The organism is Pseudomonas sp. REST10 (assembly GCF_029542605.1).
Lineage (GTDB): Bacteria > Pseudomonadota > Gammaproteobacteria > Pseudomonadales > Pseudomonadaceae > Aquipseudomonas > Aquipseudomonas khazarica.
This window is the reverse complement of the sequence record NZ_CP035677.1, coordinates 1,188,544-1,244,590: the sequence shown is the minus strand read 5'-3', so window position 1 is coordinate 1,244,590 and position 56,047 is coordinate 1,188,544. Positions and strand designations below refer to the sequence as shown.

Sequence of the window (56,047 nt, the reverse complement as noted above, 5' to 3'; positions counted from 1 at the left end):
GCTCGCGAGCCTGCAAGCAGGCGCTCGGCCGGGCAAGTAAAAACGGGGGCGTCACTTTAGCGACGCCCCCGTGGATTGGCAATCCGTGCACGTCGGACGGATGCGTGACGCCCCCGCGTTCACGGGAGCGCGAGCCCCGATCAGTCCTGCGGCGCCAGCGCCTCGCGCAAACGCTGGATGGCGGCCTCCAGGGCCTGCGCATCGGCGAACTCGGGGCTGCTCGCCACGCTCTCGTCATCGATCCAGACCGAGAAGAACAGGCCGTCTGCGCGCACATCCAGCGCTTCGCCAGCCTGCAGGCGCTTGCCGACCATGCCGGACGACTTGCCATCGGCAAACGACTTCGACAGCAACAGCTGCTCGCCATCGGCGTCCAGCAGGCGGAAACGGAAACTGCCATCATCATCGCGGAAGCTGACGAAACGCGCGCTTTTGGCCGCTTTCTTCTTCTCGCTGCCGGCCGCCTGCACCTGCTCGCGGAACGAACGCAGGCCAACCGCTTCGCGCAGTTCGCCGAGGAACGGCGTGGCGATGCGGCGCGCCTTGGCGGCGCCGGCGAGGAGAATGTCCTCAAGGTCGGCGGGCCTGGCGATCAGCGCGTTGTAGCGCTCGCGGGCCTCGCCCAGCTCGCCTTCCAGCAGCTGGTACAGACGGTTCTTCGCCTCGCCCCAGGCCAGCCCGGCCTCCAACTCGGCGCGGAACTCGGCCTGCTGGGTGGAGGATGCAAAGGCCTGGTACAGGGTGAACAGGTGCGAGCCGTCGACATCCTTGGGCTCGCCCGGCAGCCTGGAGTCGGTGACGATGCGTGCGATCGCCTCCTTGAGCTGCTTGCTGGTACCGAACAACGGGATGGTGTTGTCGTAGCTCTTGCTCATCTTGCGGCCATCGAGGCCAGGCAAGGTGGCGACTTCTTCCTCGATCACCGCCTCCGGCAGGACGAACAGGTCCTTGCCCTTGCCGAACAGGTGGTTGAAGCGCTGACCGATGTCACGCGCCATCTCCACGTGCTGGATCTGATCGCGACCGACCGGCACCTTTTGCGCGTTGAACATGAGGATGTCCGCCGCCATCAGCACCGGGTAGCTGAACAGGCCCATGGTCACGCCGGCGTCCGGGTCTTCGCCGGCCTCGACGTTCTTGTCCACCGATGCCTTGTAGGCATGGGCGCGGTTGAGCAGGCCCTTGCCGGCGACGCAGGTGAGCAGCCAGCACAGCTCGGGGATCTCGGGGATGTCCGACTGGCGATAGAAGGTCGCCTTGTCCACATCCAGGCCCAGTGCCAGCCAGGTGGCCGCGATTTCCAGGCGCGAACGCTGGATGCGCGCGGGATCGTCACACTTGATCAGCGCGTGATAGTCGGCGAGGAAGTAGAACGAGTCGGCATCCGCGGCGCGGCTGGCGACGATGGCCGGGCGAATGGCGCCGGCGTAGTTGCCCAGGTGCGGCGTGCCGGTGGTGGTGATACCGGTGAGGATACGGGTGGTCATAGTGATTCGCTTGTCTTGCTGCAATGACTAGGCGGGGCTCAGAGACGAGGCAGAAGGAGGTCCTTCAGATCGGTCAGCTTGCCATGGAAGAAGTGGCCGCATTCTGCCACTTTCAGCAGTTCATGGGCACGCCCGAGATTGGCCGACCAGTCGTAGACCACCTGTGGTTCCACCACTTCATCCGCCTCCGGCTGGATCACCACCAGCGGGCACTGGCTCGCCGGGGGCGTATCGCCGCCGAGGCGATGCACAGCGGGCGCCACCATGAACAGCTTGCTGGGTGTCCGATCCTGAGCCTCAAGCCGCGCGCCCAGGGCCGCCGCGACGAAACCGCCGAAGGAAAACCCCAGCAGGGCGATGGGCAGGTCCGGGTAGCGTTCCTGCAGCCAGGCAGCGACCGCCTCGGCATCGTCCACCTCGCCGGCGCCCATGTCATGGCTACCTGCGCTGGCACCGACGCCACGGTAGTTGAAACGCAGGGTGTGATAACCACAATCGCGCGCCGTGCGCTGCAGGGTAGACACCACCTTGTTGAGCATGGTCCCGCCCTGCACCGGATTGGGGTGGCAAACCAGGGCAATGCCACGGGCGTCAGGCACTTCCAGCAGAAGGGCTTCTAGCTGGCCCACCGGGCCGGGAATGAAAATGGGGGTTTCGCGACTGAGCAACACTGAACTCCGTGACCCCGCAACGGGTCGACTCGTCTAGCAAACTGCCTGTGCGGCAAATGAACCTGTTCAGCGTCTCGCGAGCCGGAGCAATGCAAGGCCAAAACAGGGGAGGAAGCGCAGTGTACTGATGTACATGAGCATTCCGAACCGGTTTTTACCGCAGCAGTGCCGACGCGCAGTAGACTCCGAGCAGGTTCTGGTCGTATACAGCACAGGCTCAAGCCGCTAACGTAAAGCAAAGCCGTTTTGAGAGGAAGGACTCGTGGAACAGACACTTGCAGCCTGGTTGGTACCCGCCCTGACCCTGGTGGTCGGCATCGCCGTGGGCTTTCTGCTCGCCCGCCTGGCGCCCAACGCCGCACCTGGCCGCACACAGCGGCAGATGGATGAGATGCAGGCACGCTTCGAGGCCTACCAGAACGAAGTGGTGACCCACTTCAACACCACTGCCAGCCTGGTGAAGAAACTCACCCAGAGCTACCAGGACGTGCAGGAACACCTGTCCGACGGTGCCAACCGCCTGGCCCTGGACGAGCTGACCCGTCAGCGTCTGCTGGCCACGCTGAACAGCGCGGAAAACGCCGAGAAGCGCGAGCGCCTGACGCCGCCGAAGAACTACGAAATGCCCAAGGACTACGCGCCGAAGAACGACGGCCCGGGCATGCTGGACGAGAGCTACGGCTTGAAGAAATAACCCGCCAGCCAATAAAAAAGCCCCGCATCGCGGGGCTTTTTTATTGGCTGCGATGACACGACCAAAACAGCTGGCGGTCGGCGTGCCCACCCGCTCTCGCAGCGCCTGCCGCGTTACGGCCCATCGCAGCGCCCTGCTCCCTGACGAAAAAGGCCCCGCACATCTGGCGGGGCCTTTTCGTTCAGCAGAGGACGATCAGATCGCGCCGCGACTGCGCAGCAGCTCCAGCACCGCCTTGACACCCTGCTCGATCGACTGCGACTGGGTGTCGATCACCAGGTCGGCATCCAGCGGTACGTCGTAGGGGAAGCCCTCGCCGGGGATGTTGTCGCCACCGGCCGCGTACAGCCCCTGCGGGTCACGCTCGGCGCAGATCTGCGGCGAAGCCTGCACGTAGACGGTCAGCGCACGCTCGCGGCCGATCAGCGCCTTGGCCTGCTCACGCCCTTCGGCATCCGGAGCGACGAAGGCGGCCAGCGCGATCATCCCGGCCTCGTTGAACTGACGCGCCACATGCGCGGCACGACGCCAGTTCTCGGCTCGTCCGGCACGATCCTGCGGCAGGCCCTTGTTCAGGTCATGGCGCAGGTTCTGCCCGTCGAGGACGAACACACCACGGCCCATGTCGAACAGCTTGCGCTCCACCGCGTACGCCAGGGTGCTCTTGCCAGCACCGGAGAGACCGGTGAACAGCACGGTAGCCGGCTGCTGACCGAAGCGCGAGGCGCGCTCCTCGGTCGACACGTGCGCCAGGCGACCGTGCTGACCGCCGCCATGAGCGACCGGTTCGGCGATGATCATGCCGGCGCCAACGGTGCCATTGGTCAGTCGATCGATGACGATGAACGCACCAGTGGTGCGGTTGTGCTCGTAGCCATCGAGGGCGATCGGGGCATCCAGCGCCACCTTGACCCGGCCGATCTCGTTGAGCTTCAGCTCGCTGGCCACGCCCTGGTCCAGGGTGTTCACGTCGACACGGTGCACGATGCTCGGGATCGAGCCTGGCACGTAGCTGGTGGCGCGCTTGATGTCGTACTTCTTGCCCGGCAGCATCGGCTCTTCGCCCATCCATACCAGCATGGCTTCGAAGCCGTCGGTGACCTGCGGACGATTGTCGGCGTGCACCAGCATGTCGCCGCGCGACACGTCGATCTCGTCTTCCAGGGTCAGGGTGATGGCCTGGCCCGGACCGGCCTGCTCCAGCTCACCTTCATAGGTGACGATGGACTTGACCCGGCTGGTCTTGCCCGACGGCAGTGCCAGGACTTCATCGCCCTTGCGCACGATGCCGCTGGCCAGGGTGCCGGCGAAGCCACGGAAGTTCAGGTTGGGGCGGTTGACGTACTGCACCGGGAAGCGCAGGTCGTCGAAATTGCGGTCGCCGGAGACTTCCACGGTCTCGAGGATCTCCATCAGCGACTGGCCGGTGTACCACGGCGAGCACTCGGACTTGTTGACCACGTTGTCGCCCTTGAGCGCCGACATCGGCACGAACTCGAGGGTGGTCGGGCGCAGGTTGATCTTCTCGGCGAACGACAGGTAGTCGGCCTTGATCTGCTCGAACACGCCCTGATCGAAGTCCTTCAGGTCCATCTTGTTGACGGCGACCACGATGTGCTTGATACCCAGCAAGGAGGCGATGAAGCTGTGGCGCTTGGTCTGGGTCTGCACGCCGTAGCGGGCGTCGATGAGGATGATCGCCAGGTCGCAGGTCGAGGCACCGGTGGCCATGTTGCGCGTGTACTGCTCGTGGCCGGGGGTGTCGGCGATGATGAACTTGCGCTTGGCGGTGCTGAAGTAGCGGTAGGCCACATCGATGGTGATGCCCTGCTCGCGCTCGGCCTGCAGGCCATCGACCAGCAGCGCCAGGTCGATATCGTCGCCGGTGGTGCCGACCTTCTTCGAATCCTTGGTGATGGCTTCCAGATGGTCTTCGTAGATCATCTTGGAATCGTGCAGCAAGCGACCGATCAGCGTGCTCTTGCCGTCGTCGACGTTACCGCAGGTGAGAAAACGCAGCAGTTCCTTGCGTTCGTGCTGAGCCAGGTACGCGAGGATGTCCTGGCTGATCAAATCGGATTGGTGACTCATGGTGCGCGATCCTCAGAAATAGCCCTGACGTTTCTTCTCTTCCATCGAACCGGCCTGGTCGTGGTCGATGACCCGGCCCTGGCGTTCGCTGGTCTTGGTCAGGAGCATCTCCTGGATGATGTCCGGCAGGGTCGCCGCCGTGGACTCCACCGCGCCGGTCAGCGGGTAGCAGCCGAGGGTACGGAAACGCACCATCTTCTTGGTGATGCGCGCCTTCTCCTCGTCGGAGAGGTGCTCGAGGATGCGTTCGTCATCGATCATGATCAGCGTGCCGTTGCGCTCGATCACTTCACGCTCGGCGGCGAAGTACAGCGGCACGATCGGGATCTGCTCCAGATAGATGTATTGCCAGATGTCCAGCTCGGTCCAGTTCGACAGCGGGAAGACACGGATCGACTCGCCCTTCTTCACCTTGCCGTTGTACACGTTCCACAGCTCGGGGCGCTGGTTCTTCGGGTCCCAGCGATGCTTGCTGTCACGGAAGGAGTAGACACGCTCCTTGGCACGCGACTTCTCTTCGTCGCGGCGGGCACCGCCGAAGGCGGCGTCGAAACCGTACTTGTCCAGCGCCTGCTTGAGGCCCTCGGTCTTCATCACGTCGGTGTGCTTGGCACTGCCGTAGGTGAAGGGGTTCATGTCCTGCGCCACACCGTCAGGGTTGATGTGGGTGATCAGATCCAGGCCCATTTCGCTGACCATCTTGTCGCGGAAACGGTACATTTCCTGGAACTTCCACCGCGTATCGACGTGCATCACCGGAAATGGCAGCTTGCCGGGGAAGAACGCCTTGCGGGCCAGGTGCAGCATCACGGCGGAATCCTTGCCGATGGAATAGAGCATCACCGGGTTGTCGAATTCGGCGGCCACTTCACGAATGATGTGGATGCTTTCCGCCTCCAGCTGCTTGAGATGGGTCAGTTTGTCGAGCATGGCTACTCACGGTTTGCTGTTATGGGGCCGGCGGGCCGTGGACGAGCGCGCACTCTATCACAGCATCTGCTTATACTCAGGGCACTGGTTAGACCGAAAAGATCTGGTGTTATACCTGCCCGTAAGCGCCATTCAGATGGGATTGGGGCAGTCGATGAACAGGTGTTCGAGGGCGAAACGCCGCGCCAGATAGTCGCCCAGGGCCTGCACGCCATAACGCTCGGTCGCGTGATGGCCGGCCGCGATGAAGCTCACGCCGTTCTCGCGGGCACTGTGGAAGGTCTGCTCGGAGGCCTCGCCGGTCAGGTACAGGTCGACCCCTGCAGTGATGGCCTGGTCGATGTAGCCCTGGCCACCGCCGGTGCACCAGCCGACCCGACGAATCAGCCCCTGCCCTTCGACCAGCAGCGGTTCGCGACCGAGGGCCTGCTGCACGTGACGGGCGAAATCGACGGCACTCATCGCCTCCGCCAGCGAGCCGACCAGACCGACGGTACGCGGGTTGTCCGGCTCCAGCGGCCCTTCGACGACGATGCCCAGCTGCCGAGCGAGCTGCACGTTGTTGCCGACCTCGGGATGGACATCCAGCGGCAGGTGGTAGGCCAGCAGGCTGATGTCATGCGCCAGCAGGGCCTTCAGGCGGCGCTGCTTCATGCCGGTGACACAGGGGTTCTCGCCTTTCCAGAAATAGCCGTGATGCACCAGCAGCACATCGGCCTCGGCTTCGATGGCCGCCTCTATCAGTGCCTGACTGGCGGTAACGCCGCTGACGATACGGCGCACTTGCGGACGCCCCTCGACCTGCAGACCATTGGGGCAGTAATCGCTGATGCGCGACGCGTTGAGAAAAGCGTCAGCTTCCTCGACCAGGGTGGACAGGGCAATGGCCATGAAGATTCCTCTCAAGCTGTTGCGGGCCGCTGCCTAATTGGCGAGCACCTCACTATAATGCGCCACCTTAAGGGCGACCTTTTGCCCTCGCAACCCTCAGGATTGTCTCGATGCCCCAGGCACTGCGTTTTCTCGGTTGGCCCCTGCTGGTCGGTGTGCTGCTCGCACTGCTGCTGATTCAGCAGTACCCGGAGTGGGTCGGCTTGCCGCGCAAGGAAGTGCAGCTGGTCCAGGCACCGACCTACAGCCGCCTGCAGGAAGGGCCCGTGTCCTATGCCGAAGCCGTGGACACGGCGTCGCCGGCGGTTGCCAACCTCTATACCACCAAGCTGGTGAGCAAGCCGGCCCATCCGCTGTTCGAAGACCCGACCTTCCGCCGCTTCTTCGGTGACAACCTGCCCCGCCAGCAGCGCATGGAGTCGAGCCTGGGCTCGGCCGTGCTGATGAGCCGCGAAGGCTACCTGCTGACCAACAACCACGTCGTCAGCGGCGCCGACCAGATCGTCGTGGCGCTCAAGGACGGCCGCGAAACCCTCGCACGGCTGATCGGCAGCGACCCGGAAACCGACCTGGCGGTGCTGAAGATCGATCTGCCCAACCTGCCGGCGATCACCCTGGGCCGCTCCGACGCCATCCGCATCGGCGACGTGACCCTGGCCATCGGCAACCCGTTCGGCGTTGGCCAGACCGTGACCATGGGCATCATCAGCGCCACCGGGCGCAACCAGCTGGGACTGAACACCTACGAGGACTTCATTCAGACCGATGCGGCGATCAACCCGGGCAACTCGGGCGGCGCGCTGGTCGACGCACATGGCAACCTGGTGGGCATCAACACCGCGATCTTCTCCAAGTCCGGTGGCTCGCAGGGCATCGGCTTCGCCATCCCGGTCAAACTGGCAATGGAGGTGATGCAGGCGATCATCGAACATGGCCAGGTGATCCGTGGTTACCTGGGCGTCGAAGTGCAACCGCTGACTCCTGAACTGGCCGAGTCCTTCGGCCTGGAAGGCCGCCCCGGCATCGTCGTCGCTGGCGTCTACCGCGACGGCCCGGCGCAACGCGCCGGCTTGCAGCCAGGCGACCTGATCCTCAGCATCGATGGCGAAGCGGCCAGCGACGGGCGTCGCTCGATGAATCAGGTGGCACGCACCAAGCCTGGCGACAAGATCCGCATCGAAGTCCTGCGCAACGGCAAGCAGTTGGATCTGACCGCGGAAATCGGCATTCGCCCACCGGCCAACGGTAACTGAAGACATGAAAAAGCCGGCAGCAGCCGGCTTTTTCATGTCTACCCCGCAAGCGTCTTACAGCCCCTGCAAGGCCTCCAGCAACGCCTGGTTCTGCTCCGGCGCACCGATGGTGACGCGCAGGAACTGAGCGATGCGCGGCTGCTTGAAGTGCCGCACGATCACGCCCTGCTCGCGCAGGCCGGCCGCCAGGGTCGCAGCATCCTTGCCGGGATGGCGGGCAAAGACGAAGTTGGCCGCCGACGGCAGCACCTCGAATCCCAGCCCCTGCAGGCCCGCCACCACCGCCTCGCGGCTGGTGATGACCTGCTGGCGGGTCTGCTCGAAGTAGGCACGGTCCGCGAAGGCCGCCGCCGCACCGGCGATCGCCATGCGATCGAGCGGGTAGGAATTGAAGCTGTTCTTGATTCGCTCCAGGGCCTCGATCAGGTCGGGATGGCCCACGGCGATACCGACGCGCAGACCGGCCAGCGAGCGCGACTTGGACAAGGTCTGGGTGACCAGCAGATTGGGGTACTTGTCCACCAGGCTGATCGCCGTCTCGCCACCGAAGTCGATGTAGGCCTCGTCCACCAGCACCACCGAATCAGGGCTGCCCTGCAGCAGGCGCTCGATGGCGTCGAGCGGCAGCAGGCAGCCGGTCGGCGCATTGGGGTTGGGGAAGATGATGCCGCCATTGGGCCTGGCGTAGTCCTCGACACGGATCTGGAACTGTTCGTCCAGCGCCACCTGCTCATGGTCGATGCCGTACAGGCCGCAGTACACCGGATAGAAGCTGTAGCTGATGTCCGGGAACAGCAGCGGCGCGTCATGCTGGAACAGGCCGTGGAAAGCGTGTGCCAGCACCTCGTCGGAACCGTTGCCGACGAACACCTGGGCCGGCTGCACGCCGTAGTATTCGGCCACCGCCTGCTTCAGGCGATCGCCGTTGGGGTCCGGGTACAGGCGCAGGTCATCGTTCAGCTCCGCCTGCATGGCCGCGATGGCCCTGGGCGAAGGACCGTAGGGGTTTTCGTTGGTGTTGAGCTTGACCAGCTTGCTCAGCTTCGGCTGCTCACCCGGCACGTAGGGCACCAGGTCCTTGACGAAGGGGCTCCAGAATTTGCTCATCTGCCCTTCTCTCCTCGAATACTTGAGTTGTCTTATGCAAAGCGGTGGACAAGCGAAGCGTTGTCCACCCTGCGCGGCCGTTAAGGCTTGATGCGGTACTCGGCGCTGCGCGCATGCGCGGTCAACGACTCGCCGCGGGCCAGCACCGAAGCGCTCTTGCCCAGTTCGGACGCCCCGTCCGGCGAGCAGAAGATGATCGACGAACGCTTCTGGAAGTCATACACCCCCAGCGGCGAAGAAAAGCGCGCAGTACCGGAGGTCGGCAGCACGTGGTTGGGGCCGGCGACATAGTCGCCCAGCGCCTCGGCGGTATAACGCCCCATGAAGATCGCACCAGCGTGGCGAATCTGCGGCAGCCAGGCTTCCGGGTCGGCCACCGACAACTCGAGGTGCTCCGGGGCGATGCGGTTGGCCACCTCGATGGCCTCGGCCATGTCCGCTACCTGCACCAGTGCGCCACGGCCCTCCAGCGAAGTGCGGATGATCTCGGCACGCTCCATGGTCGGCAGCAGCCTGGCGATGCTCTCGGCCACGCGGTCGAGGAAGGCGGCATCGGGGCTGACCAGGATCGACTGGGCATCTTCGTCGTGCTCGGCCTGGGAGAACAGGTCCATGGCGATCCAGTCCGGATCGGTCGCACCGTCGCAGACCACGAGAATCTCGGACGGCCCGGCGATCATGTCGATACCGACCTTGCCGAACACATGGCGCTTGGCGGTGGCCACGTAGATGTTGCCGGGGCCGACGATCTTGTCCACCGGCGGCACGCTCTCGGTGCCATAGGCCAGGGCAGCGACGGCCTGCGCGCCACCGATGGTGAACACGCGGTCGACACCGGCCAGGGCGGCGGCGGCCAGCACCAGCTCGTTGATCTCGCCACGCGGAGTCGGCACCACCATGACCACTTCCGGCACGCCGGCGACCTTGGCCGGAATGGCGTTCATCAGCACCGACGACGGATAGGAGGCCTTGCCGCCCGGCACGTACAGGCCGGCGCGGTCCAGCGGAGTGACCTTCTGCCCGAGCACGGTGCCGTCGGCCTCGCTGTAACGCCAGGAGTCCTGCTTCTGCTTCTCGTGGTAGCTGCGCACGCGCTCGGCGGCGACTTCCAGGGCCGCACGCTGCTCGGCGGTGATGCGTTCCAGCGCCTGCTCCAGACGCGCGCGCGGCAGGATCAGATCGGCCATCGAGGCCACTTCCAGGGCATCGAAACGCTGGGTGTACTCGACCAGGGCGGCGTCGCCGCGCTCGCGCACGGCCTTGATGATTTCCAGCACGCGCTGATTGACGCCATCGTCGGAGACGCTTTCCCAGGCGAGCAGATGGTCCAGATGAGCCGCGAAGTCCGGATCGGCAGCATTGAGTCGGCGGATGGCAACGGGAGCGGTCATAGCGAAAGCCTCATCTGATTGGCGTTTTCTCGGGCGCCCGTAATGTAGCAAGCCCACCGTGCGGGCACCCGAGAAAAATGGCTATGACACGGATAGGCTGGTAAAGCACCCTGCCGCGACGGCAGGCGTGCCATTGATCAGCCTTGGTGTCGTGCTTCGACGGCACCACGCAGGGTTTCGATCAGCGCCTGGATGCGGGCGTGCTGCATCTTCATCGACGCCTTGTTGACGATCAGTCGCGAACTGATCGTCGCGATCAGCTCCTGCGGTTCGAGGCCGTTGGCACGCAGGGTGTTGCCGGTATCGACCACGTCGATGATCTTGTCCGCCAACCCCACCAGCGGCGCCAGCTCCATCGAGCCGTACAGCTTGATGATGTCGACCTGGCGACCCTGCTCGGCATAGTAGCGCTTGGCGACGTTGACGAACTTGGTGGCGACGCGCAGGCGCCCCTTGGGCTCCGGCGCACCGACCTTGCCGGCGGTCATCAGCTTGCACTTGGCGATCTGCAGGTCCAGCGGCTCGTAGATGCCCTGGCCACCGTACTCCATCAGCACGTCCTTGCCGGCCACGCCGAGATCGGCGGCGCCGTGCTCGACATAGGTTGGCACGTCGGTGGCGCGCACGATCAGCAGACGCACGTCATCCTGAGTGGTGGGGATGATCAGCTTGCGACTCTTGTCCGGATTCTCGGTCGGCTCGATGCCCGCTGCCGCCAGCAGTGGCAGGGTGTCATCGAGAATGCGGCCTTTGGACAGGGCGATGGTCAGCATGAAACGGTTTCCTTGATCGGAAGCGGCCGCTCCGACGGGAAGCGGCCCTACGACAATGGCGGCAGGCGGAGGCACCTGCTCACAACGCCGCTGGCTGCAGGCCCTTCACAACGCAGCAGGGCCAGCGCACAGCGAGTTGCAAGCGGCGTCTCAGCCCGGCACGCGGCGAATCTTGGCACCCAGCAGTTGCAGCTTCTCTTCGATGCACTCGTAGCCACGGTCGATGTGGTAGATGCGGTCGATCAGCGTATCGCCATCGGCCACCAGCGCAGCCAGCACCAGACTGGCGGAAGCACGCAGGTCGGTCGCCATGACCGGGGCACCCTTGAGCTTGTCGACACCCGTGACGATGGCGGTGTTGCCCTCGACCAGGATGTTGGCGCCCATGCGCAGCATCTCGTAGACGTGCATGAAGCGGTTTTCGAACACGGTCTCGACGATGGTGCCGGTGCCTTCGGCCACCGCGTTGAGGGCGATGAACTGCGCCTGCATGTCGGTGGGGAACGCCGGGTAAGGCGCGGTACGCAGGTTCACGGCCTTGGGACGCTTGCCCTTCATGTCCAGCTCGATCCAGTCCGGACCGGTGGTGATCTCGGCACCTGCTTCCTGCAGCTTGGCCAGCACGGCTTCCAGGGTCGACGGATCGGCATCCTTGACCTTGACGCGACCACCGGTAACGGCTGCAGCGACCAGGTAGGTACCGGTTTCGATACGGTCGGGCATGACATTGAAACGCGCGCCGTTGAGACGCTCGACACCGTCGATGACGATGGTATCGGTACCCGCACCCTGAATCTTCGCACCCATGGCGATCAGGCAGTTGGCCAGGTCGACCACTTCCGGCTCGCGGGCGGCGTTTTCCAGCACGCTGCGGCCCTTGGCCAGGGTCGCCGCCATCATGATGTTCTCGGTGCCGGTCACGCTGACCACATCGAAGAAGAAGTGCGCGCCACGCAGACCGCCTTCCGGCGCCTTGGCCTTGATGTAGCCGCCTTCCACGTCGATCTTCGCGCCCATGGCCTCAAGGCCACGGATGTGCAGGTCGACCGGACGCGAGCCGATGGCGCAACCGCCAGGCAGGGCAACTTCGGCTTCACCGAAACGGGCGACCATCGGACCGAGCACGAGGATCGAGGCACGCATGGTCTTGACCAGCTCGTAGGGGGCGACCAGCGTCTTGATGCTGCGCGCGTCGACTTCGACGGAGAGTTTCTCGTCGATCACCGGCTCGATACCCATGCGACCGAACAGTTCGATCATGGTGGTGATGTCGTGCAGGTGCGGCAGGTTGCAGATGGTGACCGGCGCATCGCCCAGCAGGGTCGCGGCCAGAATCGGCAGCGCAGAGTTCTTCGCACCGGAAATACGGATTTCGCCATCGAGGCGAGCGCCGCCGGTAATGATCAGTTTGTCCATAGGAATCTCGTCGCCCGCAGGCTCAGGAACGCGCGGCCCAATCGGCCTGGCTGAAAAATTTCATGGTCACGGCGTGGATGCTGCCATCGGCGATCCAGGCGTTGAGGTGGGCATAGATCTGCTGCTGACGCTTGACCGGGCTGAGAGCGGCCAGATCGTCGCTGATCAGGTTCAGCTGGAAGTTGCAGCCTTCGCCTTCGACTTCCACCTGGGTATTCGGGAGTTTTTCCTCTAGGAGGCTTTTTACTTCTGCAGCCTGCATGCTCGACCTCGACTGACGCATTCGGGCACCTGAGCCCGCGGGTCGGCCATCATACAAAAAAGCCTCCCGCCTGCGAACCCCGCCCGCCGTACCGCTGACGGAACGCCGAGAGGCGGTTCTCGGTTACGCCAGTGGCAGCAACTCCAGCAACCCGCTGACCTGGGCAATCTGCCGCATGTCCTCGGGCAGGCCGCTGATCGACAGCTCATGCCCGGACTCGCGCGCATCGCGGGTGAACGCCAGCAGCAGCGACAGGCCGACGCTGCTGGACTTCTCCACCGCCGCACAGTCCAGCGACAGGCGCTTGACGCTGCAGCCGGTGATCAGGCGCGCACCTTGCTCGCGCAAGCCGGGGCCGGTGCGATAGTCGAGCACGCCAGCCAGCTGCAGCTGGCCGGGCGCCCGCTCGATGATGGTCGCCTGGCTCACGAGTTGCCTCGCGCCTCACGCGCCTTGGCCACGGTATCGGCCCAGGTGTCGATGACCTTGTCCAGGTCGTTGCGATTGTTCTGCATCGACTGGGCGAACTGGTCGCGGAACAGCTTGCCAACGTTGATGCCGTTGATCACGACATTGCGCAGCTTCCACACACCATCCATGGACACCATGGTGTAGGACAGCGGATAGACCACGCCCTTGCCGTCACGAATTTCCATGCCGATCGAGGTGCGCTCGGCGTCCTGCTTGCCGGTGGCCGGCAGCACACGGATGTCCTGATTGTCGTACTCGAGCAGGGCGTTGCCGTAGAACTGCATCAGGCTGCGCTTGAAGTTCTCCTGGAAGCGGCTCATCTGCTCGGGCGAGGCCTGACGCGAATAGCGCACGGTCATCACGCCACGCGAGATGCCGTCGACATCCACCACAGGGCCGAGAATGTCGTTGAGCGACTGATAGAAAGCCGCCGGATCACGACGGTACTCGTCCTTGTTGGCCTTGAGGTCCGCCAGCAGCGTATCGGTGGTCTGCTGCACCACCTCGTGAGCGCTCGGCGCCGCCAGTGCCAGCAGAGGCATGGCCGCCAGCAGGGTCAGCAACAGGTTACGTGCGGTCTTGAACATCTTGGGAGCCCTCATCAATTGGCTTCGTCTTTATTGACCGAATTGAGCAGGAATTTGCCAATCAGGTCTTCCAGCACCAGCGACGACTGGGTGTCGTGGATGGTGCTGCCGTCTTTGAGCACCGCCTCCTCACCACCCACGCTGATGCCGATGTATTTCTCGCCGAGCAGCCCTGCGGTCAGAATCGACGCCGTGGAGTCCTCGGGTAGATTGTCGACGTTACCGTCGAGTTCCAGGGTCACCCGCCCCATGTAGCTGTCACGATCCAGGTCGATGGCCGTCACCTTGCCGATACTGACACCGGCCATGGTCACCTTGGCGCGCACGGTCAGGCCGGCGATGTTGTCGAAATAGGCATAGACCTTGTAGGTGTCACCCGCCGATCCGACGCTCAGGCCGCTGACGCGCAGGGCCAGCAGCAGCAGGGCCAGCACACCTGCCATCAGGAACAGACCGACACCAATCTCCAGCGTGCGGTTTTGCATCAGAAGTCTCCAAACATCAAAGCGGTCAGAATGAAATCCAGCCCCAGCACGGCCAGCGAGGCGTAGACAACGGTACGGGTAGTGGCGCGACTGATCCCCTCGGACGTGGGCTCGCAGTCATATCCCTGGAACACGGCGATCCAGGTCACCACGAAGGCGAAGACGATGCTCTTGATCACGCCGTTGAGCACATCGTCATAGAAGGAAACGCTGTTCTGCATGTTGGACCAGAACGAGCCCTCGTAGACTCCCAGCCAGTCGACGGCGACCATGGCCCCGCCCCAGATGCCGACGACACTGAAGATCATCGCCAGCAGCGGCATGGAGATGAAACCGGCCCAGAGGCGCGGGGCGACGATGTACTTGAGCGGATCGACACCGATCATTTCCAGGCTGGACAGCTGCTCGGTGGATTTCATGTTGCCGATCTCGGCGGTCAGCGCCGAGCCGGCACGTCCGGCGAACAGCAGCGCAGTCACCACCGGGCCAAGCTCACGCAACAGGGTCAGGGCGACCATCTGCCCCACGGCCTGCTCGGAGCCATAGCTGACCAGGATGTTGTAGCCCTGCAGGGCCAGCACCATGCCGATGAAGACGCCGGAGACGACGATGATCGCCAGCGACATCACGCCGACGGCGAACAGCTGCTTGATCAGCAGCTGCATCGGCTTGCCGGCGCGGTTGCGGCCGAACAACGCGCCCACCAGGAACAGCATCGAGCGTCCCAGCGTCGCCACCACATCGATACCCGCACGACCGAACAGACGCAGCCGTTCGAGCGGTGAAATTCTGCGCATCAACCTCTCCCCAACAGATCTTCGCGGTAATCCGGCGCCGGATAATGAAAGGGCACCGGACCATCCGGCGTGCCTTTCATGAACTGCCGGATACGCGGGTTATCCGACTCCATCAGCTCGGCCGGGGTGCCGTGTCCCAGCACCTGCGCATCACCGACGACATAGAGGTAGTCGGCAATGCTGGCGGTTTCCGCCAGGTCGTGAGAGACCACCACGCTGGTGATTCCCAGCGCGTCATTGAGCAGGCGGATCAGGCGCACCAGCACGCCCATGGCGATGGGGTCCTGGCCGACGAAGGGCTCGTCGTACAGCAGTATCTGCGGGTCCAGCGCAATGGCACGCGCCAGGGCCACACGACGCTTCATGCCGCCGGACAGCTCGTCCGGCATCAGCTCCAGCGCGCCACGCAGACCGACGGCCTGCAGCTTCATCAGCACGATGTCGCGGATCATCTCTTCGGGCAGCTTGGTGTGCACGCGCAACGGAAAGGCGACGTTCTCGAAGACATCGAGGTCGGTGAACAGCGCACCGCTCTGGAACAGCACGCCCATCTGCTTGCGCATGTCGAACAGCTCATCGCGCGACAGCTTCGGCAGACTGACACCCGCGACGCGGACGTCACCGGCGGACGGACGCAACTCGGCGGCGATCAGCCGCAGCAGCGTGGTCTTGCCGCAACCGGACGGCCCCATGATGCCGGTGACCTTGCCGCGCGGTATGCGGATATCGACCGTGTCGAAGATCGACCGCGCGCCACGCTTGAAGCTGACGCCCTGCAGCTCGATCGCATACTCGTGCTCGGCGCTCATCTGAACTCCTTGAAAAACTGGCCTTCCTGGCAGACGCCATCTCCCACCTAATGGGACACACCTGCAAGATGGCCGAAATGGCCGCGGACTATAGCATTTGCTGGAGTTGCCGCCCAATAGCGGCGCGCGCCAGCGTTCAGACTTGCGACAGCTTCGATACTAAGCACACTCAGCAAAGGTGAGCGCTGCAAGCTTTTCCGTTTATAATCCCCGTCTTTTTCGCCCGAAGCTTCGTTCAGCATGAACCAGACCCGCGACCTGATTGACTCCGCGCAGCGCACCATTCGCCTCGAGATCGAAGCAGTACAGGAACTTTTGCCTCGTATCGACGCAGATTTCGTCAAGGCCTGCGAGCTGATCCTGGACTGCAAGGGCCGCGTGGTCGTGGTCGGCATGGGCAAGTCCGGGCATATCGGCAACAAGATCGCCGCCACCCTGGCCAGCACCGGCACCACCGCGTTCTTCGTTCATCCGGCCGAAGCCAGCCACGGCGACATGGGCATGATCACCCGCGACGACATCGTCCTGGCCCTGTCCAACTCCGGTTCCACGGCGGAGATCGTCACGCTGCTGCCGCTGATCAAGCGTCTCGGCATTCGCCTGATCAGCATGACCGGCAACCCGAACTCGCCGCTGGCCCAGGCCGCCGAGGTCAATCTCGATGCCAGCGTCTCGCAGGAAGCCTGCCCGCTGAACCTGGCACCGACCTCCTCGACCACCGCCAGCCTGGTACTGGGCGACGCACTGGCCATCGCCCTGCTGGAAGCTCGCGGCTTCACCGCCGAAGACTTCGCCTTCTCCCACCCGGGCGGCGCACTTGGCCGCCGCCTGCTGCTGAAAGTGGAGAACGTCATGCACAAGGGCGACGCACTGCCCTGCGTGCACCGCGGCACCAGCCTGCGTGACGCACTGCTGGAAATGACCCAGAAAGGCCTGGGCATGACCGTGGTACTGGAGAACGACGGCCGCCTGGCCGGCATCTTCACCGATGGCGACCTGCGTCGCACGCTGGACAAGGGCATCGACGTGCGCCAGGCGCTGATCGATGACGTGATGACCCCGCATGGAAAGACCGCCCGCGCAGAGATGCTGGCGGCAGAGGCCCTGAAGATCATGGAAGACCACAAGATCAATGCTCTGGTCGTCGTCGACGACCAGGACAACCCGGTCGGCGCATTGAACATGCACGACCTGCTGCGCGCGGGGGTGATGTGATGAACGACCTGCTGCAGCGAGCACGCGCCGTCAAGCTGGCGATCTTCGACGTCGATGGCGTACTCACCGACGGCCGCCTGTACTTCCTCGAAGACGGCAGCGAGTTCAAGACCTTCAACACCCTCGACGGCCACGGCATCAAGATGCTCATCGGCTCGGGCGTGCGCACCGCGATCATCAGCGGGCGCAAGACCCCGGTAGTCGAGCGCCGCGCCAACAACCTCGGCATCCAGCACCTGTTCCAGGGCCGTGAAGACAAGCTCGTCGTTCTCGACGGCCTGCTCGCCGAACTCGGCCTAGACTATGAGCAGGTCGCCTATCTGGGCGATGACCTGCCGGACCTGCCGGTCATCCGTCGCGTCGGTCTGGGCATGGCCGTGGCCAGCGCAGACGGCTTCGTGCGCCAGCACGCCCATGGCGTGACCCAGGCGCGCGGCGGGGAAGGCGCCGCCCGGGAATTCTGCGAACTGATCATGCGTGCCCAGGGCACGCTGGATGCGGCTCAAGCCGCCTACCTGTGAGCCAAGCATGCTGCGCAAAGCCATCAACACCCTGATTTTCGCCCTGATCGCAGCCGTCGTGGCCGCCCTCGGGTACTGGAACATCGCCCCGGAAAACGCCCACAAGCCGCAACAGGCCAGCAACGACGACGCCATCGACTTCTACGTGCTGGGTGCGCGCACCGTGCAATACCAGGATGACGGCAAGCTGCACTACCGCATGACCGCGGAGAAGCTCGAGCACGTCAAGAGCACCGACATCACCCTGGTCGACACCCCCAAGCTGGACCTCTACCGCGGCACCGAACTGCCCTGGAAGGTCACCAGCCAGCGCGCCGAGGTCTCCCCCGGCGGCACCGAGGTGGAGCTGATCGACGATGTGCGCATCGCGCGCACCGATGCCAAGAACCGCCCGACCATCATCACCAGCAGCCGCATGACCGTAATTCCCGACAAGGAATATGCGCAGACCAAGCAAGCCGTTAGAATCGTCGCGGCCAATGGGGTGACCACGGCACAAGGAATGAAAGCGTACTTGAATGACGGCAGGATGATCCTGCAGTCCAACGTAAGAGGCCAGCATGAGGTTCGTTAACACCCTCCCCCTGATTCTCAGCCTCGGCGCCGCATTGGGAAGCGCGGCCGCCTGGGCACTGCCATCGGATCGCGACCAGCCGATCCGCATCCAGGCCGACACGGCCGAGCTGGATGACAAGCAGGGCGTCGCAGTCTATCGCGGCGATGTGATCATCACTCAGGGCACCCTGAAGATCACCGGCGACACCGTCACCATCACCCAGACCGCCAGCGGCGACATCGACGTGTTCACCTCGGTGGGCAACCTCGCCTACTACGAGCAGAAGCCGGACGTGGACAAGGACATCGTCAAGGCCTACGGCAAGACGATCCAGTACTTCGCCAGCAACGAACGCATCGTACTGATCGATCAGGCCAAGGTGATCCAGGAAGGCAATACCTTCGAGGGCGAGAAGATCGTCTACGACACCCGCCGCCAGATCGTCAACGCAGGCCGCGCCACTGGCAGCAATGTCAGCACGCCGCGCCCGCGCATCGACATGGTCATCCAACCGAAGAACAAACCCGCGGATCAGGCACAGCAGTAATGGCCATTCTCAAAGCCCAACATCTGGCGAAAAGCTACAAGAGCCGCCAGGTCGTGCGCGACGTCAGCGTGAGCATCGAAAGCGGGCAGATCGTCGGCCTGCTGGGCCCCAACGGCGCCGGCAAGACCACCTGCTTCTACATGATCGTCGGCTTGGTACGCGCCGATCAGGGCCGCGTACTGATCGACGACATCGACGTCAGCCATCAGCCCATGCATGGCCGCGCTCGCGCCGGCATCGGCTACCTGCCGCAGGAAGCCTCGATCTTCCGCAAGCTGTCGGTAGCCGACAACATCATGGCCATCCTCGAGACCCGCAAGGATCTCGACCGCGCCGGACGTCAGGCCGAACTGGAAAGCCTGCTGCAGGAGTTCCACATCCATCACATCGCCGACAGCCTGGGCATGAGCCTGTCCGGTGGTGAACGGCGTCGCGTGGAGATCGCTCGCGCCCTGGCCACCAACCCGAAGTTCATCCTGCTCGACGAACCCTTCGCCGGCGTCGACCCGATCTCGGTGGGTGACATCAAGCAGATCATCCATCACCTCAAGGCCAAGGGCATCGGCATCCTGATCACCGATCACAACGTGCGCGAGACCCTGGACATCTGCGAGACCGCCTACATCGTCAACGACGGCCAGCTGATCGCCGAAGGCAACGCCGAGACCATCCTCGCCAACCAGACGGTGAAAGAGGTGTATCTGGGCCACGAGTTCCGCCTGTAGGGCGCAGGCTATTTCGCTACAGAAATATTGCACCCCCTAGGCAAGAACGAGAAATTCAGGCATATAATTTGCTTCCTGGCGGCGCTTCGGCGCCCTGATGTGGAAGGCGTAACTCGCCAGTAAATTAAGGTCTGCAATGAAACCATCGCTAGTCCTCAAGATGGGCCAGCAGCTGACGATGACACCGCAGCTGCAACAGGCTATCCGCCTCCTCCAACTGTCGACCCTGGACCTGCAACAGGAAATCCAGGAGGCACTGGAATCCAACCCCATGCTCGAGCGCCAGGAAGACGGCGACGACTTCGACAACAGCGACCCCATGGCCGACGGCGCGGAAAGCGCCGCCCCCACCCCCAGCAAGGAAGACAGCTACCAGGAATCCACCCCGACAGTGGACAGCCTGGAAGAAGGCGAGTGGGCAGAGCGCATTCCCAATGAACTGCCGGTCGACACGGCGTGGGAAGACGTCTACCAGACCAGCGCCAGCAGCCTGCCGAGCAACGACGATGACGAGTGGGACTTCACCACCCGTACCTCCAGCGGCGAGAGCCTGCAGAGCCACCTGCTCTGGCAGCTGAACCTGGCGCCCATGTCCGACAAGGACCGCCTGATCGCCGCCACCCTGATCGACTGCATCAACAACGACGGCTACCTCGAAGAAACCCTCGAGGAAGTCACCGAGTCCTTCGACCCTGAACTCGACATCGAGCAGGACGAAGTCGAGGTCGTCCTGCATCGCATCCAGCAGTTCGAGCCGGCCGGCATCGGCGCGCGCGACCTGCGCGAGTGCCTGCTGCTGCAACTGCGCCAGCTGCCTGCCGGCACACCATGGCTGAGCGAAACGCAGCGCGTGGTCAGTGACTTCCTCGAAGTACTCGGCAGCCGCGACTACGCCCAGCTGATGCGGCGTACCAAGCTCAAGGAAGACGAACTGCGCCAGGTCATCGAACTGATCCAGCGCCTCAACCCGCGCCCGGGCTCGCAGATCGAATCCAGCGAGCCGGAATACGTGGTCCCGGACGTGATCGTGCGCAAGCACAACGATCGCTGGCTGGTGGAGCTCAACCAGGAAGCCATGCCACGCCTGCGCGTCAACGCGCAGTACGCGGGCTTCGTCAAGCGAGCCGACTCCAGCGCCGACAACACCTTCATGCGCAACCAGTTGCAGGAAGCGCGCTGGTTCATCAAGAGCCTGCAAAGCCGCAACGAAACGCTGATGAAGGTGGCCACGCAGATCGTCGAGCACCAGCGCGGTTTCCTCGACTACGGCGACGAGGCAATGAAACCGCTGGTCCTGCACGACATCGCCGAAGCGGTCGGCATGCACGAGTCGACCATCTCGCGCGTGACCACGCAAAAGTTCATGCACACCCCGCGCGGCATTTACGAGCTGAAATACTTCTTCTCCAGCCACGTCAGCACCTCCGAAGGGGGCGAATGCTCGTCCACCGCGATCCGCGCAATCATCAAGAAACTGGTCGCTGCAGAAAACGCGAAAAAGCCGTTGAGTGACAGCAAGATCGCTGGTTTACTGGAGGCACAAGGCATCCAAGTCGCCCGTCGGACGGTCGCCAAGTATCGCGAGTCCCTCGGCATAGCGCCCTCCAGTGAGCGCAAACGACTGATGTAGGCCAGATCGATTGGAGGCCTGGGCCTCCAAGCCAACGTGTTCCGGTGGCGGGTCGCAAGAGACCCGTCTCTTACACAAGGCAACAAGGAGAAAGCGGTATGCAAGTCAACATCAGTGGACATCAGCTGGATGTGACCGACGCCCTGCGTGACTATATCGGCGAGAAACTGGGCCGACTGGAACGCCACTTCGACAAGATCACCAACGTTCAGGTGACCATGGAGGTCGAGAAACTCAAGCAGAAGATCGAGGCGACTCTGCACGTTGCAGGCGGCGAAGTCGTCGCCAACGCCGAACATCAGGACATGTACGCAGCCATCGACCTGTTGGCCGACAAACTTGACCGTCAACTTATCAAGCACAAGGAAAAGCAGCTCGACCGCCTGCAAGGCGCCACGGCCCGCTGACATTCCCCATCCATGATCCGACTTGAAAACATCCTGACCCCCGGCCGTTCCCTGGTGAACGTGCCGGGCGGCAGCAAGAAACGCGTGCTCGAACAGATCGCCAACCTGGTCGCCCGCGATCTTCCCGACCTGGATGCCCAGGACATTTTCGAAAGCCTGATTGCCCGCGAGAAACTCGGCTCGACCGGTTTCGGCAACGGCATCGCCATTCCTCACTGCCGCCTGGCTGGCTGCAGTGATCCGATCAGCGCCGTGCTGCATCTGGACACCGCAGTGGACTTCGACGCCATCGACGGCGCCCCGGTCGACCTGCTGTTCGTACTGCTGGTGCCGGAAGCCGCAACCGACGCTCACCTCGAGCTGCTACGCCAGATCGCCAGCATGCTCGACCGCGGCGACGTACGTGAACGTCTGCGCCATGCCTCAAGCGGCGAAGACCTTTACCAAGTGGTCGTGGACACTCAGAACGGTCAATAAGCATGCGCCTGATCATCGTCAGCGGTCGCTCGGGCTCGGGCAAGAGCACCGCCCTCGATGTCCTTGAGGACAACGGCTTCTATTGCATCGACAACCTGCCAGCCGGCCTCCTGCCTGATCTCGCCGAACGCTTTCTGCCGCACAGCGACATGCTCCTGCCACAGGTTGCGGTATCCATCGATGCACGTAACCTGCTGAGCCAGCTCAAGCGTTTTCCCGAGCTGCTCGACGAAGTGCGCCAGCGCAACATTCGCTGCGACGTGCTCTATCTCGATGCCGAAGACGACACCCTGCTCAAGCGCTTCTCGGAAACCCGCCGGCGCCACCCGCTGACCAATGACAACCGCTCGCTGGCCGAGGCGATCGCCTACGAAAGCCAGTTGCTGGCACCGATCACCGATCGCGCCGACCTGAGGATCGACACCACACGCCTGAATCTGTACCAGTTGCGCGACGCCCTCAAGCTCCGCCTGCTGGGCCAGGAGCAGACTGGCACGGCATTTCTGGTCGAGTCCTTCGGCTTCAAGCGCGGCATGCCGGTGGACGCCGACCTGGTGTTCGATGCCCGCTGCCTGCCCAATCCATACTGGAAACCCGAATTACGCGACTACTCCGGCCTCGACCAGCCCGTGATCGACTACCTGGCGGCGCAACCGGAAGTGGAAGAAATGTATCAGGACATTCTCGTCTATCTGGACAAGTGGCTGCCCCGCTTCGCCGCCAGCAACCGGGCCTACGTGACCGTCGCCATCGGCTGCACCGGCGGTCACCACCGTTCGGTCTACCTGGCCAGTCGCCTGAGCCAGGCACTGAAAGAGAAACTGAAGAACGTCCAGGTGCGTCACCGCGACCTCAGCTAAGGAGCCCCGCCGCGATGCCAGCACGCGATATCACCATCATCAACAAGCTCGGCCTGCACGCACGTGCTGCGGCCAAGTTCGTTGGCGTGGCCACGACCTACCCCTGCCAGGTACGCATTGGCAGAAGCCCCGAGAGCCTGGTCGATGGCAAGAGCATCATGGCTGTGATGATGCTCGCGGCCGGCAAGGGCACCGATGTGCACCTGTCGACCGAAGGCGAACAGGAGCTGCAAGCGATGGAAGCCCTAGTCGGCCTGATCGAGAACTACTTCGAGGAAGGCGAATAAGTCCGCGACCAGTTGCACCCGGCTCTTCAGTTCTAGGCCAGGGCCGTATCCAGCACCATCATCAGGCAGAAGCCCATCGCCAGTGCCAGACTGGCATCGCCGCGATAACCGTTGCCGTGCGACTCGGGAATGACTTCGTGAGTCACGGCGACCAGCATGGCCCCCGCAGCCAGCGCCAACCCCCAAGGCAACAGTAACTGCGACAGGCTCACCACCCAGGCGCAGAGCACCGCGAACAGCGGCTCGACCAGCCCGGACGCCGCGCCGATCAGCACCGCCCTACCCCGCCCCATACCGGCACTGGCCAGCACCAGGGCGACGATCAGTCCCTCCGGCACGTCCTGCAGGGCGATACCGATCACCAGGCCCTCGGCGCCGCTCAGTCCGGCCCCGACAGCCACACCGACAGCCATGCCTTCCGGCACGTTGTGCAGCATGATGGCGATGACGAACAACAGCACGCCCGGCGTCAGACCGGCCTGCGTATCCGGCAGGCACTGCCGCGCGTCCAGCAAACGCGCCAAACCGAGCAACCCAGCCGCGCCCAGCAGCAGGCCAGCACTGCCCAGCGCGCCAGCCGACCAGGGGCCGAACCCTTGCGTGCGCGCCACGTCCAGCGCCGGTATCAACAGAGAGAACACTGCCGCCGCAAGCATGACCCCGGCACCGAAGCCGAGCAGACGGTCACGCCAGCGCTGGGACAACTCGCGCATGAACAATACCGGCAGCGCGCCTGACGCGGTGCCGAGCGCGCACAACAGCCCGCCCTGCAAGGCATCCATCAAGCGTGGCTGCGCGTGCGGATCGAGCAGCGCGGTCGACTGGATGAACAGCAGCAACGCACCGCTGAACAGGATGGCCCCACCCAGCAGATAACGCAGTACTCGTCCGTTGGCCGCTGCCGAGGGGCTCAGCAAGGTTCGCCGCAGCATCACCAGGCGCATCCTCAGCTCGACGCCCGTCGGAATCGACTCGCCACTTCCGCCCAGTCGATGACGTTGTAGAAGGCACCAATGTATTCCGGCCGGCGGTTCTGGTAACGCAGGTAGTAGGCGTGCTCCCAGACGTCCAGCCCGAGAATCGGCGTGTTGCCGTGCATCAGCGGACTGTCCTGATTGGCGCTGCTCTCGACCAGTAACCTGCGCTGCGGCGTCACGCTGAGCCAGGCCCAGCCACTGCCGAAACGACTCAGCGCCGCCTGCGTGAAGGCCTCCTTGAATGCCGCGAAACCACCCAGTTCGGTATCGATCGCCAACGCCAGTTCCCCCTCGGGCACGCCGCCTCCGCTGGGCGACATCACCTGCCAGAACAGGCTGTGATTGGCGTGGCCACCCCCCTGGTTGATCACCGCGCCCTGCAGGCTCTGCGGCAGCTCGCTGACTTGACGCAGCAACTGCTCGACGTCCTGCTCGGCATACGCCGTACCTTGCAGCGCCGCGTTGAGGTTGTTGATATAGGTCTGATGATGCTTAGTGTGGTGAATCTCCATGGTCTGCGCATCGATATGCGGTTCCAGGGCATCGTAGGCGTAGGCGAGCGGCGGAAGCTGATAAGGCATTGACGTCATCCTTCAGTGACAGTGACGGCCATTGCAGGCCAGGTGCTGCTGGCGCCTGCTCGGCGCCCCCAGCAGGCGGTCGGTACGCGGGAATGCGCCGTGCTCGGCGATGAACTGCAGCAGTTCGATGTAGGTACGCCGGCTGTGATGCATGGCGATATCCCGCAGTGCCTGAGGCTGCTGCGCGTCGCCCAGGGTCTGCAACAGGCGTTCATGGCTGGCGCAGAGGTTCTCCGCCGCCTCCTCCGGCTGGCCCAGCGTCAGATGCAGATCGGCCAGGTTGTGGTGCGAGATCACGAACGCGGCCACTGCCATGTTGTGCTCGTGCCAGCGCCCGAACAGCACCTGAGCCTCGGCCAGGGCTTGCAGATAGAGTTCACGGGCCTGCACCCAGTCGCCGTCCCGAAAGCAGCGGTTGCCCGCTTCGATGATATGTTTCCAGTGCTCCATGGTTACCTCCCGGCTGCTCGCCAGTGGATTTACAGACCGCCTGCGGTGAGTTTCTCCGGGTCGAGCAGATGCTCGAGTTGCTGACGGCTCAGCTCGGTGTGCTCCAGCGCCACATCGATGATCGGTCGCTGTTCGCGGTAGGCCTGCTTGGCGATCTCCGCGGCCTTGAGGTAGCCGATCAGCGGGTTGAGCACGGTAACCAGTATCGGGTTGCGCTCCAGCGCCTCCCTGAGCTTCGGCTGGTTGACCTTGAAGCTGCTGATCGCCCGGTCGGCCAGCAGGCGGCTGGCATTGCTCAGCAACTGCATGCTCGACAGCAGGTTGTCGGCCACCAGCGGTAGCATCACGTTGAGCTCGAAGTTGCCGGACTGGCCGGCGATGGCGATGGCCGCGTCATTGCCGATCACCTGCGCCGCCACCATCGCGGTCGCTTCCGGGATCACCGGATTGACCTTGCCCGGCATGATCGATGAGCCAGGCTGCAGGGCCTCCAGCTCGATCTCGGCCAGGCCGGCCAGAGGCCCCGAATTCATCCAGCGCAGGTCGTTGGCGATCTTCATCAGCGACACCGCTACCGTCTTCAGCTGACCGGAGACGGCAACGGCGGTGTCCTGCGAACCGATCAGGGCGAAGAAGTTGGTGCCGGTGGTGAAAGGCAGACCACTCAGGGTGCTCAGCTCCTGGCAGAACTGCTCGGCAAAACGCGGGTGCGCGTTGACCCCGGTGCCCACTGCCGTACCGCCCTGGGCCAGTGCCTGCAGGGAGGGTTGCAGATGACGCAGGTGCTCGATATTGGCCTGGATCTGCTGCGCCCAGCCGTCGAGCACCTGGCTCATGCGCACCGGCATGGCGTCCATCAGATGGGTACGCCCTGTCTTCACGTAAGGGCGCACTTCCAGCGACTTCTCGCACAGCGCCTGCAGCAGGTGGCCAAGCGCCGGCAGCAGGCGCTCATGCAGCTCGATGGCAGCGCTGACGTGAATGGTCGTGGGAATGATGTCATTGCTGCTCTGCCCGCAATTGACGTGATCGTTGGCACTGACCGCATCGCCCAGCAGGTCGCTGGCCAGGGTGGCGATCACCTCGTTGGCGTTCATGTTGGAGCTGGTGCCAGAGCCGGTCTGGAACACGTCCACCGGGAAATGCGCCATGAAATCGCCGTCGAGCAGTTGCTGGCAGGCGCTGACAATGGCATCGCCCATCGGCGCATCGAGCTGCTGCAACTCGACGTTGGCCCGCGCCGCAGCCGCCTTGGCCAGGATCAGTGCACGCACGAAAGCGACCGGCATACGCTGCCCGGAGATCGGGAAGTTGTTCACCGCGCGCTGCGTCTGTGCGCCATAGAGCGCGCCACCGGGTACGGCCAACTCCCCCATGCTGTCGCGTTCGATTCGGGTGCTAGCAGTCATTTCAAGCATGGGATGGTCCCTCAGCTGATTCGTCGTAGGAAAGCGATGGCGCCAGGCGCAGGTGAGCCAGGCGGCTGCGCAATGCATCCAGGCGCAGCAGGCGGCGGCGATCACTGGCGAGCATCTGCAGGGCGTAGAGGGGGCGCCAGGCACGGTCCAGGCACTGGCTGCGCCAATGCCAGGGCAATGCCGGATCGGCAGCGCTGTCGAGCAGCAACTGCGCCAGGTGCCACCACATCCGCCAGGCGTCCAGGCGCCCCTGCGCGACCAGCTGACGCCCCTGCGCCTCGTGGAAATCGAACAGGCGCGGGTCGTCCGGCAGCAGCGCGCAGCGAATGCGCAGACCTTGCCAGTGCCAGCAGTCGAGACAGAGCGAGGAGTAGGGATTGTGCATAGAGGCCCACCAGATTGCGTAATGATATTTATTCCCATTATCATGAGATAATCAACACGCAATCCGTGTGGGCTTAGCAGCGCGCCGTGCAGCGGGCGCGCAAGGAGAGAGGCCGACGCGGCGGTCGGCCTGGGGATCAGCTGCCGGCGACCGTCATCCGCTCGATCAGTACCGAGCCGGTGCAGATGTTGCCACGGCGCTCCAGATCGCTGCCGACCGCGACGATCTGGGCGAACATGTCGCGCAGATTGCCGGCGATGGTGACTTCCTGCACCGGAAACTGGATCTCGCCGTTCTCGATCCAGAAACCGGCGGCGCCACGCGAATAATCGCCAGTCACCAGGTTGAGCCCCTGCCCCATCAGCTCGGTCACGAGCAGCCCGCGTCCCATGCGCCGGGTCAACGCCTGCTGGTCCTCGTCGCCATGAGTGACGAACAGGTTGTGCACGCCCCCCGAGTTGGCCGTGCTGGGCAGGCCCAGCTTGCGGCCGGAGTAGGTGCCGAGCACGTAGGACACCAGCTCGCCCTTGTCCACGAACGGCTTGGCATAGGTGGCCAGGCCATCGCCATCGAACGCGGCGCTGCCCAGCGCTCGCGGCAGGTGCGGACGTTCGTCGAGGCTCAGCCACTCAGGGAACAGGCGCTGACCGAGCGCCCCTTCCAGGAAGGACGAGTGACGGTAGAGGTTGCCACCGGAGATCGCTGCCAGCAGGTGACTGAACAGCCCCCCGGCGAGCTCCGCTGCGAACAGCACCGGCACTTCGCATGTCGGCACGGGGCGTGCGCCCAGGCGGCTGACGGCACGTTGCGCCGCGCGCTGGCCGATACCGGCGGCGTCGGCCAGCAACTCGCCCTGGCGGTTGACGTCGTACCAGTAGTCACGCTGCATCTGCCCTTCGCCCTCGGCGATCATCACGCAGCTCAGGCTGTGCCGGGTGCTGGCGTAACCGCCGATGAAGCCATGGCTGTTGCCGTACACGCGGCAGCCCTGATGGGTGTTGAGGCTGGTGCCATCGGCGTTGCGGATGCGCGGGTCAGCAGCGAAGGCCGCCGCTTCGCACGCCAGCGCCTGCTCCACCGCCTGCTCCGGGCTGATCGCCCAGGGGTGATAGAGGTCCAGTTCCGGCAACTCGCGCGCCATCAGCGCCGCGTCGGCCAGGCCGGCGCATTCGTCTTCGGACGCGTGCCTGGCGATCGCCAGCGCCGCCGCCACCGTCTCGCGAACGGCGTCGAGGCCGGTCGCCGAGGTACTGGCCGAGCCCTTGCGCTGGCCGACGTACAGGGTGATGCCGAAGCCCTGGTCGCGGTTGAACTCCACGGTTTCCACTTCGCGCTGACGCACCGTGGTCGACAGTCCCTGGCCGATCGAGACCGCCACTTCGCACGCACTGGCACCCTGGCGCGCCGCCTCGGCAAGAATGCTCTCGACCTGCTGCTGCAGCTCTGGCAAGGCCTGCGGCCCGATCTGTTCTAACTCACTCATAACGACTCCTAAAAAGCAGCTTCAAGCTACAAGCTCCCCGCTACAAGAAAAACGCCGAACCCGTTTTTCGCTTGAAGCTTGAAGCTCGCAGCTGCTGTTATCATGGCGGCGTTTCCATCTGGACCCGCCCCATGTCTGATTCTTTCGACGACTTCTCCCTGGAGAAGAGCAAATCCCAGGTCAAGCGCGAACTGCATGCCCTGCAGGAACTCGGCGAGCGACTGACCACGCTCAAACCCGACCTGCTGGCCAAGATGCCGCTGACCGACGCCCTGCGCCGGGCACTGGCCGAAGCGCCGAAGCATACGGCCAACGCGGCGCGCAAACGCCACATCCAGTTCATCGGCAAGCTGATGCGTGAACAGGATGTCGAGGCGATCCTCGCCATGATCGACCAGGTGGACACCTCCACCCGTGAATACAACGAGCGCTTTCACGCCCTCGAGCGCTGGCGCGACCGCCTGATCGGCGAAGGCGACAGCGCCCTGGAAAGCTTTTTCGAGCACTACCCCGACGCGGACCGCCAGCACCTGCGCGGCCTGATACGTCATGCCCAGCACGAGGCCGCGCGCAACAAGCCGCCGGCGGCCGCACGCAAGGTGTTCAAGTACATCCGTGAACTCGACGAGATCCAGCGCGGCCTGCGCTGACCTCGCACCCTCTAGGCACCGGTACCGCCGACCGTGATCGCATCGATCTTCAGCGTCGGCTGACCAACGCCTACCGGCACCGACTGGCCGTCCTTGCCACAGGTGCCGACACCGCTGTCCAGGGCCAGGTCGTTGCCGACCATGGACACGCGGCTCATGGCTTCCGGCCCATTGCCGATCAAGGTGGCGCCCTTGACCGGCGCAGTGATCTTGCCGTCCTCGATCAGGTAGGCCTCGCTGGTGGAGAACACGAACTTGCCACTGGTGATGTCCACCTGGCCACCGCCCAGGTTGGCGCAATAGATGCCCTTCTTCACCGAACGGATGATTTCTTCCGGATCGCTCTCGCCGGCCAGCATGTAGGTGTTGGTCATGCGCGGCATCGGCAGATGCGCGTAGGACTCACGCCGGCCGTTACCGGTGGCGGCGACGCCCATCAGGCGGGCGTTGAGCTTGTCCTGCATGTAGCCCTTGAGCACGCCGTTCTCGATCAGCGTGGTGCACTGCGTCGGCGTGCCTTCGTCATCGACGCTGAGCGAGCCGCGACGTTCGGCCAGGGTGCCGTCGTCGACGATGGTGCACAGGCTGGACGCGACCTTCTCGCCCACCTTGCCGCTGTACGCCGAGCTGCCCTTGCGGTTGAAGTCGCCTTCCAGGCCATGGCCTACCGCTTCGTGCAGCAGCACGCCCGACCAGCCCGCGCCCATCACCACCGGCAGGGTCCCGGCAGGCGCGGCAACGGCTTCCAGGTTGACCAGCGCCTGGCGCAGCGCCTCACGGGCATAGCCCATGGCGCGATCCTCGCTGAGGAAATAGCGGTAGTCGGTGCGTCCGCCACCACCATGCCCGCCACGCTCACGGCGGCCGTTCTGCTCGACGATGACACTGACGTTGAAACGCACCAGCGGGCGGATGTCGGCGCTCAGGCTGCCATCATGGGCCGCCACCAGGATGCGGTCCCAGACCCCGGCCAGGCTCACGGTCACCTGCTTGATGCGCGGGTCCAGCGCACGCGTGGCGCGGTCGATGCGTTGCAGCAACTCGACCTTCTCGGCCCGGCCGATGACATCCAGCGGATTGTCCTGGGCATACAGCTGGGTCACCTGCGGGCTGACGAAGGCCTGCACGCGCCCCTGCTGACCGGCGCGCGAGATCGAGCGCGCCGCACGTGCCGCCTGCTGCAGCGCATCGAGGCTGATCGCGTTGCTGTAGGCGAAGCCGGTCTTCTCGCCCGACTGCGCACGCACGCCGACGCCCTGATCGAGATTGAAGCTGCCCTCCTTGACGATCCCGTCCTCCAGCACCCAGGACTCGGATACCTGGCTCTGGAAATACAGATCAGCCGCGTCGATGCCCGGCCCGGCGACCTCACCCAGCACCGAGCCGAGGCTATCCAGAGTCAGGTCACCTGGGGCGAGCAGGTGCTCGCTGACGGATTGCAACATCGTATTCATGGTCACTCCACAACGATCGGGCGTGCGACGCCCGATGAAAAAAGACGGCGGTGCTGCTGCACCGGCATGCGTTGGCGAATGGCCGCCTGCTCGGCGCCATCGCGTGAAGCCAGCAAGGCGGCTTCGCCCTGATCCTGCTCGACCAGCACGCCCCCCCAGGGGTCGATGATGGCCGAATGACCGAACGTCCAGCGTGGCCCGGGGTGTTCCCCGCCCTGGCCAGCCGCCAGCAGGTAGCACTGGGTCTCGATGGCGCGGGCACGGGTCAGCACCTGCCAGTGGGCCGCGCCGGTCACCGCGGTGAATGCCGCCGGCACGCTGATCAGCTCGGCTCCGGCTTCACGCAGTGCGCCATACAGCTCGGGGAAACGCAGGTCATAGCATACCGTCAGCCCGAGCCGACCGACCGGCGTGTCGACCACCACCACCTGCTCGCCATGGGCGAAATCGTCCGATTCGCGATAGCGACCACGATTGTCCGCCACGTCGACATCGAACAGGTGCAGCTTGTCATAGCGTGCGGCGCGCTCACCCTGTTCATCGACCAGCAACGAACAGGCCCGTGGCTTGCCGTCGCGGTCGTCATCCGGTGGCAACGGCAGCGTACCGGCCACTATCCATAAGCTGAGGTCACGGGCGGTCTGTTTCAACCAGGGCAGAATCGGTCCCTCGCCCATGGCCTCGGCACGCCCGATGGCGGCCAGGTCGCGCCGGCCCATGGCCGCGAAGTTTTCCGGCAGCACGGCAAGGCGCGCACCACCTTGTGCGGCACGCTCCAGCAAACGCCTAGCCTGCGCGAGGTTGGCCCGCACTTCTGCCTGGCTGACCATCTGTATCACGGCAAGATTCATGGCTGCGCTCATTGCCTCCGGTGCTGACAGCGTACGCCAAGGCGGCGCTTCATTGCGGTTTTTCGAAGGGTTTGTCGAAGCTGATCTTGGGATCCTGCAGCGGGCCGTCGACGTCGTACTGCACGCTGGCGAAACGCGCCACCTTGTCGCCCAGCAGCTTGTCCACCACGAACAGTGCACCGCCGATGGCCGGCGCACCGACGATCAACGCCGCCAGCGGCAGGTTGTTGGTCACCGGCAGGGTCACCAGCAATTTGGCGTCGATGCGCTCGTTGCGCATGTCCAGGTTGCCATTGAGTTCCAGGTTGCTCGAGGGCCCTGTCAGGGTGATGGGCTCCTGCGTGACGAACAGGCCATTGGTCGCCTGCAGGTTGCCCTTGACCCGGTCGTAGCTGAGGCCCTTGCCCAGCAGGTCGGAGAAATCCAGACGCAGGCGGCGGCCGATCGAATTGAAGTTGAGCAAGCCGAACACCCGCAAGGCCTGCGCCGAACCCTGCACCTCGACGAACTGGCCGCTGCGCAGCGACGGGTCGAGGTTGCCGGAGAAGCGCTTGAGGGAGAACCACGCCGGCGAGCCCGGCCAGTTGCCATCGGCATCCACCCGGAAACTCTCGCTGGTGACGCTCGGCGCGAAATCCCAGGCCTTGAGCACCTTGCCAAGGTCATCGCCGTGCAGGCGCCCCTTGTACCAGCTCTGGAGGTTGCCTGGCGTGCCACGCCAGCCGGCGCTGCCACCGATCTTCAGCCCGCGCAGGTCGAGGTCGAGATCGTCGAAGCGAACCCCCTGCGCCTCAGGCCGCACCTTCAGCGACCAGGCCCCCAGCACCTTGTCCCCCCGCTGTACGCGGTCGATCCTGATATCCAGCGCCGGAATCTGCCGGGGGTCGACGCCCGCCAGAGGGTCCGGGGCGTCGTCGGTTGTCAGCGTATCGACGGCTGGGGCTGGCAGGCTCACATGCTGCAAGTCGACCTGGATGGGTACGCCCTCGGCGTCCGCCAGCACCACCCGTCCGCTCGCCAATGCGCTGTCGAGCTGCAGCGCCCAGCCCTGAGATTCTCGCTCGAGACCGACGGCGAGCTGCTCGACTTCCTGGCCGAAGCCCTTGAAACGGCCGATATCCAGCTGGGCGCTGCGGAACAGGCGCTGGCTGTCAGCGTCCACCTTCAGCGGGTGATCCGCGATGAACTGTTTCCAGGCATCCAGGTCCAGCTCGGCCAGGCGACCACGCACACGCAGGCCCTGGCTGGTGGGCAGCCGGGCGGGCTCCCCGCCCAGCATCAGCTCGCCACGTCCCTCGGCCAGTGCCGTCGGCGGCGCTGCCAGGTTCAGGCTGGCCAGCCCACGATAGTCGGCCCAGTAGCGGCGCTCCTTGCCGGACAGCGTCATGCGCCAGTCGGCATAGGCCTCTTGCTCGGCGCCCTTGCCGAAGGGCGCGGGCAGCGCCACATTCACCCCGAGCAGGTTGGAATCGACGCGCAGCTGGCTGTCGTCGCCATCCAGCGTCAGGCGCAGGCGATAGGGCAGCAGGCCGCTGACAGGCAGTGCCTGCGGACCATTCAACCATTTGTTGAGGGTGTCGACCTGCACCTGCCCGCGCAGATCGAACAGGGTTCTGGCCTGACCGCGCGTGCCCTCGGCGCTGATCTTGCCGCGCACCTGGCGCCCGAACACCTCGCCACGCACGTCGGGCGAGCTGAGGCCCGCCGCACTGTCGAAACGAAACGCGCCCTTCACCTTGCTCAGCTGCAGGTCCGGGTTGGGCAGCTTGAGACGCGCGCCTTCGGTGGCGAAGTCCACCACCACGACCGGGGCATCCCCCTTGTGCAACGGGATATCCAGCTTCAGGCGTCCGGCCAGCGGCCCCTCGCCCTGCCAGCCGGCGAAGATCTGCGAGGTGCCCAGAGGCGCTTCCTGCAGCAGCTTGATGGCATCGCTCAGGCTGCTCTGCACGTCGCCTTCGAGGTACAGGTGCGGCGCCTTGCCGTCATGCCGCAGCGGGATATTGGCGGCCACGTCCGCGACCTGACTGTCGAGCAGGCGCCCCTGCTGCAGGCGCACCCGCACGGCATCGTCCTCGATCAGCACTTCGCCTGCGCCGTCACGCAGCGATGGCCAGCCAGGCTGGAAAGCCAGCTCGGCATCCCTGACCTTGAAGAACAGGCTGAGGCTGCGCGCCGCCAGCGGTGCACCCTTGTGCAGCGAGCCCTGATACTGGAAGTAGCCCTCCTCGACGTGGCCGGCACGGATCGCCGTCTTCAGCCAATGATCGAGTTCCGGGCTCATGCCCGGCGAGAGACTCGGCAGGTACTTCTCGGTGAAGGCCGCATCGCCGTCGCGCAAACCGACACGCAGGTCCATGTAGTCCTCGGCCTCGGGATCGCTCAGCAGGCGGATCAGCATGTCACCCGCAACCTGCCCTTCCTCGCCGTCGACACGCATGTAGGGGCTGTACAGGGTCAGGCCGGCTTCGCTCCAGTCCCAGCTCAGGCGGGCCTGGGCATGGCGATAGCGCCAGGGTTTGGGAAACAGTTCATTCAGGTGCAGGGCAAAGTTCTCGCTGTTCAGGCGCAACTCGCCTTTGAACAGGTTGCCAGAGACGCTGCCGCTGACATTTTCGGCAGCCGGCGCGCCGTGGTAGGCCTGGACGCCCACCTGCTGCAGATTGGCAGCGAAGCGCAGGCGCTCCGCACCTTGGTGCTGCGGGTAGTAGTCGAGCAACAGGTTGTTGACCACGCCGACGGGCGCCAGCGCGACCAGGGCGTCGTGGGCCGCGTCGGGCATGGGCGCCAGCGCCTGCACCAGCGGCGCCCAGGCCGCCAGGTCGAGACGGTCAGCCGTCAGCGCCCAGCGCTCGTCGGTCTCGCCGCCATCGAGTTGTTTCAGGTTCAGGTGCAACTCGCCGATGCGCTGCTCGCCATGGGTCATGGCCAGGGAGTCGATCTGCCCGCGCATGCCCTGCTCGTCGTGTTCGAAGAAGGCGTTGAAGGCCAGGTCCTTGAGGGTCACGGCTTCACGCTTGACCCGACCGCCCAGCAGCTCGGGCGCATGCAGGCGCAGCGCAGCTTTATCAAGGGCCAGGCCGCGCCCTTGCAGCCAGAGCTCGCCACCGGCCTGCAGACGCTGCACCTGCCAGTCGCCCAGCAGCGACTTGGGCAACCACGTTGCCCAGTCGCTCTGCGGCAGGCTCAGGTAGAGCTCGGACTCCGTCTCGCGCCAGGTCTCGGGCTGCATGCGCGTGCGCAGCCGCAGGGCAACCGGCTGGCCGTCGGGGAGCAGCAGGCGCCCGTCGAGGCGCTGCCGGCTGCTGCCGTAGCTCAGGCTCAGATTGACGTAGCTGAGCAGCAACGGTTCCTGATCGAGCGGCTGCAGCACCACGCGACTGTCGAACAGGCTGACCCGCCGCACCGCCTGCAACTGTCGCAACAGCTGCTCGACATCCATCTGCCGCTCGCCGCGCTGTGGCCAACCCTGCAGATGCCAGCGCCCCTCGCCGTCCTGCTGCAGGTTCAGCTGCAAACCGTCGAATTGCAGGTGGGCGATGCGGGGCTGGCGTGCCAGCAGGCTGGCCAGCACATCGGGCACCAGTTGTACGCGCTCCAGGCTCAGCCCGTCGTCCTCTGCGCCCAGGCGCACGTCGTGCGCCAGCAGCACCGGGGAGAACCCCTGCCAGCGCCCTTCGAGCCGGCCGATACGCACGGGCACGCCCAGCTGCGCGCTGGCCTTGTCCTCCAGTTCGAGGCGGTACTCGGCCACCAGCGGCACCAGCTCGCGCCCCAGGCTGACGTACAGCGCCGCCAGCACCAGCAGCGCGGCAAGGACACCCAGCCCCCAGCGCAGCAAGGTGGTGAACAGGCGCACCAGGCCGTTCACCTCAGCGCTCGCGGCGCTCAGAGCAGCACCACATCGTACTGTTCCTGGGAATACATGGTTTCCACCTGGAACTTGATGGTGCGGCCGATGAAGGCTTCGAGATCGGCGACGTTGCCCGACTCTTCATCGAGCAGGCGGTCGACGACCTTCTGGTTCGCCAGCACCCGGTAGCTTTCCGCCTGGTAGGCCCGCGCCTCGCGCAGGATCTCGCGGAAGATCTCGTAGCAGATGGTCTCGGGAGTCTTCAACTTGCCGCGCCCCTGGCAGGCGCTGCACGGCTCGCAGAGAATCTGCTCGAGGCTCTCGCGGGTACGCTTGCGGGTCATCTGCACCAGGCCCAGCTCGGTGATGCCGATGATGTTGGTCTTGGCGTGATCGCGCTCCAGCTGCTTCTCCAGGGTGCGCAGCACCTGGCGCTGGTGCTCCTCGTCCTCCATGTCGATGAAGTCGATGATGATGATCCCGCCCAGGTTGCGCAGGCGCAGCTGGCGGGCGATGGCCGTGGCCGCTTCCAGGTTGGTCTTGAAGATGGTCTCTTCGAGGGTGCGATGGCCGACGAAGGCGCCGGTATTGACGTCGATGGTGCTCATCGCCTCGGCGGGGTCGACCACCAGATAGCCGCCGGACTTCAGCGGCACCTTGCGCTCGAGCGCCCGCTGGATCTCGTCTTCGACGCCATACAGGTCGAAGATCGGCCGCTCGCCGGGGTAATGCTCCAGGCGGTCGGCGATCTCCGGCATCAGCTCGGCGACGAACTGAGTGATCTTCTGGAAGGTCTCGCGCGAGTCCACGCGAATCTTCTCGGTACGCGGGCTGACCAGGTCGCGCAGCGTGCGCAGTGCCAGCGACAGGTCCTCGTAGATCACCGAAGGCGCCTTGGCGGTCTGCACCTGCGCGGAAATCTGATCCCACAGGCGCCGCAGGTAGCGGATGTCGATGAGAATCTCGTCGGCACCGGCCCCCTCGGCAGCCGTGCGCAGAATGAAGCCACCGGCCTCCTCGATTCCCTCGGCGGCCACGCAGTCGGCCACCACCTGCTTGAGACGGTCGCGCTCGGCTTCGTCCTCGATCTTCAGGGAAATGCCGACGTGGCTGGTGCGCGGCATGTACACCAGGTAGCGCGACGGAATCGACAGCTGGGTGGTCAGGCGCGCGCCCTTGCTGCCGATCGGGTCCTTGGTCACCTGCACCACCAGGCTCTGGCCTTCGTGCACCAGCGCGCTGATCGGCTCGATCGCGGCGCCCTCGCGGGTGGAGATCTCCGAGGCATGGATGAACGCGGCACGTTCCAGGCCGATGTCGACGAAGGCCGCCTGCATGCCGGGCAGCACGCGCACCACCTTGCCCTTGTAGATGTTGCCGACGATGCCACGCTTCTGCGTACGCTCGACGTGCACTTCCTGCAGCACACCGTTTTCCACTACGGCCACACGCGATTCCATCGGCGTGATGTTGATCAGAATCTCTTCGCTCATGCATCCATCCTGGTGATCATGCCGGCCGGACCATAACGCCGCCCCGCGGACTCAAGCTTTCGGGAATCGCTGGAAACGCCCCGCGTTTCTAGACGCCCCCTTGCGCCGGCAACTGCCAGCAGGCAATACCGAACTGGCCAAGCATCTCGGCAGTTTCGCACAGCGGCAGCCCCACCACCGCCGAATAACTGCCCTGCATATGGTTGACGAACACCGCCGCCAGCCCCTGGATACCATAACTGCCGGCCTTGTCGCAGGGCTCGCCACTGGCCCAGTAGGCCTCGATCTCCGCCTCACCGAGGGTGCGGAAACTCACCTCGCTGGTCACCACCCGGGACGACTCCCGCCCGGCGCCCACCAGGGCGACTGCGGTCATGACCTGATGGCTGCGACCGGACAAACTCAAGAGCATCTCGCGGGACTCGACGAAGTCGGCCGGCTTGCCGAGAATGCGCCCATCCAGCACCACCGCCGTATCGGCCCCCAGGACCACGGCATCGGCCCGCTCGCCCAGGGCACGCAGCCCCGCACGCGCCTTTTCCAGCGCCAGGCGCTCTACATAGACTGCAGCAGGCTCGGCTGGCAACGGGGTTTCATCTATCGAGGCGATTTGCGTGACACATGGCACAGCGATCTGGGCCAGCAGTTCACGCCGACGGGGCGAAGCGGAGGCCAGGAACAGCTCGGCCATGCGGGTATCTCCGTTGGCGAACCGCGACCAGCCGTGCGGCGGGCCGCGCTCAGTTGACGTTGAGGCGCAGGTGCAGACCACGCAGGATGGCGCAGATCCACGGCCAGAGCAGGGCACTGACCAGCGCCGGCAGGATGAAGGCCAGGGTCGGCGGCCGACTGCCGGTCAGCGCATTGAGCCACAGCTGAACCAGCTGGGCCAGACCGAACACCACCATCAGCACCATGCTCTGCTGCCACATGGGGAACATGCGCAGACGCTGGTGCAGGCTCAGCACCAGGAAGGTGATCAACGTCAGGATCAGCGCGTTCTGCCCCAGCAACGTGCCGAACAGCACGTCCTGCGCCAGGCCCAGAACCCAGGCGGTGGTCATGCCGACACGGTGCGGCAGGGCCAGCACCCAGTAGGTCAGCACCAGCGCGACCCACAGCGGGCGGCCGATCTGCATGAACTCGGGCAACGGCGAAACACTGAGTAACAAACCCAGCGCGAGGCTGAGCCAGATCACCCAGCCATTGCGAGGCTGCACGCCAACCATCAGTTCGTCTCCTCTGCACCAGCGTCCGCAGCCGGCGCCTGCCCGTCCGCGGGTGCCTGCTCGCCCTGTCGCGCCTGCTCGGCCTCACGGTCGGCGGCTTCCTGCGCCACGGCAGAGTCGTTGGCGCGCTGTTCGGGGGTACGCCGGTCGGAAAACACCAGCAGCAGATAGCGGCTGCGATTGAGCGCCGCAGTGGGCACCGCGCGAACGATAGCGAACGGCTGGCCGGAGTCATGGATCACTTCCTTGACCGTGGCCACCGGATAGCCCGCCGGGAAGCGCTGGCCCATGCCGGAGCTGACCAGCAGATCGCCTTCCTTGATGTCCGCGGTATCCGCCACGTGGCGCAGCTCCAGGCGTTCGGGGTTGCCGGTGCCTACGGCAATGGCGCGCAGGCCGTTGCGATTGACCTGCACCGGGATGCTGTGGGTGTTGTCGGTGAGCAGCAGCACCCGCGAGGTGTAGGGCATGATCTCGACCACCTGGCCCATCAGGCCACGGGCATCGAGCACCGGCTGGCCGAGAAACACGCCGTCCTTCTCGCCCTTGTCGATGAGAATGCGGTGGGTATAGGGGTTGGGATCGACGCCGATCAGCTCGCTGACCAGTACTTCGTCATCCACCAGTGCAGCGGAGTTGAGCAATTCGCGCAGGCGCACGTTCTGCTCGGTGAGGGCCGCCAGCTTCTGCAGGCGGCGCTGCAGCAGCAGGGCCTCGGCCTTGAGCTTCTCGTTCTCGGCCATCAACTCGCTGCGCGAGGAAATCTGCTGGGTCGCGCCATCCCAGGCCCGCACCGGCAGATCCGCCAGCCAGTAGAACGGCGTGAGCACCAGGCCCATCTGACTGCGCACCGGCTTGAGCGCCTCGAAGCGGGCATCCACCACCATCAGCGCAGCCGACAGCACCGCCAGCACCAGCAGGCGGATGCCCAGCGAAGGACCTTTGGCGAAGAGCGGCTTAATGACCTGCTCCTTGTGCGCCACGAGGGCGGAAAGCGCGCGAATTCATGCGAAGGGCAAACCGATCTGGCGAAGGTTGAGGCGAGTGTACTGCAATGCTCGAATATGCGCGTGCCGCCCGGAGGCGGCACGACAGTGAGCCCCACGGCAAGCGCTTACTCGGTGGAGAGCAGGTCCATGGCGTGGCGATCCATCATTTCCAGCGCCTTGCCGCCGCCACGGGCGACGCAGGTCAGCGGGTCTTCGGCCACGATCACCGGCAGGCCGGTTTCCTGGCTCAGCAGCTTGTCCAGGTCGCGCAGCAGTGCGCCACCACCGGTCAGCACCAGGCCGCGCTCGGCGATGTCCGAGGCCAGCTCGGGCGGCGATTGCTCCAGCGCGCTCTTCACCGCCTGGACGATGGTCGCCAGGGATTCCTGCAGCGCCTCGAGCACTTCGTTGGAGTTCAGGGTGAAGCTGCGCGGTACACCCTCGGCCAGGTTACGACCGCGAACGTCGACTTCGCGAATCTCGCCGCCCGGGTAGGCGGTACCGATTTCCTGCTTGATGCGCTCGGCGGTGCCCTCACCGATCAGCGAGCCGTAGTTGCGGCGCACGTAGGTGATGATGGCTTCGTCGAAGCGGTCGCCGCCGACGCGGACGGACTCGGCGTAGACCACTCCGTTGAGGGAGATCAGGGCGATCTCGGTGGTGCCGCCGCCGATATCTACGACCATCGAGCCACGGGCTTCCTCTACCGGCAGGCCGGCACCGATGGCGGCGGCCATCGGCTCTTCGATCAGGAACACTTCACGGGCACCGGCGCCCAGGGCCGATTCACGGATGGCACGGCGCTCGACCTGGGTCGACTTGCACGGCACGCAGATCAGCACGCGCGGCGACGGCTGCAGGAAGCTGTTCTCGTGCACCTTGTTGATGAAGTACTGCAGCATCTTCTCGCAGACGCTGAAGTCGGCAATCACGCCATCCTTCATCGGCCGGATGGCGGAGATGTTGCCAGGCGTACGGCCGAGCATGCGCTTGGCCTCGGTGCCGACGGCCACGACACTCTTCTGGTTGCCGTGGGTGCGGATGGCGACCACGGACGGTTCATTCAGGACAATACCGCGCTCGCGCACATAAATAAGGGTATTGGCAGTTCCCAGGTCGATAGACAGATCACTGGAAAACATGCCACGCAGTTTCTTGAACATTAGGAAGGGACCCTAGGCAACGCGTGGGTAAAAAAGTGCGGCAAACTCTAACAACGGCAGGGATTTTGAGCAAGGCGGCAATATGGTAGATTGCCTGTTTTTCCGGGCCTTGTAGCTGCACATCGCGGCCTTTGACCGCCGGCTCGCGACATCCGTTCCCTACAGGCGATGCGGGATGCCCGAGCGCAGCAATTGGCAGACACCCGCCCCGTCACACTTCCACTGGAGACCCCCCAATGGCGCTTGAACGCTCCGAGGTGGAAAAAATCGCCCACCTGGCCCGCCTGGGCCTGAATGACGGCGATATTCCGCAAACCACCGAGACCCTGAACAACATCCTCGGCCTGATCGACCAGATGCAGGCCGTCGACACCCAGGGCATCGAACCCCTGGCCCACCCGCTGGAAGCCACCCAGCGCCTGCGCGCCGACGTGGCCACCGAGGGCAACCAGCGCGACGCCTACCAGGCCATCGCCCCGGCCGTGGAAAGCGGCCTGTACCTCGTGCCGAAAGTCATCGAATAAGGAAAGGGCTGACATGCATCAACTGACCCTGGCCGAGATCGCCAAGGGCCTCGAGGCCAAGCAATTCTCCGCCGAAGAACTGACCCGCAGCCTGCTGGCGCGCATCGAGCAGCTCGATCCGCAGCTCAACAGCTTCATCACCGTCACGCCCGAACAGGCGGTCGCCCAGGCCCAGGCCGCCGACGCCCGCCGTGCCGCTGGCGAGAACGGCGCCCTGCTCGGTGCGCCGATCGCGCACAAGGACCTGTTCTGCACCGAAGGCGTGCTGACCACCTGTGCCTCGAAGATCCTCACCGGCTTCAAGGCGCCGTACAACGCCACCGTGGTCGAGAAACTGGCCGCCGCCGGCACTGTGACCCTCGGCAAGCTGAACATGGACGAATTCGCCATGGGTTCGGCCAACGAATCCAGCCACTACGGCGCGGTGAAGAACCCCTGGGACACCAGCCGTGTACCGGGCGGTTCCTCGGGCGGTTCGGCTGCAGCAGTGGCCGCGCGCCTGCTGCCGGCCGCCACCGGCACCGACACTGGCGGCTCGATCCGCCAGCCAGCAGCGCTGACCAACCTCACCGGGATCAAGCCGACCTACGGCCGCGTCTCGCGCTGGGGCATGATCGCCTACGCCTCCAGCCTCGACCAGGGCGGCCCGCTGGCCCGCACCGCAGAAGACTGCGCGCTGCTGCTCGGCGCCATGGCCGGCTTCGATGCCAAGGACTCCACCTCGGTCGAGCAGCCGGTGGACGACTACCTGGCCGCCCTCGCCCAGCCGCTGGCCGGCCTGCGCATCGGCCTGCCGAAGGAATACTTCGGCGCCGGCCTCGACGCCCGTATCGGCGAGAAGGTGCTGGCCGTGGTCGAAGAGCTGAAAAAGCTCGGCGCCACCGTCAAGGACATCAGCCTGCCCAACCTGCAGCATGCGATCCCGGCCTACTACGTGATCGCCCCGGCGGAAGCCAGCTCCAACCTGTCGCGCTTCGACGGCGTGCGCTTCGGCTACCGGTGCGAGAATCCGGTCAACCTCGAAGACCTGTACAAGCGTTCGCGTGGTGAAGGCTTCGGTGCGGAAGTGAAACGCCGCATCATGGTCGGCACCTACGCCCTGTCGGCCGGCTACTACGACGCCTACTACATCAAGGCGCAGCAGATCCGCCGCCTGATCAAGAACGACTTCGTCGCTGCCTTCAATGACGTCGACGTGATCCTCGGCCCGACCACGCCGAACCTGGCATGGAAACTCGGCGAAAAAGGTGGCGACCCGGTGTCGGCCTACCTCGAGGACATCTACACCATCACCGCCAACCTCGCCGGCATCCCCGGCCTGTCGATGCCAGCCGGCTTCGTCGATGGCCTGCCGGTGGGCGTACAGCTGCTCGGCAACTACTTCCAGGAAGGTCGCCTGCTCAACATCGCGCATCAGTACCAGCAGGTGACTGACTGGCATCAACAGGCTCCGAGCGGCTTCTAGGCCATGGCGCAGCCATGCAGCCTTTTCCCCTCTCCCATTCATGGGAGAGGGTGGCGCGCAGCGCCGGGAGAGGGATGGATGACGCCACACAGGATTGAGGAACACTAAAGATGCAATGGGAAACAGTGATCGGGCTGGAGATTCACGCTCAGCTCAGCACCCAATCGAAGATCTTCTCGGCCAGCGCCACCACTTTCGGCGCCGAGCCCAACACCCAGGCCAGCCTGGTCGACCTCGGCATGCCCGGCACCCTGCCGGTGCTCAATGCCGAAGCCGTGCGCATGGCCTGCATGTTCGGCCTGGCGATCGACGCCGAGATCGGCGAGCGTAACGTCTTCGCGCGCAAGAACTACTTCTACCCGGACCTGCCCAAGGGCTACCAGACCAGCCAGATGGATCACCCCATCGTCGGCAAGGGCCACCTGGACATCACCCTCGAAGACGGCACCGTCAAGCGCATCGGCATCACCCGCGCGCACCTGGAAGAAGACGCCGGCAAGAGCCTGCACGAAGACTTCCACGGCATGAGCGGCATCGACCTCAACCGTGCCGGTACGCCGCTGCTGGAGATCGTCTCCGAGCCGGACATCCGTTCGGCCAAGGAAGCAGTCGCCTATGTGAAGTCGATTCACGCCCTGGTGCGCTACCTCGGCATCTGCGACGGCAACATGGCCGAAGGCTCGCTGCGTTGCGACTGCAACGTGTCGGTCCGCCCGAAAGGCCAGGAAGCCTTCGGCACCCGCGCCGAGATCAAGAACGTCAACTCCTTCCGCTTCATCGAGAAGGCCATCAACCACGAGATTCAGCGGCAGATCGAGCTGATCGAGGACGGTGGCAAGGTGGTACAGGAAACCCGCCTGTACGACCCGAACAAGGACGAGACGCGCTCCATGCGCGGCAAGGAAGAAGCCAACGACTACCGTTACTTCCCCTGCCCCGACCTGCTGCCGGTGGTCATCGAGCGCAGCTTCCTCGACGACCTGCGCAGCCAGCTGCCGGAACTGCCGGTGCAGAAGCGCGAGCGCTTCGAGAGCCAGTTCGCTCTGTCCGCCTACGACGCCAGCGTGCTGAGCGCCAGCCGCGAGCTGGCCGACTACTTCGAAGCGGTCGAGAAGACCTGCTCCGATGCCAAGCTGTCGGCCAACTGGGTGATGGGCGAGCTGTCCAGCCTGCTGAACAAGGAAGGCCTGGAGATCGAGCAGTCGCCGGTGTCCGCCGAGCAACTGGGCGGCATGATCCTGCGCATCAAGGACAACACCATCAGCGGCAAGATCGCCAAGATGGTCTTCGAAGCCCTGGCCGCCGGTGAAGGTGCCAGCGCCGACGAGGTGATCGAGAAGAAGGGCCTCAAGCAGGTCACCGACTCCGGCGCCATCGAGGCGATGCTCGACGAAGTGCTGGCGGCCAACGCCGAGCAGCTCGAGCAGTACCGCGCAGCGGACGAAGCCAAACGCGGCAAGATGTTCGGCTTCTTCGTCGGCCAGGCCATGAAGGCCTCGAAAGGCAAGGCCAACCCGGGGCAGGTGAACGAACTGCTGAAGAAAAAGCTCGAAGGTTGAGCCTCGACCCACCGAAACGACGCCGGGCTTGCCCGGCGTCTTTCTATCTGGAGATACCGCGATGATGACCCGTAGCCCGGATGCAATCCGGGAGCCCGCAACGTCTAGGATTGCATCCGGGCTACAGACCTGCGCCTTGCTCGGCGCGCTGGTCCTGCTCGGCGGCTGCTCCACCTTCGGCGGTAGCGGCGGCAGCGAAACCGGCAAGGCCTCCTATTATGGCCAGGCGCACCATGGCAAGCGCACCGCCAGTGGCGAGCGCTTCGACCAGCACGCCCTGACCGCCGCGCATCGCACCCTGCCCTTCGGCACACGGGTACGCGTCACCAACCTGAACAACGAGCGCAGCGTGGTGGTGCGCATCAACGACCGCGGCCCGTTCGTGCGCGGGCGCATCATCGACCTCTCCCGCGCCGCCGCCGAGCGCCTGGACATGCTGCGTGCAGGCGTGGTGCCGGTTCGGGTTCAAGCGCTGGACTGACGAACAATTGGCAACAAATACCTTGCGTAATCTCTGGCGGCCACGGACGCCATCGCTACACTAGCCGCACTTTTTCGGAGCCTCTCTGTAATGACCCTGATGACTTTCGTCTACCTGATCGCCGGCCTGGTGTTGCTGGTCGCCGGCGCAGAAGTGCTGGTACGCGGCGCCGCCAAACTGGCCGCGCAGTTCGGCATTCCCCCGCTGGTGATCGGCCTGACCGTGGTGGCCTTCGGCACCAGCGCCCCGGAGACGGCGGTCAGCGTGCAATCGGCCTTCAACGGCAGTGGCGACCTGGCAATCGGCAACGTGATCGGCAGCAACATCGCCAACGTCCTGCTGATCCTCGGCGTCACCGCACTGGTGGCCCCGCTGATCGTTTCGCGCCAGCTGATCCGCCTGGACGTGCCGATCATGATCGGCGCCAGCCTGGTGGTCTACGCACTTGCCTGGGACGGCCAGCTGAGCCGTCTCGATGGCGCCCTGCTGTTCGCGGGCGTGATCACCTACACCGTCTTCCTGATCTACAGCAGCCGCAAGGACAAGGGCGGCGAAGACGATGAGTTCGCCAAGGAATTCGGCCTCGACGAGCCGGCCAAGCCCTACGCCTGGGCCGTCAACCTCGGCCTGCTGCTCGCCGGCCTGGCGCTGCTGGTGGGCGGCTCCAACCTGCTGGTCGACGGTGCCGTACAACTGGCCCGCGCCCTGGGCCTGTCGGAGCTGGTGATCGGTCTGACCGTGATCGCCATCGGCACCTCGCTGCCGGAACTGGCCACCTCGATCATCGCCGCCTTCAAGGGTGAGCGCGACATCGCCGTCGGCAACATCGTCGGCAGCAACATCTTCAACCTGCTGTGCGTCCTGGGCCTCGCCTCGCTGGTCTCGCCGAACGCCATCCCGGTGGCCGCCAACGCGCTGGCCTTCGACTTCCCGGTGATGATCGCCGTGGCCTTCGCCTGCCTGCCGATCTTCTTCAGCGGCTATCGCATCAACCGCTGGGAAGGCTTGCTGTTCGTCGCCTACTACGTGGCCTACACCCTCTATGTGGTGCTGTTCGCCACCGGCCGGCCATTCGCCCAGAGTTTCGGTGACGCAATGATCGGCTATGCGCTGCCACTGACCGCCATTACCCTGGTGATCATCGCCGGGCGTGCCTGGCACAAGCAACGCGGCCAGGAGATCTGAACATGAGCGAGAACCACGAGCGCGGCCTGCAGGTACGCCGCGAAGTCATGGGCGAGGCGTTCGTCGAGCGCGCCCTGGGCAATGCCACCGAGTTCAGCCAACCCCTGCAGGACTTCGTCAACGAACACGCCTGGGGCGGCGTGTGGACGCGCAGCGGCCTGCCACGCGCGACCCGCAGCCTGATCACCCTGGCCGCGCTGACCGCACTGAAGTGCCCGCAGGAGCTCAAGGGGCACGTGCGCGGCGCGCTGAACAACGGCTGCACCGTCGAGGAAATCCGCGAAACCCTGCTGCACTGTGCGGTCTATGCCGGCGTGCCGGCGAGCATCGATGCCTTCCGCGCAGCCCAGGAAGTGATCGACGACTACCAGCGCAACGCCTCGTAGGAGCCGCCTTGCCGGTACTCCATCGAGCGCCGGCCACGACCGGCTAGACCCAGCCCCCCCACTGCAACAGCAGCAGACCGAAGTTGGTGGTCAGCACCGCCGCCAGGGTGGTGATGACGATGATCGCCGCTGCCAGTTCATGGTTGGCACCGACGGCCCGGGCCATGACGAAACTGGCCGCAGCCGTCGGGCTGGCGAAGTAGAGAAAGAGAATCGCCAGGTCCGCATCGCGAAAACCCAGCAGCCAGGCGCCGGCGGTGCTCAACAATGGCAGCCAGACCATCTTCATCAGGCTCGAACCGATGGCCGTGCCGCTGCTGCGCTGCAGCGAGGCCAGGCTCAGCGTGCCACCGATGCAGATCAGCGCCAGCGGCAGCGTCATCTGCGCGAAATACTCCGCCGAGGTGAGCAGCCACTGCGGCAGGGCGATCTTCCAGTAGGCGAAAGGCACGGCCAGCAGTACGCCGATGATCATCGGGTTGCTGACGATGCTGCGGGCGATGGCCCGCATGCCGGTTTTCGCCCCCGGGCTGTAGATGGCCAGCACGACGGCCGAGAGCGCGTTGTAGCAGAGGATCACCAGCGCGGCGAGCACCGAACCGAGGGACAGCCCGTAATCGCCATACATGCTGGTGGCCAGCGCCAGCCCGACGATACCGTTGTTACCGCGAAAGGCACCCTGGGTGTAGACGCCACGGTCCACGAACGGCACGCGCCAGACGGCCCAGCCCCAGGCCAGGAAGAAGCTGGCCACCGTGGCCAGCACGTAGTAGGTCAGCAGCCCCGGCTGCATCGCCGCATCCAGATCGGCCTTGATCACCCCGAGAAACAGCAGGGTCGGCATGGTGCCGCGAAACACCAGGCTCGAGGCGGTATCGATGAAGGCGCCGTCGATCCAGCGCACGCGCTTGAGCGCCACACCGAGAAACAGCATGGCGAACACCGGGGCGGTGACAGCGAGGGTTTGTGCAGCGACGGCGAGCATGAAGGCACCGATGCAGTTGTACGACAACGCATGTTAGCCGGCTAATGTTTATGCTGCTACCGGTAAATCGGGTGGCCACCTGCGGCGGCCATGAAGCGAGGCCCGGAACCGTTCCGGGCCAATGGCCTCAGCGGCGTACCGGGCGCTTCTGCAACTTGCGCTGCAAGGTACGACGGTGCATGCCCAGCGCGCGGGCCGTGGCGGAGATGTTGCCCTCATGCTCGGCCAGCACACGCTGGATGTGCTCCCACTGCAGGCGGTCGACCGACATCGGGTTTTCCGGCACCAGGCTGTCCAGGTCGGCATGCTCGGAGAGCAGGGCGGTCAGCACGTCGTCGGCATCGGCCGGTTTGCACAGGTAGTTGGCGGCGCCACGCTTGATCGCCTCGACGGCGGTGGCGATGCTGGAGTAACCGGTGAGCAGCACCACGCGCATCTCGGCATCCAGCTCCAGCAGCTTGGGCAGCAGGACCAGGCCGGAATCGCCTTCCATCTTCAGGTCGACCACCGCGTAGTCGGGCAGGTCTTCCTTGGCCATCGCCAGGCCTTCCTCGGCGCTGGACGCGGTGGACACACGCAGGCCTCGGCGGCTCATCGCGCGCGCCATCACACGGGTGAACGTCGGGTCGTCGTCGACCAGCAGCAGATGGGGCTGCTCTTCACCTTCGAACAGGGATTCTTCGCTCATGCAGGTTTTCCTTGTCAGGCCACGCCATAGGCTCGCGGCAACTTCAATTCGGTGAGGGTGCCGCCATCCTCATGGTTATACAACTTAACCGTACCACCGGCACGGGTCACGCTGGCCTGGCTGAGGAACAGACCGAGCCCGAAACCCTTGCCCTTGGTGGTGAAGAACGGCCGCCCCAGCTGTTCGGCAATGGCCAGCGGGACGCCGGCGCCATGGTCGCGGATGCTCAGGCGCAACCACTGGTGATCCCAGTCCAGACGGATATCGAGCTTGTCCGGGCAGGCATCGGCGGCGTTGTTCAGCAGGTTGAGCAGCGCCTGGGTAAGGTCGGCCGGCGGCATGATGCGCGGCGCCGTGCCACGCCCCAGGCACTGGTAGCGGTAGCTGGCCTCGGGGCGCATCAGGTGCCAGCGATTGAGGGTGGTTTCCAGCCACTCCACGCAGGACTGCTCCACCACCGCCTGGCGCCGGTCGTTCTCGGCCGCCCGCACCAGTTGCTGCAGGGTGTACTTGCACAGCTTGACCTGCTCCTGCAGCAGGGCCAGGTCGTCCTGCAGGGCGGGCTTGTCGCGGTGTTCCTGGCGCAGCTCCTTGAGCAGCACGCTCATGGTGGCCAGCGGCGTACCCAGTTCATGGGCGGCGCCCGCAGCCTGGGTGGCCACAGCCAGCAGCTGCTGGTCGCGCAGGCTCTCCTCACGGCGCTCGGCACGCAGCTCGTCCTGGCGCCGCAGTTCCTCGGCCATCTTGGCGACGAAGAAGGTGATCAGCGCGGCAGCCAGGGCGAAGCTCAGCCACATGCCGTAGACCAGCAGGCTCTCGCGCGCAGCCGGCAGTTCCAGCGGGTGCGTCCACACCAGCAACAGGGTGTAGCCCGCCAGCGCCATCCCTGCCAGCACGATGGTGAACAGCCAGGGCAAGGTGGCCGCAGCGATGGTCAGCGGCACCAGGTAATAGGAGACGAAGGGGTTGGTCGAACCACCCGAGTAATACAGCAGCACGCTGTGGATGATCAGGTCGCAGCCGAGCTGCACGGCGTACTCGACCTCGGTGACCGGCCAGGGGCCGCGCAGGCGTAATGCCGTGCCCACGCAGAGCAGCAGGGAAATGCCGAGGGTGATCGACAATTCGCACCAGGGCAGCGCCAGCACGCCCGACTTGTACGCGAGCCCGACGGAACCGGCCTGAGCGGCGAGCACGAGAATACGAATGAGGGTCAGGCGCCAGAGATTCTGGCGGCTGGCGGACAACAACTGCACGGGTTCGAGCATGGCGACTCCAGTCAATGGGGCGAGTATAACCAAGCCTGGCGCGGCCTTCCGCCGCTGCGGCAACCGGACGCACGCCTGTTCGGCGCGGCTGTGCGGCCTGAAAAAAAAACCTGAACCGGGTTTAACCCGAATGGTCATCTGTCTTCGTCTAACCTCGGGAAACGGCCATCAAGGCCACTGAAAAAGGAACTGCACATGCTCACCATGCCCCGTATCGCCTCCGCCATCGCCCTGACCATCGCCGGCCTGGCCAGCAGCGGCCTGCTGGCCGACGAAGCGCGCTACAACCAGATTGCCCTGCGTGCCGAGGTGAACCAGGAAGTCGCTCATGACCTGATGCACGTCACCCTGTACACCGAGTCGCAGAATGCCGACCCGGCCAAACTGGCGGCGGAGATCACCAACACCCTGAACAAGACCCTGGAGCAGGTGCGTCAGGTCAAAGGCGTCTCGGTCAAGCTGGGCAGCCGCCACAGCTACCCGGTCTATGACGACAAGGGCCAGAAGATCACCGCCTGGCGCGAGCGCGCCGAAGTGCGCATGGAGAGCGCCGACTTCGCCCGCCTGTCCTCGCTGACCGGCGAGCTGCTGCAGTCGATGAAGATGGGCGGCATGGACTTCAGCATCGCCACCGATACCCGCAAGACACGCGAGGACGCCATGCTCAAGGACGCCGTGGATGCCTTCAAGGCCCGCGCCCAGCTGGCCACCCAGGCACTCGGCGGCAAGGGCTACAAGCTGGTCAGCCTGAGCCTGAACACCGGTGGTTTCCAGCCGCCGATGGCCATGCGCGGCTTCGAGGCGAAGAGCATGGCGATGATGGATTCCGCCCCCACTCCGCAGATAGAAGCCGGCACCAGCCAGGTGACCGTGAGCGCCGATGGCGTCATCGAAGTGCAGATGCCCTGACCCGCGCCCCGCGACAAAGCAGCGTCGTTGTCGAAAGATAACGGCGTTTTGCTATCTCTTCCCGACAAAAGTTCATAAATGCGACAGCGAGTTACACCCGTGTAGCGCTAACCCTTTTTACGCCACTTGCGCACTTGCCTCAGGCACACGCCCTGCATAGCTTGCCAGGAGGCCCCCACAAGGGGCTCCTCAAAAACAAGCAAAACAACGATGAGGTCATGATGCGCAAGAACGCCGTTATCCAGGCTTTGCTTACCGCTGGGCTGATCGCCAGCGCCCCCCTCGCCAGCGCCGCCAACCTGGTTTTCTGTTCCGAAGGCAGCCCCGCCGGATTCGACCCGGGCCTGTACACCACCGGCACCGACTTCGATGCCGCTGCGGAAACCATCTTCAACCGTCTGACCCAGTTCGAGCGTGGCGGCACCAAGGTCGAGCCCGGCCTGGCCGAGAGCTGGACGGTCTCCGACGACGGCCTGGTCTACACCTTCAAGCTGCGTCCCGGGGTGAAGTTCCACACCACCGACTACTTCAAGCCCAGCCGTGAGTTCAACGCCAACGACGTGCTGTTCACCTTCGAACGCATGCTCGACAAGGACCACCCCTTCCGCAAGGCGTACCCCACCGAGTTTCCCTACTTCACCGACATGGGCATGGACAGCAACATCGCCAAGCTGGAGAAGATCGATGACATGACGGTGCGCTTCACCCTCAACCAGGTCGACGCCGCGTTCGTGCAGAACCTGGCGATGAGCTTCGCCTCGATCCAGTCCGCCGAATACGCCGACCAGCTGCTCAAGGCCGGCAAGGCCTCCGACATCAACCAGAAGCCGATCGGCACCGGCCCCTTCGTGTTCAGCCGCTACCAGAAGGACGCGGTGATCCGCTACAAGGGCAACAAGGACTACTGGAAGCCCGACGACGTGAAGATCGACAACCTGATCTTCGCCATCAACACCGACTCCTCGGTGCGCATGCAGAAGCTCAAGGCCGGCGAATGCCACGTCACCCTGTTCCCGCGTCCGGCGGACATCGAGTCGCTGCAGAAGGACCCCAACCTGCAGATGCCCGAGCAGGCGGGCTTCAACGTCGGCTATATCGCCTACAACGTCACCCACCCGCCGTTCGACAAGCTGGAAGTACGCCAGGCGCTGGACATGGCGGTGAACAAGCAGGCGATCCTCGACGCCGTCTACCAGAAGGCCGGACAGCTGGCCGTCAATGGCATGCCGCCGACCCAGTGGTCGTATAACGAGGACATCAAGGACCCGGCCTTCGACCCCGAGAAAGCCAAGGCGCTGCTCAAGGCCGCGGGCGTCAAGGAAGGCACCGAGATCACCCTGTGGGCCATGCCGGTGCAGCGCCCGTACAACCCCAATGCCAAGCAGATCGCCGAGATGCTGCAGGCCGACTGGGCCAAGATCGGCATCAAGGCGCGCATCGTCAGCTACGAGTGGGGTGAGTACCTCAAGCGTGCCAAGGGCGGCGAACATGACGCCATGCTGATCGGCTGGAGCGGCGACAACGGCGACCCGGACAACTGGCTGGGCACCCTCTATGGCTGCGATGCGGTCGACGGCAACAACTTCTCCAAGTGGTGCTTCGAGGACTACGACAAGCTGGTCAAGGCAGCCAAGCGCACCACCGATGTGGCCGAGCGCACCGAGCTGTACAAGCAGGCCCAGGTGATCCTCAAACGCGAAGTGCCGATCACCCCGCTGGCGCACTCCACCGTGTACCAGCCGATGCGCAAGGAAGTGCACGACTTCCGCATCAGTCCGTTCGCGCTCAACTCCTTCTATGGTGTAAGCATCGACAAGTGATGCATGCGGCGCCCGCAAGGGCGCCGTTCAAGGAGTTATTCATGTCATCCACGTCCTTGCTACGTGGCGGCCTGCTGTTGGCCGCCCTGCTGGGCGCACACGTCCAGGCGGCTGACAGCCTGGTGGTGTGCACCGAAGCGAGCCCGGAAGGTTTCGATATCGTCCAGTACACCGCGGCGACCACCGCCGACGCCAGCGCAGAGACCCTGTTCGAGCGTCTGGTGGCCTTCGCTCCCGGCAGCACCGAGATCATTCCCGCGCTGGCGCAGAGCTGGAGCATCAGCGACGACGGTCTGAGCTACACCTTCAACCTGCGCCAGGGGGTGAAATTCCACAGCAACCCGGCGTTCACCCCGACTCGCCCCTTCAACGCCGACGATGTGTTGTGGAGCTTCCAGCGCCAGCTCGACCCGGATCACCCCTGGCACAAGCTGTCGCTGCGCGGCTTTCCCTACGCCGAAGCCATGGGCCTGCGGCAACTGATCGAGCGTGTGGAAAAGCTCGACGACTATCGCGTGCGCTTCGTGCTCAGGCACCCGGAAGCGCCATTCCTGGCCAACCTGGCCATGGGCTTCGCCTCCATCTATTCGGCCGAGTACGCCGACCAGCTGCTCGCCGAGCATGCACCCGAGCGCCTCAACAGCCAGCCCATCGGCACCGGCCCGTTCATCTTCGAACGCTATGCCAAGGATGCCCAGGTGCGCTTTCGCGCCAACCCCGACTACTGGGATGGTGCCCCTGCCATCGACCGCCTGCTGCTGGCCATCACCACCGAGCCCAACGTCCGCCAGCAACGGCTCAAGGCCGGCGACTGCCAGATCGCCCTGTATCCGCGTCCAGTGGATATCCCCGCGCTCAAGGCCGATGCTCGGCTGCAGGTGCTGGAACTGGACTCGCTGCTCACCGCCTATATCGGCATCAACACCCGCCACCCGCCGCTGGATGACGTGCGCGTGCGCCAGGCGCTGAACCTGGCGTTCGACAAGGCCGCCTACATTCGCGCGCAGTATGGCGAAGGCAATGCGAGCCCTGCCGTTGCCCCCTACCCGGCGACACTGTGGGGCTACGACGAAGAGTTGCAGGACTGGCCGCACGACGTCGAGCGCGCCCGCCAGCTGCTGGGCGAAACCGGACGCAAGAGCGGCTTCAAGCTGTCGATCTGGACGCGCCCCGGCGGCGGCCCGACCAATCCCAACCCCGGTATCGGCGCGCAGATGCTGCAGGCCGATCTGGCCAGGCTGGGCATCGCCAGCGACATTCGCGTGTTCGAGTGGGGCGAGCTGATCAAGCGCGCCAAGAATGGCGAGCACGATCTGGTGTTCATGGGCTGGGCCGGCGACAACGGCGACCCGGACAACTTCCTCACGCCCAACCTGTCCTGCGCAGCCGCCGAAAGCGGCGAGAACCAGGCCGGCTGGTGCAACGAGGCCTTCGATGCGCTGATCACCCAGGCCCGCCGCGAGCCGCAGCAGCAAAAACGTGCGGCGCTATACCGCCAGGCCCTGGCGATCTTCCACGAGGAGGCGCCATGGATCGCCCTGGCCCACCCGAAGCAGTTCGCCGCGCTGCGCAAGGGGGTCGAGGGTTTCGTGCTCAGCCCCATGGGCTCGAACAACTTTGCCCGGGTGAAGCTGCCATGAACCCTCGCCGCACAGCCCGCCAACCCGCGATGGCCCCGGAAGGCCTCCGGGCCACGCATATCCCAGAACAGCGGCGGACCACGCAGTCCGCCGCCCGCTTCCAGACATGGAGTAGAACCGCCTGATGTTTTCATTCATCGCCAGACGCCTGGGGCTGCTGATCCCCACCTTCTTCGGCGTCACCCTGCTGACCTTCGCATTGATCCGCCTGATCCCCGGCGACCCGGTGGAAGTGATGATGGGCGAACGCCGCGTCGACCCGGAAATGCACGCCCAGGCCATGGAGCGCCTGGGGCTGAACAAGCCGCTCTATGCCCAGTACCTCGACTACATCGGCCAGCTCGCCCAGGGCAACCTGGGGGAATCGCTGCGCTCGCGCGAAAGCGTCTGGCGCGAGTTCCTCACCCTGTTCCCCGCCACGGTCGAACTGGCACTGGCGGCGCTGCTGTTCGCCGGCACGCTGGGCCTCGTCGCGGGAGTGGTCGCCGCGCTGAAACGCGGCTCGCTGTTCGACCACGGAGTGATGGGCATCTCGCTGACCGGCTACTCCATGCCGATCTTCTGGTGGGGCCTGCTGCTGATCATGTTCTTCTCCGTCGGCCTGGGCTGGACCCCCGTGTCCGGACGCATCGACCTGCTCTACGACATTCCCCCGGTCACCGGCTTCATGCTGATCGACACCCTGCTCTCCGATGAACAAGGTGCCTTCCTCGATGCCCTGCATCACCTGATCCTGCCCGCCATCGTGCTCGGCACCATCCCGCTGGCGGTGATCGCCCGCATGACCCGCTCGGCCATGCTCGAAGTACTGCGCGAGGACTACATCCGTACCGCGCGGGCCAAGGGCCTCTCCCCGGCACGGGTGGTGTTCGTCCACGGTCTGCGCAATGCGCTGATCCCGGTGCTCACCGTGTTCGGCCTGCAGATCGGCACCCTGCTGGCCGGCGCCGTGCTCACCGAAACCATCTTCTCCTGGCCGGGCATCGGCAAATGGCTGATCGAAGCCATCGGCGCCCGCGACTACCCGGTGGTGCAGAACGGCATTCTGCTGATCGCCTGCCTGGTGATCCTGGTCAACTTCATCGTGGATGTCCTCTATGGCCTGGCCAATCCACGCATCCGCCATCAGCAGTAAGGAAGGCGCCATGCACGAACATGACGATTACGCAGGCTGGATGACCCCCGCTTCATCCAGCGTGAAAAACCATTGGCGGACCGCCGCTGCAGCATCCAGCCCACGCGAGGTGCGCCCATGACGACCGCCACCACGCTCGACCAGAGCCTGCTCTACCCTTCGCCGCTGAAGGAATTCTGGCAGGCCTTCAGCCATAACAAGGGCGCCCTGGGCGGCCTGGCGTTCATGCTGCTGATGGTGTTCTGCGCCCTGTTCGCCCCCTGGATCGCCCCACACGATCCCAGCGAGCAGTACCGCGACTTTCTGCTCACCCCGCCGGTGTGGCTGGAAGGCGGGCAATGGCAGTTCCTCCTCGGCACCGACGAACTGGGCCGCGACCTGCTGTCCCGCCTGATCCATGGCGCACGCCTGTCGCTGCTGATCGGCCTGGCGTCGGTGGTGCTGTCGCTGATCCCCGGCATCCTCCTGGGCCTGGCCGCGGGCTTCTTCCCGCGCCTGCTCGGCCCGAGCATCATGCGCCTGATGGACATCATGCTGGCCCTGCCGTCGCTGCTGCTGGCGGTGGCCATCGTCGCCATCCTCGGCCCCGGGCTGATCAACACCATCTTCGCCATCGCCATCGTTTCGCTGCCGTCCTACGTGCGCCTGACCCGCGCCGCGGTGATGGGCGAACTCAACCGTGACTACGTCACCGCCGCCCAGCTGGCCGGCGCCGGCCTGCCTCGCCTGATGTTCGTCACCGTGCTGCCCAACTGCATGGCACCGCTGATCGTGCAGGCCACCCTGAGCTTCTCCTCGGCGATTCTCGACGCCGCCGCACTGGGCTTTCTCGGCCTCGGCGTGCAACCGCCCACTCCCGAGTGGGGCACCATGCTGGCCTCGGCGCGCGACTACATCGAGCGCGCCTGGTGGGTGGTCAGCCTGCCGGGCCTGGCCATCCTGCTCAGCGTGCTGGCGATCAACCTGATGGGCGACGGTCTGCGCGATGCGCTCGACCCGAAACTCAAGAATGCGCAGTGAGGAGCCCGACATGAGCCATACCCCAGCCCGAATCGGCCTCCTCCCCTCTCCCGTTCACGGGCGAGGGCTCTGCCCAACCCTCCCCCGCCAGCAGGCGAGGCAACACGCCCTGTGTGTCAGCGACGCAGGGGGGATGACGCGCTGTTCATCCACCACGAATCTACGACGCTGGACGGGTGCAGCATCGTCCACCCTGCGCACGGAGGCACGCCCATGAGCCTGCTGGATATTCGCAATCTTTCCGTACGCTTCGGCAGCGCCGATGCCGTGCCGGTGGTCGACGGCCTCGACCTGTCCGTGGAAAAGGGTGAAGTGCTGGCCATCGTCGGTGAGTCCGGCTCCGGCAAGTCGGTGACCATGATGGCGCTGATGGGGCTGATCGACGCCCCCGGTATCGTCGGCGCCGACTGCATGCAGTTCGATGGCACCGACATGCTGCGCCTGAAAGGACGTCAGCGCCGGCACATCGTCGGCAAGGACCTGGCCATGGTTTTCCAGGACCCGATGACCGCCCTCAACCCCAGCTACACCGTGGGCTTCCAGATCGAGGAAGTGCTGCGCCAGCATCTCGGGCTCAAGGGCAAGGCCGCGCGGGCACGTGCGCTGCAACTGCTCGAACGCGTCGAGATCCCCGCTGCCGCCAGCCGCCTGGACGCCTATCCGCAC

Annotated in this window: 57 protein-coding genes (1 of these 57 cut by a window edge); 25 read left to right on the top strand and 32 right to left on the bottom strand. The window is 64.9% G+C overall.

Annotation, left to right across the window (positions count from 1 at the left end):
- Positions 1–140: 140 nt before the first annotated feature.
- A complete protein-coding gene (locus EWH21_RS05710) occupies positions 141–1,487 on the bottom strand; it encodes a tryptophan--tRNA ligase (RefSeq protein WP_277700009.1) in 1,347 nt (448 codons plus the stop codon).
- A 38-nt stretch (positions 1,488–1,525) separates the two neighbouring features.
- The gene (locus EWH21_RS05705; RefSeq protein WP_277700008.1) at positions 1,526–2,155 is read right to left on the bottom strand and encodes an alpha/beta fold hydrolase; all 630 of its coding nucleotides are present in this window, start codon (positions 2,153–2,155) and stop codon (positions 1,526–1,528) included.
- A gap of 265 nt (positions 2,156–2,420) precedes the next feature.
- On the opposite strand from EWH21_RS05705, the gene EWH21_RS05700 reads away from it, so the two are divergent.
- Entirely contained in the window at positions 2,421–2,852 is a 432-nt protein-coding gene (locus EWH21_RS05700) for a DUF1043 family protein (protein WP_037046561.1), read from the top strand.
- A 195-nt stretch (positions 2,853–3,047) separates the two neighbouring features.
- Here the strand turns inward: EWH21_RS05700 and cysN are convergent, their stop codons facing one another.
- From cysN to EWH21_RS05685, 3 genes are all read right to left on the bottom strand, one after another.
- The gene (gene cysN / locus EWH21_RS05695) at positions 3,048–4,943 is read right to left on the bottom strand and encodes a sulfate adenylyltransferase subunit CysN (protein WP_277700007.1); all 1,896 of its coding nucleotides are present in this window, start codon (positions 4,941–4,943) and stop codon (positions 3,048–3,050) included.
- Between the two features lie 12 nt (positions 4,944–4,955).
- A complete protein-coding gene (cysD, locus tag EWH21_RS05690) occupies positions 4,956–5,873 on the bottom strand; it encodes a sulfate adenylyltransferase subunit CysD (RefSeq protein ID WP_037046552.1) in 918 nt (305 codons plus the stop codon).
- Between the two features lie 132 nt (positions 5,874–6,005).
- Positions 6,006–6,764, bottom strand: coding sequence for a Nif3-like dinuclear metal center hexameric protein (locus EWH21_RS05685; protein WP_150608154.1), 759 nt, complete (start codon positions 6,762–6,764; stop codon positions 6,006–6,008).
- A 110-nt stretch (positions 6,765–6,874) separates the two neighbouring features.
- On the opposite strand from EWH21_RS05685, the gene algW reads away from it, so the two are divergent.
- Positions 6,875–8,017: a Do family serine endopeptidase AlgW gene (algW, locus tag EWH21_RS05680; protein WP_037046548.1), complete on the top strand. Its 1,143-nt coding sequence runs from the start codon at positions 6,875–6,877 to the stop codon at positions 8,015–8,017.
- A 54-nt stretch (positions 8,018–8,071) separates the two neighbouring features.
- On the opposite strand, the gene hisC is transcribed toward algW, so the two are convergent.
- The 10 genes from hisC to EWH21_RS05630 form a co-directional block, all read right to left on the bottom strand.
- Entirely contained in the window at positions 8,072–9,124 is a 1,053-nt protein-coding gene (gene hisC, locus EWH21_RS05675; RefSeq protein WP_277700006.1) for a histidinol-phosphate transaminase, read from the bottom strand.
- 80 nt (positions 9,125–9,204) lie between these two features.
- On the bottom strand, positions 9,205–10,515 hold the full coding sequence (hisD, locus tag EWH21_RS05670; protein WP_037046542.1) for a histidinol dehydrogenase: 1,311 nt from the start codon (positions 10,513–10,515) through the stop codon (positions 9,205–9,207).
- A 137-nt stretch (positions 10,516–10,652) separates the two neighbouring features.
- Complete coding sequence (gene hisG / locus EWH21_RS05665) at positions 10,653–11,288, bottom strand: ATP phosphoribosyltransferase (RefSeq protein ID WP_037046535.1); 636 nt, start codon at positions 11,286–11,288, stop codon at positions 10,653–10,655.
- A 150-nt stretch (positions 11,289–11,438) separates the two neighbouring features.
- Positions 11,439–12,704 (bottom strand): UDP-N-acetylglucosamine 1-carboxyvinyltransferase, encoded by a 1,266-nt coding sequence (murA, locus tag EWH21_RS05660; RefSeq protein ID WP_037046532.1) that lies wholly within the window; start codon positions 12,702–12,704, stop codon positions 11,439–11,441.
- A 22-nt stretch (positions 12,705–12,726) separates the two neighbouring features.
- Entirely contained in the window at positions 12,727–12,966 is a 240-nt protein-coding gene (locus tag EWH21_RS05655; RefSeq protein ID WP_017678930.1) for a BolA family protein, read from the bottom strand.
- A gap of 123 nt (positions 12,967–13,089) precedes the next feature.
- On the bottom strand, positions 13,090–13,395 hold the full coding sequence (locus tag EWH21_RS05650; RefSeq protein WP_175252996.1) for an STAS domain-containing protein: 306 nt from the start codon (positions 13,393–13,395) through the stop codon (positions 13,090–13,092).
- Positions 13,392–14,024: an ABC transporter substrate-binding protein gene (locus tag EWH21_RS05645; protein ID WP_037046526.1), complete on the bottom strand. Its 633-nt coding sequence runs from the start codon at positions 14,022–14,024 to the stop codon at positions 13,392–13,394. The genes EWH21_RS05650 and EWH21_RS05645 overlap by 4 nt, the downstream gene beginning before the upstream one ends.
- A gap of 14 nt (positions 14,025–14,038) precedes the next feature.
- The gene (gene mlaD, locus EWH21_RS05640) at positions 14,039–14,509 is read right to left on the bottom strand and encodes an outer membrane lipid asymmetry maintenance protein MlaD (protein WP_037046523.1); all 471 of its coding nucleotides are present in this window, start codon (positions 14,507–14,509) and stop codon (positions 14,039–14,041) included.
- Positions 14,509–15,306, bottom strand: a complete 798-nt coding sequence (gene mlaE / locus EWH21_RS05635; RefSeq protein ID WP_037046520.1) for a lipid asymmetry maintenance ABC transporter permease subunit MlaE — start codon at positions 15,304–15,306, stop codon at positions 14,509–14,511. The genes mlaD and mlaE overlap by 1 nt, the downstream gene beginning before the upstream one ends.
- Positions 15,306–16,115 (bottom strand): ABC transporter ATP-binding protein, encoded by an 810-nt coding sequence (locus EWH21_RS05630; RefSeq protein WP_150608148.1) that lies wholly within the window; start codon positions 16,113–16,115, stop codon positions 15,306–15,308. Before EWH21_RS05630 ends, mlaE begins: the two co-directional genes overlap by 1 nt.
- A 240-nt stretch (positions 16,116–16,355) precedes the next feature.
- Between EWH21_RS05630 and EWH21_RS05625 the strand changes: the two genes are divergently transcribed.
- From EWH21_RS05625 to EWH21_RS05580, 10 genes are all read left to right on the top strand, one after another.
- Positions 16,356–17,330 carry a KpsF/GutQ family sugar-phosphate isomerase gene (locus EWH21_RS05625; RefSeq protein WP_277700005.1) on the top strand — a complete coding sequence of 325 codons (975 nt, stop codon included), beginning with the start codon at positions 16,356–16,358 and terminating at the stop codon, positions 17,328–17,330.
- The gene (locus EWH21_RS05620) at positions 17,330–17,851 is read left to right on the top strand and encodes an HAD family hydrolase (protein ID WP_277700004.1); all 522 of its coding nucleotides are present in this window, start codon (positions 17,330–17,332) and stop codon (positions 17,849–17,851) included. The genes EWH21_RS05625 and EWH21_RS05620 overlap by 1 nt, the downstream gene beginning before the upstream one ends.
- Positions 17,852–17,858: 7 nt before the next feature.
- A complete protein-coding gene (gene lptC, locus EWH21_RS05615) occupies positions 17,859–18,425 on the top strand; it encodes an LPS export ABC transporter periplasmic protein LptC (protein ID WP_152487930.1) in 567 nt (188 codons plus the stop codon).
- Positions 18,412–18,954 (top strand): lipopolysaccharide transport periplasmic protein LptA, encoded by a 543-nt coding sequence (lptA, locus tag EWH21_RS05610; RefSeq protein ID WP_037046505.1) that lies wholly within the window; start codon positions 18,412–18,414, stop codon positions 18,952–18,954. Before lptC ends, lptA begins: the two co-directional genes overlap by 14 nt.
- Positions 18,954–19,679 carry an LPS export ABC transporter ATP-binding protein gene (gene lptB / locus EWH21_RS05605; RefSeq protein ID WP_037046502.1) on the top strand — a complete coding sequence of 242 codons (726 nt, stop codon included), beginning with the start codon at positions 18,954–18,956 and terminating at the stop codon, positions 19,677–19,679. The genes lptA and lptB overlap by 1 nt, the downstream gene beginning before the upstream one ends.
- A 136-nt stretch (positions 19,680–19,815) precedes the next feature.
- Positions 19,816–21,309, top strand: coding sequence for an RNA polymerase factor sigma-54 (locus EWH21_RS05600; RefSeq protein ID WP_037046500.1), 1,494 nt, complete (start codon positions 19,816–19,818; stop codon positions 21,307–21,309).
- A 98-nt stretch (positions 21,310–21,407) separates the two neighbouring features.
- On the top strand, positions 21,408–21,716 hold the full coding sequence (gene raiA / locus EWH21_RS05595) for a ribosome-associated translation inhibitor RaiA (RefSeq protein WP_037046497.1): 309 nt from the start codon (positions 21,408–21,410) through the stop codon (positions 21,714–21,716).
- 12 nt (positions 21,717–21,728) lie between these two features.
- Positions 21,729–22,193, top strand: a complete 465-nt coding sequence (gene ptsN, locus EWH21_RS05590) for a PTS IIA-like nitrogen regulatory protein PtsN (RefSeq protein ID WP_037046493.1) — start codon at positions 21,729–21,731, stop codon at positions 22,191–22,193.
- 2 nt (positions 22,194–22,195) lie between these two features.
- Positions 22,196–23,053: an RNase adapter RapZ gene (rapZ, locus tag EWH21_RS05585; protein ID WP_047586945.1), complete on the top strand. Its 858-nt coding sequence runs from the start codon at positions 22,196–22,198 to the stop codon at positions 23,051–23,053.
- 14 nt (positions 23,054–23,067) lie between these two features.
- Positions 23,068–23,340, top strand: a complete 273-nt coding sequence (locus tag EWH21_RS05580; protein ID WP_037046487.1) for an HPr family phosphocarrier protein — start codon at positions 23,068–23,070, stop codon at positions 23,338–23,340.
- A 32-nt stretch (positions 23,341–23,372) separates the two neighbouring features.
- Here EWH21_RS05580 and EWH21_RS05575 read toward each other — a convergent pair whose 3' ends face one another.
- From EWH21_RS05575 to pmbA, 6 genes are all read right to left on the bottom strand, one after another.
- The gene (locus EWH21_RS05575) at positions 23,373–24,272 is read right to left on the bottom strand and encodes a ZIP family metal transporter (RefSeq protein ID WP_256663067.1); all 900 of its coding nucleotides are present in this window, start codon (positions 24,270–24,272) and stop codon (positions 23,373–23,375) included.
- Positions 24,273–24,286: 14 nt separating this feature from the next.
- Positions 24,287–24,898 carry a superoxide dismutase gene (locus EWH21_RS05570; RefSeq protein WP_047586943.1) on the bottom strand — a complete coding sequence of 204 codons (612 nt, stop codon included), beginning with the start codon at positions 24,896–24,898 and terminating at the stop codon, positions 24,287–24,289.
- A gap of 12 nt (positions 24,899–24,910) precedes the next feature.
- Complete coding sequence (locus EWH21_RS05565) at positions 24,911–25,348, bottom strand: tetratricopeptide repeat protein (RefSeq protein ID WP_052178244.1); 438 nt, start codon at positions 25,346–25,348, stop codon at positions 24,911–24,913.
- A gap of 29 nt (positions 25,349–25,377) precedes the next feature.
- Positions 25,378–26,757 carry a class II fumarate hydratase FumC gene (gene fumC, locus EWH21_RS05560; RefSeq protein ID WP_277700593.1) on the bottom strand — a complete coding sequence of 460 codons (1,380 nt, stop codon included), beginning with the start codon at positions 26,755–26,757 and terminating at the stop codon, positions 25,378–25,380.
- 1 nt (position 26,758) lies between these two features.
- Complete coding sequence (locus EWH21_RS05555; RefSeq protein WP_037046475.1) at positions 26,759–27,151, bottom strand: hypothetical protein; 393 nt, start codon at positions 27,149–27,151, stop codon at positions 26,759–26,761.
- 136 nt (positions 27,152–27,287) lie between these two features.
- Positions 27,288–28,634, bottom strand: a complete 1,347-nt coding sequence (gene pmbA, locus EWH21_RS05550; protein ID WP_277700003.1) for a metalloprotease PmbA — start codon at positions 28,632–28,634, stop codon at positions 27,288–27,290.
- A 131-nt stretch (positions 28,635–28,765) separates the two neighbouring features.
- On the opposite strand from pmbA, the gene yjgA reads away from it, so the two are divergent.
- The gene (gene yjgA / locus EWH21_RS05545; protein ID WP_277700002.1) at positions 28,766–29,284 is read left to right on the top strand and encodes a ribosome biogenesis factor YjgA; all 519 of its coding nucleotides are present in this window, start codon (positions 28,766–28,768) and stop codon (positions 29,282–29,284) included.
- A gap of 11 nt (positions 29,285–29,295) precedes the next feature.
- On the opposite strand, the gene tldD is transcribed toward yjgA, so the two are convergent.
- The 8 genes from tldD to mreB form a co-directional block, all read right to left on the bottom strand.
- Positions 29,296–30,738 (bottom strand): metalloprotease TldD, encoded by a 1,443-nt coding sequence (gene tldD / locus EWH21_RS05540; RefSeq protein ID WP_037046460.1) that lies wholly within the window; start codon positions 30,736–30,738, stop codon positions 29,296–29,298.
- 2 nt (positions 30,739–30,740) lie between these two features.
- On the bottom strand, positions 30,741–31,589 hold the full coding sequence (locus EWH21_RS05535) for a carbon-nitrogen hydrolase family protein (RefSeq protein WP_277700001.1): 849 nt from the start codon (positions 31,587–31,589) through the stop codon (positions 30,741–30,743).
- A gap of 49 nt (positions 31,590–31,638) precedes the next feature.
- Positions 31,639–35,460, bottom strand: coding sequence for a YhdP family protein (locus EWH21_RS05530; RefSeq protein ID WP_277700000.1), 3,822 nt, complete (start codon positions 35,458–35,460; stop codon positions 31,639–31,641).
- A 17-nt stretch (positions 35,461–35,477) separates the two neighbouring features.
- Positions 35,478–36,935, bottom strand: coding sequence for a ribonuclease G (gene rng / locus EWH21_RS05525; protein WP_037046445.1), 1,458 nt, complete (start codon positions 36,933–36,935; stop codon positions 35,478–35,480).
- An 88-nt stretch (positions 36,936–37,023) separates the two neighbouring features.
- Positions 37,024–37,626 (bottom strand): Maf family protein, encoded by a 603-nt coding sequence (locus EWH21_RS05520; protein ID WP_277699999.1) that lies wholly within the window; start codon positions 37,624–37,626, stop codon positions 37,024–37,026.
- 49 nt (positions 37,627–37,675) lie between these two features.
- Complete coding sequence (mreD, locus tag EWH21_RS05515; RefSeq protein ID WP_037046434.1) at positions 37,676–38,164, bottom strand: rod shape-determining protein MreD; 489 nt, start codon at positions 38,162–38,164, stop codon at positions 37,676–37,678.
- Positions 38,164–39,126 carry a rod shape-determining protein MreC gene (mreC, locus tag EWH21_RS05510; protein WP_167519240.1) on the bottom strand — a complete coding sequence of 321 codons (963 nt, stop codon included), beginning with the start codon at positions 39,124–39,126 and terminating at the stop codon, positions 38,164–38,166. The genes mreD and mreC overlap by 1 nt, the downstream gene beginning before the upstream one ends.
- A gap of 152 nt (positions 39,127–39,278) precedes the next feature.
- Positions 39,279–40,316: a rod shape-determining protein MreB gene (gene mreB / locus EWH21_RS05505; RefSeq protein ID WP_013714086.1), complete on the bottom strand. Its 1,038-nt coding sequence runs from the start codon at positions 40,314–40,316 to the stop codon at positions 39,279–39,281.
- Positions 40,317–40,552: 236 nt separating this feature from the next.
- Between mreB and gatC the strand changes: the two genes are divergently transcribed.
- From gatC to EWH21_RS05475, 6 genes are all read left to right on the top strand, one after another.
- Positions 40,553–40,840 (top strand): Asp-tRNA(Asn)/Glu-tRNA(Gln) amidotransferase subunit GatC, encoded by a 288-nt coding sequence (gatC, locus tag EWH21_RS05500; RefSeq protein ID WP_037046429.1) that lies wholly within the window; start codon positions 40,553–40,555, stop codon positions 40,838–40,840.
- A gap of 13 nt (positions 40,841–40,853) precedes the next feature.
- A complete protein-coding gene (gatA, locus tag EWH21_RS05495) occupies positions 40,854–42,305 on the top strand; it encodes an Asp-tRNA(Asn)/Glu-tRNA(Gln) amidotransferase subunit GatA (protein WP_277699998.1) in 1,452 nt (483 codons plus the stop codon).
- A 110-nt stretch (positions 42,306–42,415) separates the two neighbouring features.
- Positions 42,416–43,864: an Asp-tRNA(Asn)/Glu-tRNA(Gln) amidotransferase subunit GatB gene (gatB, locus tag EWH21_RS05490; protein WP_277699997.1), complete on the top strand. Its 1,449-nt coding sequence runs from the start codon at positions 42,416–42,418 to the stop codon at positions 43,862–43,864.
- 61 nt (positions 43,865–43,925) lie between these two features.
- Positions 43,926–44,345, top strand: coding sequence for a septal ring lytic transglycosylase RlpA family protein (locus EWH21_RS05485; RefSeq protein ID WP_277699996.1), 420 nt, complete (start codon positions 43,926–43,928; stop codon positions 44,343–44,345).
- A 90-nt stretch (positions 44,346–44,435) separates the two neighbouring features.
- Positions 44,436–45,530 carry a calcium/sodium antiporter gene (locus EWH21_RS05480; RefSeq protein WP_037046411.1) on the top strand — a complete coding sequence of 365 codons (1,095 nt, stop codon included), beginning with the start codon at positions 44,436–44,438 and terminating at the stop codon, positions 45,528–45,530.
- A gap of 2 nt (positions 45,531–45,532) precedes the next feature.
- On the top strand, positions 45,533–45,916 hold the full coding sequence (locus EWH21_RS05475) for a carboxymuconolactone decarboxylase family protein (RefSeq protein WP_037046408.1): 384 nt from the start codon (positions 45,533–45,535) through the stop codon (positions 45,914–45,916).
- 43 nt (positions 45,917–45,959) lie between these two features.
- On the opposite strand, the gene EWH21_RS05470 is transcribed toward EWH21_RS05475, so the two are convergent.
- From EWH21_RS05470 to EWH21_RS05460, 3 genes are all read right to left on the bottom strand, one after another.
- Positions 45,960–46,901: an AEC family transporter gene (locus tag EWH21_RS05470; RefSeq protein WP_277699995.1), complete on the bottom strand. Its 942-nt coding sequence runs from the start codon at positions 46,899–46,901 to the stop codon at positions 45,960–45,962.
- 127 nt (positions 46,902–47,028) lie between these two features.
- Entirely contained in the window at positions 47,029–47,589 is a 561-nt protein-coding gene (locus tag EWH21_RS05465; RefSeq protein WP_047587309.1) for a response regulator transcription factor, read from the bottom strand.
- 14 nt (positions 47,590–47,603) lie between these two features.
- Positions 47,604–48,857, bottom strand: coding sequence for an ATP-binding protein (locus EWH21_RS05460; protein ID WP_037046403.1), 1,254 nt, complete (start codon positions 48,855–48,857; stop codon positions 47,604–47,606).
- Between the two features lie 195 nt (positions 48,858–49,052).
- Between EWH21_RS05460 and EWH21_RS05455 the strand changes: the two genes are divergently transcribed.
- The 6 genes from EWH21_RS05455 to EWH21_RS05430 all read left to right on the top strand — a co-directional run.
- Positions 49,053–49,766, top strand: a complete 714-nt coding sequence (locus EWH21_RS05455) for an SIMPL domain-containing protein (protein ID WP_152487918.1) — start codon at positions 49,053–49,055, stop codon at positions 49,764–49,766.
- 221 nt (positions 49,767–49,987) lie between these two features.
- Positions 49,988–51,586: an ABC transporter substrate-binding protein gene (locus EWH21_RS05450; RefSeq protein WP_047587324.1), complete on the top strand. Its 1,599-nt coding sequence runs from the start codon at positions 49,988–49,990 to the stop codon at positions 51,584–51,586.
- Between the two features lie 41 nt (positions 51,587–51,627).
- Complete coding sequence (locus EWH21_RS05445; protein WP_277699994.1) at positions 51,628–53,226, top strand: ABC transporter substrate-binding protein; 1,599 nt, start codon at positions 51,628–51,630, stop codon at positions 53,224–53,226.
- A 124-nt stretch (positions 53,227–53,350) separates the two neighbouring features.
- The gene (locus tag EWH21_RS05440; protein ID WP_037046393.1) at positions 53,351–54,361 is read left to right on the top strand and encodes an ABC transporter permease subunit; all 1,011 of its coding nucleotides are present in this window, start codon (positions 53,351–53,353) and stop codon (positions 54,359–54,361) included.
- Positions 54,362–54,478: 117 nt separating this feature from the next.
- The gene (locus EWH21_RS05435) at positions 54,479–55,381 is read left to right on the top strand and encodes an ABC transporter permease subunit (RefSeq protein ID WP_037046390.1); all 903 of its coding nucleotides are present in this window, start codon (positions 54,479–54,481) and stop codon (positions 55,379–55,381) included.
- A 213-nt stretch (positions 55,382–55,594) separates the two neighbouring features.
- Positions 55,595–56,047 carry the 5' portion of an ABC transporter ATP-binding protein gene (locus EWH21_RS05430; RefSeq protein WP_037046387.1) on the top strand. It continues 510 nt past the right edge of the window, so only the first 453 of its 963 coding nucleotides appear in the window; the start codon lies at positions 55,595–55,597; its stop codon lies off the right edge, out of view.

Bases quoted from the DNA above. Each gene is read 5' to 3' on its own strand.
- EWH21_RS05710 (WP_277700009.1), bottom strand. From the start codon at position 1,487: ATGACCACCCGTATCCTCACCGGTATCACCACCACCGGCACGCCGCAC.
- cysN (WP_277700007.1), bottom strand. From the start codon at position 4,943: ATGAGTCACCAATCCGATTTGATCAGCCAGGACATCCTCGCGTACCTG.
- cysD (WP_037046552.1), bottom strand. From the start codon at position 5,873: ATGCTCGACAAACTGACCCATCTCAAGCAGCTGGAGGCGGAAAGCATC.
- EWH21_RS05685 (WP_150608154.1), bottom strand. From the start codon at position 6,764: ATGGCCATTGCCCTGTCCACCCTGGTCGAGGAAGCTGACGCTTTTCTC.
- algW (WP_037046548.1), top strand. From the start codon at position 6,875: ATGCCCCAGGCACTGCGTTTTCTCGGTTGGCCCCTGCTGGTCGGTGTG.
- hisC (WP_277700006.1), bottom strand. From the start codon at position 9,124: ATGAGCAAATTCTGGAGCCCCTTCGTCAAGGACCTGGTGCCCTACGTG.
- hisD (WP_037046542.1), bottom strand. From the start codon at position 10,515: ATGACCGCTCCCGTTGCCATCCGCCGACTCAATGCTGCCGATCCGGAC.
- hisG (WP_037046535.1), bottom strand. From the start codon at position 11,288: ATGCTGACCATCGCCCTGTCCAAAGGCCGCATTCTCGATGACACCCTG.
- murA (WP_037046532.1), bottom strand. From the start codon at position 12,704: ATGGACAAACTGATCATTACCGGCGGCGCTCGCCTCGATGGCGAAATC.
- EWH21_RS05655 (WP_017678930.1), bottom strand. From the start codon at position 12,966: ATGCAGGCTGCAGAAGTAAAAAGCCTCCTAGAGGAAAAACTCCCGAAT.
- EWH21_RS05645 (WP_037046526.1), bottom strand. From the start codon at position 14,024: ATGTTCAAGACCGCACGTAACCTGTTGCTGACCCTGCTGGCGGCCATG.
- mlaD (WP_037046523.1), bottom strand. From the start codon at position 14,509: ATGCAAAACCGCACGCTGGAGATTGGTGTCGGTCTGTTCCTGATGGCA.
- mlaE (WP_037046520.1), bottom strand. From the start codon at position 15,306: ATGCGCAGAATTTCACCGCTCGAACGGCTGCGTCTGTTCGGTCGTGCG.
- EWH21_RS05630 (WP_150608148.1), bottom strand. From the start codon at position 16,115: ATGAGCGCCGAGCACGAGTATGCGATCGAGCTGCAGGGCGTCAGCTTC.
- EWH21_RS05625 (WP_277700005.1), top strand. From the start codon at position 16,356: ATGAACCAGACCCGCGACCTGATTGACTCCGCGCAGCGCACCATTCGC.
- EWH21_RS05620 (WP_277700004.1), top strand. From the start codon at position 17,330: ATGAACGACCTGCTGCAGCGAGCACGCGCCGTCAAGCTGGCGATCTTC.
- lptC (WP_152487930.1), top strand. From the start codon at position 17,859: ATGCTGCGCAAAGCCATCAACACCCTGATTTTCGCCCTGATCGCAGCC.
- lptA (WP_037046505.1), top strand. From the start codon at position 18,412: ATGAGGTTCGTTAACACCCTCCCCCTGATTCTCAGCCTCGGCGCCGCA.
- lptB (WP_037046502.1), top strand. From the start codon at position 18,954: ATGGCCATTCTCAAAGCCCAACATCTGGCGAAAAGCTACAAGAGCCGC.
- EWH21_RS05600 (WP_037046500.1), top strand. From the start codon at position 19,816: ATGAAACCATCGCTAGTCCTCAAGATGGGCCAGCAGCTGACGATGACA.
- raiA (WP_037046497.1), top strand. From the start codon at position 21,408: ATGCAAGTCAACATCAGTGGACATCAGCTGGATGTGACCGACGCCCTG.
- ptsN (WP_037046493.1), top strand. From the start codon at position 21,729: ATGATCCGACTTGAAAACATCCTGACCCCCGGCCGTTCCCTGGTGAAC.
- rapZ (WP_047586945.1), top strand. From the start codon at position 22,196: ATGCGCCTGATCATCGTCAGCGGTCGCTCGGGCTCGGGCAAGAGCACC.
- EWH21_RS05580 (WP_037046487.1), top strand. From the start codon at position 23,068: ATGCCAGCACGCGATATCACCATCATCAACAAGCTCGGCCTGCACGCA.
- EWH21_RS05575 (WP_256663067.1), bottom strand. From the start codon at position 24,272: ATGCTGCGGCGAACCTTGCTGAGCCCCTCGGCAGCGGCCAACGGACGA.
- EWH21_RS05570 (WP_047586943.1), bottom strand. From the start codon at position 24,898: ATGCCTTATCAGCTTCCGCCGCTCGCCTACGCCTACGATGCCCTGGAA.
- EWH21_RS05565 (WP_052178244.1), bottom strand. From the start codon at position 25,348: ATGGAGCACTGGAAACATATCATCGAAGCGGGCAACCGCTGCTTTCGG.
- fumC (WP_277700593.1), bottom strand. From the start codon at position 26,757: ATGACTGCTAGCACCCGAATCGAACGCGACAGCATGGGGGAGTTGGCC.
- EWH21_RS05555 (WP_037046475.1), bottom strand. From the start codon at position 27,151: ATGCACAATCCCTACTCCTCGCTCTGTCTCGACTGCTGGCACTGGCAA.
- pmbA (WP_277700003.1), bottom strand. From the start codon at position 28,634: ATGAGTGAGTTAGAACAGATCGGGCCGCAGGCCTTGCCAGAGCTGCAG.
- yjgA (WP_277700002.1), top strand. From the start codon at position 28,766: ATGTCTGATTCTTTCGACGACTTCTCCCTGGAGAAGAGCAAATCCCAG.
- tldD (WP_037046460.1), bottom strand. From the start codon at position 30,738: ATGAATACGATGTTGCAATCCGTCAGCGAGCACCTGCTCGCCCCAGGT.
- EWH21_RS05535 (WP_277700001.1), bottom strand. From the start codon at position 31,589: ATGAATCTTGCCGTGATACAGATGGTCAGCCAGGCAGAAGTGCGGGCC.
- rng (WP_037046445.1), bottom strand. From the start codon at position 36,935: ATGAGCGAAGAGATTCTGATCAACATCACGCCGATGGAATCGCGTGTG.
- EWH21_RS05520 (WP_277699999.1), bottom strand. From the start codon at position 37,626: ATGGCCGAGCTGTTCCTGGCCTCCGCTTCGCCCCGTCGGCGTGAACTG.
- mreD (WP_037046434.1), bottom strand. From the start codon at position 38,164: ATGGTTGGCGTGCAGCCTCGCAATGGCTGGGTGATCTGGCTCAGCCTC.
- mreB (WP_013714086.1), bottom strand. From the start codon at position 40,316: ATGTTCAAGAAACTGCGTGGCATGTTTTCCAGTGATCTGTCTATCGAC.
- gatC (WP_037046429.1), top strand. From the start codon at position 40,553: ATGGCGCTTGAACGCTCCGAGGTGGAAAAAATCGCCCACCTGGCCCGC.
- gatA (WP_277699998.1), top strand. From the start codon at position 40,854: ATGCATCAACTGACCCTGGCCGAGATCGCCAAGGGCCTCGAGGCCAAG.
- gatB (WP_277699997.1), top strand. From the start codon at position 42,416: ATGCAATGGGAAACAGTGATCGGGCTGGAGATTCACGCTCAGCTCAGC.
- EWH21_RS05485 (WP_277699996.1), top strand. From the start codon at position 43,926: ATGATGACCCGTAGCCCGGATGCAATCCGGGAGCCCGCAACGTCTAGG.
- EWH21_RS05480 (WP_037046411.1), top strand. From the start codon at position 44,436: ATGACCCTGATGACTTTCGTCTACCTGATCGCCGGCCTGGTGTTGCTG.
- EWH21_RS05475 (WP_037046408.1), top strand. From the start codon at position 45,533: ATGAGCGAGAACCACGAGCGCGGCCTGCAGGTACGCCGCGAAGTCATG.
- EWH21_RS05470 (WP_277699995.1), bottom strand. From the start codon at position 46,901: ATGCTCGCCGTCGCTGCACAAACCCTCGCTGTCACCGCCCCGGTGTTC.
- EWH21_RS05465 (WP_047587309.1), bottom strand. From the start codon at position 47,589: ATGAGCGAAGAATCCCTGTTCGAAGGTGAAGAGCAGCCCCATCTGCTG.
- EWH21_RS05460 (WP_037046403.1), bottom strand. From the start codon at position 48,857: ATGCTCGAACCCGTGCAGTTGTTGTCCGCCAGCCGCCAGAATCTCTGG.
- EWH21_RS05455 (WP_152487918.1), top strand. From the start codon at position 49,053: ATGCTCACCATGCCCCGTATCGCCTCCGCCATCGCCCTGACCATCGCC.
- EWH21_RS05450 (WP_047587324.1), top strand. From the start codon at position 49,988: ATGCGCAAGAACGCCGTTATCCAGGCTTTGCTTACCGCTGGGCTGATC.
- EWH21_RS05445 (WP_277699994.1), top strand. From the start codon at position 51,628: ATGTCATCCACGTCCTTGCTACGTGGCGGCCTGCTGTTGGCCGCCCTG.
- EWH21_RS05440 (WP_037046393.1), top strand. From the start codon at position 53,351: ATGTTTTCATTCATCGCCAGACGCCTGGGGCTGCTGATCCCCACCTTC.
- EWH21_RS05435 (WP_037046390.1), top strand. From the start codon at position 54,479: ATGACGACCGCCACCACGCTCGACCAGAGCCTGCTCTACCCTTCGCCG.